The 57671-nt window shown below is 42.5% G+C and carries 37 protein-coding genes, 1 tRNA gene and 5 pseudogenes (1 of these 43 running past the window's edge); 13 read left to right on the top strand and 30 right to left on the bottom strand.

Features of this window, described 5'->3' with window-relative positions; translation table 11 throughout:
• The 3 genes in view from ACESTD_RS03575 to ACESTD_RS03565 are tightly spaced (at most 48 nt apart) and all read left to right on the top strand, a layout consistent with a single transcriptional unit that may run on beyond the window.
• Positions 1–1296: the end of an efflux RND transporter permease subunit gene (locus ACESTD_RS03575; RefSeq protein WP_022402285.1), read on the top strand. It extends 1737 nt beyond the left edge of the window; 1296 of the gene's 3033 nt are visible here — the last part of the coding sequence; its start codon lies beyond the left edge, outside the window; the stop codon is at positions 1294–1296.
• The gene (locus ACESTD_RS03570; protein ID WP_373158690.1) at positions 1293–2618 is read left to right on the top strand and encodes a TolC family protein; all 1326 of its coding nucleotides are present in this window, start codon (positions 1293–1295) and stop codon (positions 2616–2618) included. Before ACESTD_RS03575 ends, ACESTD_RS03570 begins: the two co-directional genes overlap by 4 nt.
• 48 nt (positions 2619–2666) lie before the next feature.
• Entirely contained in the window at positions 2667–4307 is a 1641-nt protein-coding gene (locus ACESTD_RS03565; protein ID WP_005835078.1) for an amino acid permease, read from the top strand.
• A gap of 47 nt (positions 4308–4354) precedes the next feature.
• On the opposite strand, the gene ACESTD_RS03560 is transcribed toward ACESTD_RS03565, so the two are convergent.
• The 7 genes and pseudogenes from ACESTD_RS03560 to ACESTD_RS03530 all read right to left on the bottom strand — a co-directional run.
• Positions 4355–5512, bottom strand: coding sequence for an acyltransferase (locus ACESTD_RS03560; protein WP_151852913.1), 1158 nt, complete (start codon positions 5510–5512; stop codon positions 4355–4357).
• A 371-nt stretch (positions 5513–5883) separates the two neighbouring features.
• On the bottom strand, positions 5884–7524 hold the full coding sequence (locus ACESTD_RS03555; protein ID WP_005835073.1) for a fumarate hydratase: 1641 nt from the start codon (positions 7522–7524) through the stop codon (positions 5884–5886).
• Positions 7525–7656: 132 nt separating this feature from the next.
• Complete coding sequence (locus ACESTD_RS03550; protein ID WP_005824256.1) at positions 7657–9648, bottom strand: DUF4954 family protein; 1992 nt, start codon at positions 9646–9648, stop codon at positions 7657–7659.
• A 108-nt stretch (positions 9649–9756) separates the two neighbouring features.
• On the bottom strand, positions 9757–11013 hold the full coding sequence (gene hflX, locus ACESTD_RS03545; protein ID WP_005824258.1) for a GTPase HflX: 1257 nt from the start codon (positions 11011–11013) through the stop codon (positions 9757–9759).
• 187 nt (positions 11014–11200) lie between these two features.
• Positions 11201–11977 carry a hypothetical protein gene (locus ACESTD_RS03540; protein WP_022402281.1) on the bottom strand — a complete coding sequence of 259 codons (777 nt, stop codon included), beginning with the start codon at positions 11975–11977 and terminating at the stop codon, positions 11201–11203.
• A 31-nt stretch (positions 11978–12008) separates the two neighbouring features.
• Positions 12009–13637: a RagB/SusD family nutrient uptake outer membrane protein gene (locus tag ACESTD_RS03535; protein WP_225982625.1), complete on the bottom strand. Its 1629-nt coding sequence runs from the start codon at positions 13635–13637 to the stop codon at positions 12009–12011.
• 25 nt (positions 13638–13662) lie between these two features.
• A pseudogene (locus ACESTD_RS03530) lies at positions 13663–16674 on the bottom strand (SusC/RagA family TonB-linked outer membrane protein); the annotation flags it as partial.
• Between the two features lie 432 nt (positions 16675–17106).
• Between ACESTD_RS03530 and ACESTD_RS03525 the strand changes: the two are divergent.
• Together ACESTD_RS03525 and ACESTD_RS03520 are read left to right on the top strand one after the other, a co-directional pair.
• Positions 17107–18327, top strand: coding sequence for an ATP-binding protein (locus ACESTD_RS03525; RefSeq protein ID WP_057097288.1), 1221 nt, complete (start codon positions 17107–17109; stop codon positions 18325–18327).
• Positions 18328–18462: 135 nt separating this feature from the next.
• Positions 18463–19605 (top strand): annotated as a pseudogene (locus tag ACESTD_RS03520) (ATP-binding protein).
• A gap of 152 nt (positions 19606–19757) precedes the next feature.
• Here the strand turns inward: ACESTD_RS03520 and ACESTD_RS03515 are convergent.
• From ACESTD_RS03515 to ACESTD_RS03480, 8 genes are all read right to left on the bottom strand, one after another.
• Entirely contained in the window at positions 19758–21251 is a 1494-nt protein-coding gene (locus ACESTD_RS03515) for a RagB/SusD family nutrient uptake outer membrane protein (RefSeq protein ID WP_373159061.1), read from the bottom strand.
• An 18-nt stretch (positions 21252–21269) separates the two neighbouring features.
• The gene (locus ACESTD_RS03510; protein ID WP_373159062.1) at positions 21270–24314 is read right to left on the bottom strand and encodes a SusC/RagA family TonB-linked outer membrane protein; all 3045 of its coding nucleotides are present in this window, start codon (positions 24312–24314) and stop codon (positions 21270–21272) included.
• Positions 24315–25118: 804 nt separating this feature from the next.
• Entirely contained in the window at positions 25119–25310 is a 192-nt protein-coding gene (locus tag ACESTD_RS03505) for a hypothetical protein (protein WP_005835040.1), read from the bottom strand.
• Positions 25297–25881, bottom strand: coding sequence for a zeta toxin family protein (locus ACESTD_RS03500; protein ID WP_034523328.1), 585 nt, complete (start codon positions 25879–25881; stop codon positions 25297–25299). The genes ACESTD_RS03505 and ACESTD_RS03500 overlap by 14 nt, the downstream gene beginning before the upstream one ends.
• Before the next feature lie 409 nt (positions 25882–26290).
• The gene (locus ACESTD_RS03495) at positions 26291–27937 is read right to left on the bottom strand and encodes a RagB/SusD family nutrient uptake outer membrane protein (protein WP_005835044.1); all 1647 of its coding nucleotides are present in this window, start codon (positions 27935–27937) and stop codon (positions 26291–26293) included.
• Positions 27938–27965: 28 nt separating this feature from the next.
• Complete coding sequence (locus ACESTD_RS03490) at positions 27966–30953, bottom strand: SusC/RagA family TonB-linked outer membrane protein (protein WP_230321243.1); 2988 nt, start codon at positions 30951–30953, stop codon at positions 27966–27968.
• A gap of 680 nt (positions 30954–31633) precedes the next feature.
• On the bottom strand, positions 31634–31825 hold the full coding sequence (locus ACESTD_RS03485; RefSeq protein ID WP_008665776.1) for a hypothetical protein: 192 nt from the start codon (positions 31823–31825) through the stop codon (positions 31634–31636).
• Entirely contained in the window at positions 31812–32396 is a 585-nt protein-coding gene (locus ACESTD_RS03480; RefSeq protein WP_016274187.1) for a zeta toxin family protein, read from the bottom strand. Before ACESTD_RS03480 ends, ACESTD_RS03485 begins: the two co-directional genes overlap by 14 nt.
• A 404-nt stretch (positions 32397–32800) precedes the next feature.
• Between ACESTD_RS03480 and ACESTD_RS03475 the strand changes: the two genes are divergently transcribed.
• Positions 32801–33130 carry an AAA family ATPase gene (locus ACESTD_RS03475; protein ID WP_225982624.1) on the top strand — a complete coding sequence of 110 codons (330 nt, stop codon included), beginning with the start codon at positions 32801–32803 and terminating at the stop codon, positions 33128–33130.
• 399 nt (positions 33131–33529) lie between these two features.
• Here ACESTD_RS03475 and ACESTD_RS03470 read toward each other — a convergent pair whose 3' ends face one another.
• The 3 genes from ACESTD_RS03470 to ACESTD_RS03460 all read right to left on the bottom strand — a co-directional run bounded on the left by ACESTD_RS03470 (position 33530) and on the right by ACESTD_RS03460 (position 39995).
• The gene (locus ACESTD_RS03470) at positions 33530–34990 is read right to left on the bottom strand and encodes a RagB/SusD family nutrient uptake outer membrane protein (protein ID WP_016274185.1); all 1461 of its coding nucleotides are present in this window, start codon (positions 34988–34990) and stop codon (positions 33530–33532) included.
• Between the two features lie 18 nt (positions 34991–35008).
• Positions 35009–37945 carry a TonB-dependent receptor gene (locus ACESTD_RS03465; RefSeq protein ID WP_081106211.1) on the bottom strand — a complete coding sequence of 979 codons (2937 nt, stop codon included), beginning with the start codon at positions 37943–37945 and terminating at the stop codon, positions 35009–35011.
• An 859-nt stretch (positions 37946–38804) separates the two neighbouring features.
• On the bottom strand, positions 38805–39995 hold the full coding sequence (locus ACESTD_RS03460; protein WP_373159089.1) for a site-specific integrase: 1191 nt from the start codon (positions 39993–39995) through the stop codon (positions 38805–38807).
• 453 nt (positions 39996–40448) lie between these two features.
• Here ACESTD_RS03460 and ACESTD_RS03455 point away from each other — a divergent pair, with 453 nt between their 5' ends.
• On the top strand, positions 40449–43484 hold the full coding sequence (locus ACESTD_RS03455) for a SusC/RagA family TonB-linked outer membrane protein (protein ID WP_373169969.1): 3036 nt from the start codon (positions 40449–40451) through the stop codon (positions 43482–43484).
• Between the two features lie 17 nt (positions 43485–43501).
• The gene (locus ACESTD_RS03450; RefSeq protein ID WP_151853387.1) at positions 43502–45019 is read left to right on the top strand and encodes a RagB/SusD family nutrient uptake outer membrane protein; all 1518 of its coding nucleotides are present in this window, start codon (positions 43502–43504) and stop codon (positions 45017–45019) included.
• 59 nt (positions 45020–45078) lie between these two features.
• Here the strand turns inward: ACESTD_RS03450 and ACESTD_RS03445 are convergent, their stop codons facing one another.
• From ACESTD_RS03445 to ACESTD_RS03425, 5 genes are all read right to left on the bottom strand, one after another.
• Positions 45079–45744 carry a MarC family protein gene (locus tag ACESTD_RS03445; RefSeq protein WP_008665785.1) on the bottom strand — a complete coding sequence of 222 codons (666 nt, stop codon included), beginning with the start codon at positions 45742–45744 and terminating at the stop codon, positions 45079–45081.
• A 52-nt stretch (positions 45745–45796) separates the two neighbouring features.
• The gene (locus ACESTD_RS03440) at positions 45797–46495 is read right to left on the bottom strand and encodes a YjjG family noncanonical pyrimidine nucleotidase (protein WP_373159059.1); all 699 of its coding nucleotides are present in this window, start codon (positions 46493–46495) and stop codon (positions 45797–45799) included.
• Positions 46496–46581: 86 nt separating this feature from the next.
• Positions 46582–47460: a hypothetical protein gene (locus ACESTD_RS03435; RefSeq protein WP_005835026.1), complete on the bottom strand. Its 879-nt coding sequence runs from the start codon at positions 47458–47460 to the stop codon at positions 46582–46584.
• A 34-nt stretch (positions 47461–47494) separates the two neighbouring features.
• Entirely contained in the window at positions 47495–48169 is a 675-nt protein-coding gene (gene rsmI, locus ACESTD_RS03430; RefSeq protein ID WP_008665787.1) for a 16S rRNA (cytidine(1402)-2'-O)-methyltransferase, read from the bottom strand.
• A gap of 13 nt (positions 48170–48182) precedes the next feature.
• A complete protein-coding gene (locus tag ACESTD_RS03425; RefSeq protein ID WP_034523325.1) occupies positions 48183–48725 on the bottom strand; it encodes a hypothetical protein in 543 nt (180 codons plus the stop codon).
• Positions 48726–48835: 110 nt separating this feature from the next.
• On the opposite strand from ACESTD_RS03425, the gene ACESTD_RS03420 reads away from it, so the two are divergent.
• The 4 genes and pseudogenes from ACESTD_RS03420 to ACESTD_RS03405 all read left to right on the top strand — a co-directional run.
• Positions 48836–49441, top strand: a complete 606-nt coding sequence (locus tag ACESTD_RS03420; protein WP_005835020.1) for a thymidine kinase — start codon at positions 48836–48838, stop codon at positions 49439–49441.
• A 22-nt stretch (positions 49442–49463) separates the two neighbouring features.
• Positions 49464–50579: an AI-2E family transporter gene (locus ACESTD_RS03415; protein ID WP_005828446.1), complete on the top strand. Its 1116-nt coding sequence runs from the start codon at positions 49464–49466 to the stop codon at positions 50577–50579.
• A gap of 94 nt (positions 50580–50673) precedes the next feature.
• Positions 50674–50749, top strand: a tRNA-Lys gene (locus ACESTD_RS03410).
• A 267-nt stretch (positions 50750–51016) separates the two neighbouring features.
• Positions 51017–51250 (top strand): annotated as a pseudogene (locus tag ACESTD_RS03405) (Arm DNA-binding domain-containing protein); the annotation flags it as partial.
• 75 nt (positions 51251–51325) lie between these two features.
• Here the strand turns inward: ACESTD_RS03405 and ACESTD_RS03400 are convergent.
• The 6 genes and pseudogenes from ACESTD_RS03400 to ACESTD_RS03375 all read right to left on the bottom strand — a co-directional run bounded on the left by ACESTD_RS03400 (position 51326) and on the right by ACESTD_RS03375 (position 56588).
• A pseudogene (locus ACESTD_RS03400) lies at positions 51326–51916 on the bottom strand (RteC domain-containing protein).
• A gap of 4 nt (positions 51917–51920) precedes the next feature.
• A complete protein-coding gene (locus ACESTD_RS03395; protein ID WP_373159060.1) occupies positions 51921–52694 on the bottom strand; it encodes a GNAT family N-acetyltransferase in 774 nt (257 codons plus the stop codon).
• Between the two features lie 8 nt (positions 52695–52702).
• Positions 52703–53542: a GyrI-like domain-containing protein gene (locus ACESTD_RS03390; RefSeq protein ID WP_005828457.1), complete on the bottom strand. Its 840-nt coding sequence runs from the start codon at positions 53540–53542 to the stop codon at positions 52703–52705.
• A 139-nt stretch (positions 53543–53681) separates the two neighbouring features.
• A complete protein-coding gene (locus ACESTD_RS03385) occupies positions 53682–55058 on the bottom strand; it encodes an MATE family efflux transporter (RefSeq protein ID WP_005835018.1) in 1377 nt (458 codons plus the stop codon).
• Between the two features lie 636 nt (positions 55059–55694).
• Positions 55695–55904 carry a winged helix-turn-helix domain-containing protein gene (locus ACESTD_RS03380; RefSeq protein WP_005835016.1) on the bottom strand — a complete coding sequence of 70 codons (210 nt, stop codon included), beginning with the start codon at positions 55902–55904 and terminating at the stop codon, positions 55695–55697.
• A 234-nt stretch (positions 55905–56138) separates the two neighbouring features.
• A complete protein-coding gene (locus tag ACESTD_RS03375; RefSeq protein ID WP_005828472.1) occupies positions 56139–56588 on the bottom strand; it encodes a hypothetical protein in 450 nt (149 codons plus the stop codon).
• A gap of 103 nt (positions 56589–56691) precedes the next feature.
• Between ACESTD_RS03375 and ACESTD_RS03370 the strand changes: the two are divergent.
• Positions 56692–56983, top strand: a pseudogene (locus ACESTD_RS03370) (pyridoxamine 5'-phosphate oxidase family protein).
• A gap of 48 nt (positions 56984–57031) precedes the next feature.
• Here the strand turns inward: ACESTD_RS03370 and ACESTD_RS03365 are convergent.
• Complete coding sequence (locus tag ACESTD_RS03365; protein ID WP_005828477.1) at positions 57032–57574, bottom strand: hypothetical protein; 543 nt, start codon at positions 57572–57574, stop codon at positions 57032–57034.
• Positions 57575–57671 lie beyond the last annotated feature (97 nt).

Genomic DNA, 57671 nt, shown 5'->3' with positions numbered 1-57671 from the left:
ATCAATCATCTGGTGGACTCCATTATCCCGGATGCAGAAGCGGTAACAGCGCGTGTATCCAGTGGTAGCGGTAACGTACGTATCACACTGAAAGACATGAAAGACCGTGACTATACCCAGATGGAGGTTGCCGAAAAGTTGTCGAAGGCAGTGCAGAAAAAGACCATGGCACGCTCTTTCGTACAGCAGTCCTCCTCATTCGGAGGACGGCGCGGCGGTATGCCCGTGCAGTATGTATTGCAGGCAACTAATATCGAGAAATTGCAGGAGGTGCTCCCCAAGTTCATGACGAAGGTCTACGAAAATCCGGTATTCCAGATGGCAGACGTAAACCTGAAGTTCAGCAAGCCTGAAGCGCGCATCAACATCAACCGTGACAAGGCGAGTATCATGGGCGTAAGCACCAAGAACATTGCCCAAACTCTGCAATACGGCTTGAGCGGACAGCGTATGGGCTACTTCTACATGAACGGAAAGCAATACGAGATATTGGGCGAAATCAACCGCCAGCAACGCAACAAGCCCGCCGACCTGAAAGGTATCTATATCCGAAGCGACAACGGGAACATGGTGCAGCTGGACAACCTGATAGAGCTGACCGGCGGTATCGCCCCTCCGAAACTGTACCGTTACAACCGTTTCGTGTCCGCCACCATCTCCGCGGGGCTTGCCGACGGGAAGACCATCGGGCAAGGACTGGACGAAATGGACAAGATTGCCAAGGAGACACTGGACGAGACCTTCCGTACCGCACTGACCGGAGACTCCAAGGAGTATCGCGAAAGCTCCTCCAGTCTGATGTTCGCCTTCATCCTTGCCATCGTGCTGATTTACCTGATTCTGGCCGCCCAGTTCGAGAGCTTCAAAGACCCGCTGATTATCATGCTGACGGTGCCTCTCGCCATTGCCGGCGCGCTGGTATTCATGTATTTCGGAGACATCACGATGAATATATTCAGCCAGATTGGCATCATCATGCTGATTGGTCTGGTAGCAAAGAACGGTATCCTGATTGTGGAGTTCGCCAATCAGAAGCAGGAAGCGGGTGAAGACAAGATGCGAGCCATCAAGGACGCCTCCCTGCAACGTCTGCGCCCCATCCTGATGACGAGTGCCTCCACCATCCTGGGACTGATACCACTGGCATTCGCCACCGGCGAAGGCTGCAACCAGCGCATCGCCATGGGTACTGCCGTCGTAGGCGGCATGCTCATCTCCACACTGCTGACGATGTACATCGTGCCTGCCATATATAGTTATGTATCAACGAACCGAAGTAAACTGAAGACCGAATGAAACGCATTGTTTTAATTTTCATAGCCACTGCCTGCACAGCGCTGGGCCTTTATGCACAGCCTGCGCCTACCTACACCTTGAAGTCCTGCCTGGAGCAAGGATTGCTGAACAACTACTCCCTGCGCATTGTCCGCAATGAAGAGCAGGTCAGCAAGAACAACGCCACACTGGGCAATGCGGGCTACCTGCCCACACTGGGCCTCTCCGCCGGCTACAAGGGAACCATAGACAATACCGAGACCAAAGCCCGAGCCACCGGAGAGACAACCAAGGACAACGGAGTGTTTGACCAAACTCTCGATGCAGGCATCAACCTGAACTGGACCATCTTCGACGGTTTCAACATTACCGCCAACTACCAACGGCTCAAGGAGCTGGAACGCCAAGGCGAGACCAATACGCGCATCGCCATCGAGGACCTGATAGCCAACATAGCCGCCGAATACTATAACTATGTGCAGCAAAAAATCCGCTTGAAGAACTTCCGTTATGCCGTATCGCTATCCAAAGAGCGCCTGCGCATTGTGGAAGAGCGTTACCACATCGGTAACTTCTCGCGCCTGGACTACCAGCAGGCCAAAGTGGACTTCAATGCCGACAGTGCCCAATACATGAAACAGCAGGAACTGCTGCACACCTCACGTATCCAGCTGAACGAACTCATGGCAAACAAAGATGTAGACCAGCCGTTTATCATACAAGACAGCCTCATCAACGTGACCGCCTCCCTGAACTTCGAGGAGCTGTGGAACGCCACCCTCACCATCAACGCCTCACTGCTACGTGCCGAACAGAACAATACCCTGGCCCGTCTGGACTACAAGAAAGTCTGCTCGCGCGACTACCCATACGTGAAGATGAACGGCGGATACGGCTACACCCTCAACAAGTATGACATCTCTGCCAACAGCCGCCGCAGCAACCTCGGTCTGAACTTCGGCGTCACGGTCGGCTTCAATCTGTTCGACGGCAACCGGCGCCGCGAACGCAAGAATGCCCGCATTGCCGTGCAGAACGCTCGCCTGGAACGGGAGCAACTGGAGCAAGCCCTGCGCGCCGACCTCAGCAACCTATGGCAGGCCTACCAAAACAACCTGCAAATGCTGAACCTGGAACGCCAGAACCTTGTGGCTGCCAAGGAGAACCACGAGATTGCCATGGAACGATATATGCTGCGCAACCTCTCGGGAATCGAGATGCGCGAAGCCCAAAAGAGTCTGCTGGATGCAGAAGAACGTATTCTCTCCGCGGAATATGATACCAAATTATGTGAAATCTCCCTACTGCAAATCAGTGGAAAAGTAGCGCGCTATATGGAATAAGCAATATAATCCGTACCTTTGCGCCCGGTTTATCAGAATTGAAGCACAATGGGATTATTCATCAGAAAGCCATTCGAGGCACTGCAAGCGGAGGCTAATGCCTCCGGAAAGAAAACATTGAAACGTGTACTTGGTCCGTGGAGCCTTGTTGCCCTGGGCGTGGGAGTCATCATCGGAGCGGGTCTATTCTCCATCACCGGAACGGTGGCGGCAGGCTATACGGGACCGGCCATCACACTGTCCTTTGCCATTGCCGCACTGGGATGCTGCTTCGCCGGACTATGTTATGCGGAATTTGCGTCCATGATACCCGTAGCCGGCAGCGCATACACCTACTCGTATGCCACGATGGGCGAACTCATCGCCTGGATTATCGGGTGGGATCTGGTACTGGAATACACCGTAGCCGCAACCACGGTAAGCATCAGCTGGAGCCGCTATCTGGTCGTCTTTCTCGAGGGACTGGACATACATCTACCGCAAGCCCTCACCGCCTGTCCCTGGGATGGTGGAGTCGTAAATATCCCCGCCTTCCTTATCGTCGTGCTGATGAGCCTCTTCCTGATACGGGGTACGGAAGGCAGCTCCATCTTCAACGGCTTCATTGTATTCCTGAAGGTTTCCGTCATACTGATTTTTGTCATACTCGGCTGGAAATACATCAATACCGACAACTATACACCTTACATCCCTGCCAATACGGGCGTGCTGGGCGAATATGGCTTCTCCGGCATCCTGCGAGGGGCGGCCATCGTATTCTTCGCCTTCCTCGGGTTCGACGCCGTGAGCACAGCCGCCCAAGAGACGAAGAACCCGAAGCGGAACATGCCTATCGGCATTCTGGTCTCCTTGCTGGTATGCACCGTGCTCTATATGGTTTTTGCCCACGTCATGACGGGAGTGGCACACTACACCGCCTTCAGCGGACAGCAAGGCATTGCTCCCGTTGCCATAGCCATAGAGCACATGGGGCAGGCTGATGCTGCAGGTATCATCCAGCCGGACTATCCCTGGCTGAACCGTGCCATCGTGCTGTCCATTCTGTTCGGATATTGCTCCGTCATCATGGTGACACTGCTGGGACAGAGCCGCGTATTCCTAAGCATGAGCCATGACGGGCTGCTGCCTCCTTTCTTCTCGCATATCAACGAAAAGTTCCGTACTCCGGCACGCAGCAACCTGCTCTTCATGGTACTTGTGGGCCTGCTGGCAGCTTTTGTACCCGCACGGCTGGCCGGAGAGATGACAAGCATCGGCACGCTGATGGCCTTCACGCTGGTCTGTGCCGCTGTACTGGTAGTACGCAGAACCATGCCTGACGTGCCCCGTTCCTTTAAAACCCCACTTGTTCCACTTATCCCCATACTGGGTATTCTTACTTGCCTTTGCATGATGCTGTTCCTTCCTGCCGATACATGGATACGCCTGGTACTGTGGATGCTCATCGGTCTGGACATCTACGTGGGCTACGGCATGAAGCACAGTAAGCTGGAGCATGGAGGCGACACCCGCCACGGGCAGGTGACCTTGAACATGATTGGACTTATCCTTGCCGTTCTTTGTGTCATCACCGGACTGTGGCACCAACAGACTGTGGGATGGGGAGAAAGCAAAGTGCTGCTGATTATCTCGTTTGTTTTCGCATTCACGCACTGCGCTTACTATATGTGGAGAATCTGGAGGAGATAATAAGCCCTAAATCTCCTCCTTTAAAGATAAACAATCTTTCATCCAAACTACCCCAGCACCCACTTGGTCCGCTTCCCGAAACAACGGTATGCCATTGCCACCAGAAACCAGGAAGTACAGAAAGCGACGACTGCGGCACAAGGTATCTGAAGATAGATAGGAACATGGATAGCACGCATCAAGACTACGCTCGGTCCGGTAAAGAAATAGTGTATCATATAGACTCCAAAACCACAGAGCGTCAAGTTTGCCAATGCTTTCTTGATGCGCTCCGAACGGAAATTGGCCCGCTTGCAAAGCATAAACACGGGGATGGTCATCATTACTACATTCAGCGAACAGTAGGTGAAGAAGAGTTCGAGCATCTCATCCGTAAAATCCGGCAAGGAGGTCATACGACGGAAACCAAGGAATGTTACGGCATAGCCAATGGCAAACATGGGAATGCCGATGCCACAGAGTTGCCGGCCCGTCCAGTTATGGTTCCTCAGATAATGGCCCAACAATAGGTAGCCGTTAAAACCGGCAAAGTAATACAGCATACCGAACGAGTTCCACGAGCAAGTCCCCCAAAGGTACGGAGCGGCAAACTCGGTATAATAAGGCAGCAGCAGTGTCACTCCCCATGCTGCAAGAAACCATAGTTTGGCACGTTCCGAGGCCTTCTCCACCCATGCCGAGAATATCGGAAGATAGAGATAAAGCCCTATCAGCAGATAGATATACCACATGTGTACATCCAATAGAGAGAAATTAAAAGGCATTTCTGCAATATATCCCAGGCTCACTGCCAGAGACTGGCGCATCACTTCCTCACCCGAATAAGGGAAGAAATCCAGAATCACTTTCGGCTCCACTCCCAGCAGTCCCGTTATCCAGGGGAACAGATTGTAAATCACAGACCAGATGAGGAAAGGAAAGAATACGCGGGGGATACGTTTCTTGTAGAATGCCGAGGCGTCACCCCGTACCGGCAACAGCAATGCACCGGTAATCATTACAAAAAGCGGTACGCAAAGACGGAGCGCCGCACCGTAGACAGCTCCCCAAAACTTGATGTCAACAATGTCGGGCGATGTGCCTGGATAGAAGTTAAAAGGGTCTGTGCAATGGCAGCAAACTACTGTAAACATTGCAACAAGGCGTACCACATCCAGCCATACGATGTGTTGTGCCGGAGTTTGTCGTGTAAGAGTTGGTTCCATGTTTTATTAAATTGGTTGTTTGGAGGGCTAAAGATAAAGAAGTTAACTGAGAAATGAAAAGGAGAATGTAACAAAAATACGACAACAAACGAGTTTCAGTTTTATTCTCCTATAGAGAACAATCTGTTTTATCAAGGCAGAACAGAGTGTTCCAATAGGGAAGAACACTTTGTTCCAACATGAAAGAACAGTTTGTTTCTTCCTATTGAAACAATTTGTTTCAACATAAAGGAACAGTTTGTTTTGCTTGATGAAACAGAGTGTTCTATGCCGCGAAACACTTTGTTTTCCTCTACAAAACAAAAAAGCCGTAACAAGATTTTCTCCGTTACGGCTTTCCTTATATTATGCCTTTCTAAAAGGCTTCTGTTTTACTTGCTGCAATTCCAGGGCTTCAGTTGCTTGAAGAAGTCGTTGCCCTTATCGTCCACCAAGATGAATGCAGGGAAGTTCTCCACCTCAATCTTCCAGATAGCTTCCATACCGAGTTCGGGATATTCCACGCACTCAATGCTCTTGATGTTGTTCTGTGCCAAGATAGCGGCAGGACCACCGATAGAGCCCAAGTAGAAACCGCCATACTTTTGGCAGGCATCTGTCACTTGCTGGCTGCGGTTACCTTTGGCAAGCATAATCATGCTGCCGCCGTGGCTTTGGAAGAGGTCTACATACGGGTCCATACGTCCGGCAGTAGTCGGGCCCATGGAGCCGCAAGCCATGCCTTGAGGAGTCTTGGCAGGACCGGCGTAGTAGATGGGATGGTCTTTGATGTACTGCGGCAGGTCTTCGCCACGGTCCAGACGTTCTTTCAGCTTGGCGTGTGCGATGTCACGGCCTACGATAATGGTTCCATTCAGAGACAAACGGGTGGAAACCGGATACTTGGTCAGTTCCTTCAGAATATCGGCCATCGGCTGGTTCAAGTCAATCTTCACCACGTCGCCTTCACCGGCTTTACGGAGTTCTTCGGGAATCAGTTCACCCGGATTGCTGTCGAGCTTTTCAATCCAGATACCTTCTTTATTGATTTTACACTTGATGTTGCGGTCGGCAGAGCAGGAAACGCCCAGACCCACGGGGCAGGAAGCGCCGTGACGCGGCAGGCGGATGATGCGGATGTCGTGAGCCAGATACTTGCCGCCGAACTGGGCACCGAGGCCAATCTTATGAGCTTCTTCCAGTACCAGCTTCTCCAGTTCCACATCGCGGAAAGCGCGGCCGAACTCATTGCCGGTAGTGGGTAGGTTATCGTAGAAGTGGGTGGAAGCCAGTTTCACAGTCAGCAAGTTCTTTTCGGCAGAGGTACCGCCGATAACGAATGCGATGTGATAGGGAGGACAAGCTGCCGTACCCAAAGTCTTGATTTTTGAGATAAGGAAGGGAACCAATGTTTCGGGGTTGAGGATAGCCTTTGTCTCCTGGTAGAGATAAGTCTTGTTGGCAGAGCCACCACCCTTGGTTACGCAGAGGAACTCGTACTCCATACCTTCCGTAGCTTCGATGTCAATCTGTGCGGGAAGGTTGCACTTCGTATTCACCTCATCGTACATGGTGAGGGGAGCATTCTGCGAATAGCGCAGGTTCTCTTCGGTATAAGTCTTGTAAACACCCAGTGAGAGAGCTTCTTCATCACAGTAGCCGGTCCATACTTGTTGTCCCTTTTCGCCGTGGATGATTGCCGTACCCGTATCCTGGCAGAAAGGAAGTACCCCCTTGGATGCTACCTCTGCATTGCGCAGGAAGGTGAGTGCCACGTATTTATCGTTATCGCTTGCTTCGGGGTCACTCAGAATCTTAGCAACCTGCTCGTTGTGCGAACGACGCAACATGAACGATACATCACGGAAAGCCGCATTGGCCATTGCCGTCAAACCGTCTTTTTCAATCTTCAGGATAGGTTTTCCTTCAAACTCGCTTACTGACACGTAATCTTTTGTAAGCAGATAATACTCAGTAGTATCTTTCCCCTTCTCGAACATGGGCTGATACTTGAACGGAGGTGTTGTTGCCATAATTACTCGTATATTTAATGTTTAAAAGTGATTCGGGTAGCAAAGGCAGCACAAAACCGCCTTTACCGAGCAAAGGTAAAAACTATTATTGAAATAATTCTTTAATTAGAGTAAAAACGCAACAAATCATAATTAATTTTCTGACACCCGCTGCATCCGCCCTATCAGTTCATCGCCCAGCGCCGTCTTCACCTCAATGTGTTTCAACACAGCCATTACAAACGGATTGCTTTCAAAGTCGCCGCGTACCTGCTCAAAATCGAGTTCCTTTTCCAAGCGTGAGCCGTCAGCTCCAAAGCCCGTCATGGAAGCCAGTGAAAATTCTTTCTTAGCATCCTCATACACCATGCGGTCGAGGCCAACTACTGCTTCTTTCCATTTTTCGACAATATGTATGACGTCTTCTGCCGTCATACCTTCCGGCTTGATACCATAGAACTCTTCCAACTTCTCATACGCCCAGGTCCATTCGTAGGTATAGTAGTTGCTGTGCATCTTCTCAAACTCGGCATTGATAGACTTCAAGCGATTGACTTTGCCGGACTCAATACCGTCTATCAGCGCATCTATCTCACTCTTTGGGGCTATCAATCCGGAAATATCCACCCATTCGCCGCTGCCAATGGCAGTATCGGGCTTCAAACGGGCACGTATTTCTTCATTGCTCCGGAAGTCAATGCCTTCCAAGCGCTTGATGACAGAGTTTCCGAGGAACTTATGAATGGCAATTTCATAGAAACGGATACCTTTCACCAAAGCCGAGTTACGTATCTTCGCGCTATGGAAAGAGTAGATGTCCGACAGCTCGCCACTGGCATGACGCAGATTCTGCAACGTTTCCCGTCCCTTGAACATTTTCTGCACCGTGTAGGGGCTGAGAAGATTATAGTTGATGTAATCCAGTTTGTTCGGGTCGGTACGCCCGTCACGTTTCGGCCACTTCTGGGCATCACGGATGGTACCCACACTACGCAGGTTGACACCGGGTACAAGGTAGGTGGTATTATTCTGCTCTATCAAGTAAGAGAACGGCAGGTTCGAAGTATCAGAATGGTTGACATGGCGCCCCATTACCAAGGAAAACGCTCCCACCCTTGCAGGCCACAAGATGTACGAATCGGAAGTCGTCTTGGCACCACGCTCCAAAGTGCCTTGATGGATAGGCCCTAACTTATACATATGGTTGCTCTGATTGGACCCCGAACCGGCATTCATAAAGGAAAACATACCGGCAATCAGCAACGTGGATTTATGGTGTGTCACCGTATAAGGTCCGGCAAAAATAGCGCACGCCTCCCCGTTCTCTCCCTGGCAGTTGCTGAAAAACAAAGAATCCGAGGCAGAGTAGTTGTGTCCCAACTTGCATGCCTGCCCCACGAAGCAGCGGCTCAGCATAGCTCCGTCATCTACATGAGACCCGGTAGAGATGATGAAATCATCACAAATCACCCCATGCCCGATGTGTACCGGCGCCACCTCGTTGCTGTTGATGCTTCCGTTATACAGACGGCATGTACCACAGATGCGGCAATAATCACCGATGCGCACATTCTTTATGGAACCGGTGTTCAATATCATTACATGGTTCCCGATGCTTCCTACAGCAGAAGCATGTTTGTTGGAATAAAAATCCGTGATTTCCTTCATCCGTGCAATCAGCTCCGGGCGATGGCGGTAAAGCGCCAGAATATAGGCTTGGTGTGCGGAGAGTTTATCATTAATCAGCACCTCACGGCCTCCCGTCTCATTCAGGACAGACACTTCTACCCCGTTACCGAACTTCGACACACCGTCTACCAGAATAATATCCACATTCTCAATGAAGGTGTCATGCCCTATTTCATAATTGGCAATGTAGTTCTGGATATTCTCAATGCAACAGTTATCTCCCACCGTTACATTATGCAGCGTCACATGCCGCAAACCGGAATGCTTCCTGATTCCTCCCGGCAACATAAATTCTGAATGGAACACTCCCAAACACACCTCACCCGAAAAACGGGTATGATGCACAAATTCCGTTGAGAACTCTTCTGCAACGGTTACTTTCCCCCAATCATCAGCCAGACATGACTGGCTCTTCAACCGGAGAATTTCATCTTCGGTCAGTCTTCTGTAATTCATCCTTATAACGAGTTATGAGTTATGAGTTATAAGTTATTGCCTTTGCCGGCACTACCGATTCAAACCGCTGCCAGCAAATAACTCATAACTTATAACTCATAACTAAAATTAAACTTCTTCTTCGTAGGTCTGATAAAGAAAGTCATTATAGGGGTACTTCTGCACGTGCAATTCCTTCACACGCTGATAAACTACACTCTTCAGTTCCTCCATATTGATTTTTTCGCGGGCAGAAATAAAGAGGCAGTTATCCTCCATCTTAGCCATCCACGTCTTCATCAGTTCTTCGAGTGTCAAGTTTTCCTTGGTTCTGGGGGTAAGGTCGTCAGCCGCTTTCTCTATATAAGTATAAGCGTCTATCTTATTGAATACAAGAATCATGGGCTTACCGGCGGCACCGATATCTGCCAACGTCTTGTTCACAACTTCTATCTGTTCTTCAAAATCCGGATGAGAGATGTCTACGATATGCAACAGCAAGTCCGCCTCGCGTACCTCATCCAGAGTAGACTTGAAGGAGTCTACCAAATCCGTCGGCAATTTACGGATAAAGCCCACCGTATCGGATAGCAGGAACGGCAGGTTCTCAATAATCACCTTACGCACCGTAGTATCCAACGTGGCAAACAGCTTATTCTCTGCAAAGACTTCACTTTTCGAAAGCAAAGTCATCAATGTGGATTTTCCTACATTGGTATATCCCACCAATGCCACACGAATCAAGCGTCCGCGGTTCTTCCGCTGGGTAGACTTCTGCTTGTCAATCTCAGCCAAACGCTCCTTCAACAATGACATACGGTTCAAGATGATACGGCGGTCCATTTCCAGCTGCGTTTCACCCGGACCGCGAAGTCCCACGGAACCTTTACCTCCACCGGCACCGGAGCCACCACCCTGGCGTTCCAAGTGGGTCCACAAACGTTGCAGACGGGGGAGCATGTACTTATACTGCGCCAGCTCCACCTGCGTTTTTGCATTGGCAGTCTGGGCACGCATGGCAAAGATATCGAGAATCAGGGACGTACGGTCCAGTATCTTGATTTTGAGTTCAGCTTCTATATTGCGTATCTGCTTGGCGGAGAGTTCATCATCAAAAATCACCATGCCGATTTCGCGTTCGGCTTCTTCTTCATTCCGGATATACTCTTTAATTTCTTCCAGCTTGCCCTTGCCGACATAAGTCACGGAATGCGCTGCATCCAGCTTCTGGGTAAACCGCTTCACTACTTCCGCCCCGGCTGTCTCAGCCAAGAATGCAAGCTCGTCCAGGTATTCATTGGTCTTACGCTCATCCTGAGTCTTCGTGACAAGACCTACCAATACCGCTGTTTCTGCCTGCGCTTCGGAGATTACAAATTCTTTCATAGTTTCTATACCTTATTATATATACGTATTGTTGGTTCGGGCAGCAAATATAAATAATTTTGGCGGAAGCGCCTTAAAAAGGGGAATAAAATAAAAACAGACACAATAGAAAAATGGCATGTAAAATGAAGTCGAACTTCATCTTACATGCCATTTCAAATTACATGTTATCTAATTGCCAGAATAATCAGAACCCTTCCGGCATCTCCAACGTTTCCGTGAATCCCTGATACAGTACTCCCCATTTACCACTGTCAAGTACTACCAAGCCCTGCATCGGGAAAGACAACACGTTTCCTTTACGCTCCATACCTGCTGCTGCAAAGTATAGCATACCATAGTCCGTCTTGTCATAACCAGTAGGTTGAGGATCCCAACCTATCAGTTCTTGATTGTCATCGCTTAGCGTAAACATGATGGGATATCCTTTCGTAATGCAATCTTCCAGCTTATAGATATTAGCCTCTTTAGCCTTCAGCACAGGTTGATCCCAACCCTCTCCAAATAATTGAGATGTATAGTAGCCTGTACCTATATTGAGCCAAGTATAGTCACGCTTTATATTGACCGTCACCTTGGGTGAACCATAAACATAGGAATCTTCTTCAGGAATGGCAATAGTATAAGATGCAGTAGTACCCACAGCTATGTCAAACGCAATCTTTACTTCTTTGAGTGCTTCACCGGCAGCAAAATCAACCGTTGTCGGCACTGTTACGCTCTCCGCATCTGTAGTCAAGTGAATAGATGCAGCCGCATCCGTTTTCTGACGGCCGATTTTGACTACAAAAACCTGTTCATCATTCGGATAATAAGTCAAATCAGTGTTATCAGCATAGATATAAGCTTGTACACCCTCGGTAGGAACCGGAGAAGGCTCCCACTCCACACCGTCTGAACAAGCCGTCATAGCCAAACCGCATACGGCCAAGCCCAAAAACAATTTATTGAATATCTTATTCATATACAAATTCTATTAAAAGTTAGTTCATTGGTTAATTGTTACCCGGTGCAAACTCCCCTATCGGAGTAGGACGTTTAGCAATAGCACCGGACGGGTCCGGATTGTTCATTCCCTGAAGGGCAGTATTTGAATCGACCTCGGTCTTAGGAATCATCAATGTCCAGTTGGGCTTCACACCTTTACAGTTTATCTTGAAGATATCTTCTATAAAGTTGGTACCCTCATAATTCTGAATGACATCCGGTTTCAGACGTTTAGCCGTGGGGAATGCGATTCCCTCACCCCAGAACTCGATACGCATCTGTTTCAACACCTCAAGTTGGAAATTACGCAAATCACCCGTACTGAAATTGTAATTGCTCTGGCGGTACTGCTTCATAAAGTTATTCAACAACTGTACGCCTGCTGCCACATTCTGGCTGGCACCTACTGCTTCAGCCTCTATGAGATACATCTCTTCCACACGCATCACGGGAATATCTGCAGCCGCACCCACAGAATAAGTGTTATAGTCACCACCCACGGGGCGGAACTTCAATGACATATAATCCGGTTGTTCATCCAGCCATGCATTGCCTCTCACTGACTGGTAAGCGTAAGTACTTCTGTCCGGGTCAAGGTAAGAATATTTGCGGAAATCGGTAGCAGGAATCGCGTCATAAAGTGAACGTGCCATCTGGAGCTTAGACAAAGAAGCATATCCCCAATCCGCTTCATTGGAAATGTGACCAATGAAATTAGCAAGATTACCCATATTGGAAGCCGTGGGGTGAAGGTACCACATCCATGCAGAAGTAGCCGTATTGAAACCGGTAGTGGGATTATGCCACTGTGATTCGCTCATAGGTGTTGCTCCCGACTTATCAATAGCCTTGCGGGCATACTCGGCAGCTTTAGCAAACTGACCATCCCACATATATACTTTGGCCTTCAGACCATATACGACCGCCAAGTCAGGGAAGTTCTTACTGACAGGTGTATAAGACTCCAAACCTATCTCTGCCTTGTCAAGGTCGGCAAGAATGAAATTCACCAATTCTTCGTGGGTCGCACGCGGATTGCTCTTCGCAATGTCGTTAGTTGTTGCCTCAGTCACGATGGGCACCGTCAGCCCCAGTACCTTGCTACAATCGGTATAGATGTTTTCTACCGGTTCGAAAAGTACCATCAGCGTATAATAGTCCAATGCACGGAAAGCATGGGCTATACTTCCAAGCCCACGCATTTCATCGGTAATTGTGGGATCAGTCACATCAACGGCCGCAATCACGTCATTGGCCGATTTAACGAACTTATATAGGGTGAAGTAAGGCAAATATGAATAATAGCCGGTGTCGTTCATACCATTATTGGCATTGAAGCGCCACCACCAGTCATATCCGTAATCCGTAGCCACGACATCACCCAGCAGTTCTGTCTGGGCCAACATCAATGAGGGATAAGCAAGGTCGGTCTCATGTGTTTGCTTACCGTACACTAGATAGCCTTGTACCATTTGCGATGGCAAGCCATTAAGCGAAGCCTCAATCGCTGTTGCCGATGCACCAATCTGATCGGAGGTCGCTGTAGAATCTTCGGGAAAAACCTCTTCTATACAGCCGGTCAATACCGTGGCCGATACGACCATAACCGAAAATAGTTTGAATATATTCTTCTTCATAATCATTGTAATCTATATATTAGGTTTAGAACTCAAATGACACACCACCGGAGATGGTACGCATCGGTGAATAGAAAGTAGCATTGGTTGTCTCGTCGTATGACTGACGTGGGTCGAACCCTTTACGTTTAGACCAATAGAAAACATTTTCTGCCGACATATACACGCGCAATGAGTTGATGGCCAACTTTCTTGTCCACTTGGAAGGTAACGTGTAGCCCACATTAATATTCTGGATATTCAAGAAGCTCGCATTTGTCAAGAAGCGCGTAGACATTGCCCCTGAATATTGGTCGTTCATCTGGAAACGAGGGATATTAGTATTTGTGTTCTCAGGAGTCCATGAGTTCAGCAAATCCTTATGGTAGTTGTAACCAGCCGTACCATAAGGTGACGACATAAAGTAAGCATACGTACCATCATATTGCTTACCACCAATCTGGTAAGTGAAGTTTATGCCGAAGTCCACGCCATATACTTTCAGTTTGGTACCGAAACCACCATACACCTTAGGTATTGAGCTTTCCTCTGTGATGTAATAGTCAGCCTGAGCATGATTCGTAGTCGTTTCACGTCCGGTGATATTGCCGGCCTCGTCCTTGACATTCTTATAGAACAAAGACTCACCCTTTTCATTCACTCCGGCATACTCCTTCAAGCGCCATGTAAACATAGACAAATCCTCACCAATGAAGAAGCTTCCGTTAGAATAGCCCTTATATCCTTTTCCATCAGCTGTATACTCAGTAGTAATCAACTTATCAGGATCAAGCATCGTAATACGGTTCTTCAAGGTTGAAATGTTCACATTCACATCCCACGTAAAGTTACGTGTATCGAAGATATTCACATTGAAGTCCATTTCCACACCACTATTGACCATGTTACCAACGTTGTCCATATAGGAAGCATAACCCAATGATGGAGCCACGGTAAATGAGAACAACATATCCGAAGTCTTACGTCTGTAGTACTCGATACTACCGGTCACACGGTTCCACAACTGGAACTCTGCACCGATATTGAAGTTAGTGTTGGTTTCCCAAGTGATGTCTTTAGTGCCCTTAGATTTAAATGAAGTACCAAGGCTGTTGTTAGAGTTGATAATGTTAAATCTATCCGTATAGAGGAAGTCACCGATATTGTCATTACCTTGTGAACCAATAGAAGCCTTCAGCTTCAGTTCCTGCACCCATGAAGCATCAAACCAGCTTTCTTTGTTGATAAGCCACGCACCGCCTACCGACCAGAATGTACCCCAGCGATGGTCCGGATGGAAACGGCTGGAAGCATCACGACGCAAAGAAGCCGAGCCGAAGATGCGTTCGTCATAATTGTATTGCAAACGGCCGAAGAAACCTTCATTGTTACGACGCTCTTTATAGGAAGAAGCACCTTGTCCGTCGATAATGGCACCATCCAATTCCTTATTGCCTTGAGAGAACATCTGCGACTTGCTAGCCCCAAGTTCATAGTAGCGATAATCATAATATTCGTGACCTAAAAGAATATCGAAGTTATTGTCGCCAAACGAACGGGCATAAGAAACAAGTTGTTGCAGGTTGTAATCGTAAGTACGTGTATGATACTTACTCACTGTACCGCCAGTGGAGTCGAACTGCCCATAGTAAGGATTGTAAACGTAACTATGACGTGTCTCATCCAAGTTGAAAGCACCATTGAATGTCACCTTCAGGCCTTCTATAGGAGTTATATCTACAAAGGCGTTGCCGTTAATGGCATTTCCTTCAGAGTTTCTGGTATTTAGTTTATTGTCTAGAATAGGGTTGGCATCAGCAATGAAAGGACGCTGCATACCTGCATTGATACCACTACCGTAGTCCATCATTCCAATACCATTATTATCCACCATGATGCTGCCGTCAGCATTGCGCACGTAGGCGGGATAGATGGGAGCCATTTGGGTAACAAACGCCCATATATTACCGGTAGACGAACTGGTACCATTGTTACTCAACGAGTTGGAATCAAAACGTGCATATCCCATATTACCACCAATCTTCAACCACTTCTTTGCCTGATAGTCGGCTTTCAAACGGCCTGTCAAACGTTTCAGGTCAGAGCCTTCAGTGATACCCTCATTTCCAAGATAACCTAAAGAAACATAGAAAGAGGACTTTTCATTGGCTGCGCTCACCGAGAAGTTGTATTCCTGACGCAGACCGGTACGCATTCCCACATCTTCCCAATCATCCGGAGTCAGCAGATAGTCACGTCCTTTATAATTCACAACTCTACCCAATGTGGCGTTGGGATTAAGTTTACCGTTCTGACCGATGAGGAATTGCCCATCGGGAACTGTATATACATTGTATCCCAATCCACCGTTGGAGCCAAACAGATTCTTGTTTGCCTCAAGCCATGCAGCTTGGTCATTCATTCCCGTTGACTTATAATAATTGTTCATGGCACGATAATGCATCTCGTAGTACATGCCAGGATTGTCAATCACTTCATATTTCTGCAACGCTCGAGTGTTAGCACCCCACTTAGCATCAAAAGTCACCTTAGCCTCTCCCGACATATTGGCCCTTTTGGTAGTGATGATAATTACACCATTAGCACCACGAGCACCGTAAAGTGCATTCGAAGCTGCATCCTTCAATACTGTCATTGACTCAACGTCGTTAGGATTGATATTATTAATATCACCGCTATAAGGAGCGCCGTCCACAATAATCAGAGGGTCATTCTTTGCATTGATTGAGCTAAAACCACGAATCTTGATGGATGACTTTGAACCCGGAGCACCGTCATTGGAAGTCAGTGTCACACCCGGCACAGCACCTGCCAAGGCATCAGTAACATTCGTCACTTGCGACTGCTCCAGCTTTTCGGTACCAACCACCTTAGCCGAACCCGTAAATGCAGACTTCTTTGCTGTACCGAAAGCAACCACCATTACCTCATCAAGCATCTCAGTATCAGACTTCATCACCACTTTTAAGCTGGGTTTTATTGCCACTTCTTGGGTCTGCATACCAATATAAGAAATCACCAGAGTTTTCGCGGAACTACAATAAGTGTATATTGCTAAAAAACAATTGTTTACGTTTGCTATAGGACAGAGTTTATTCTATTGTATATTATCTATAAAGGTATATGGCAAAGGGAGGTAAGTGGCTCGAAGTACCCATTTCATACCGTTTTGAATAATTAAAAGCTGATAATGAGCGCGTTATTGTAACATTTCATTCTACTCTTTTAATTGGTGATGTACTAATTAACCCAATAAATGTTTTTTATTCAAGAATAACGATAGATTATATAGAGGAATTTATCTTGAAAGATAAATTTTATCCATAAAAGTTCCAAAATATTTTTTTGTTGAGAAATATTTGCTTTACATATGTTATTTATAATTGATGAATATATAATATATACGGCAAGATTCAATTATAATTGAAATATTTTATATCTTTGTATATAAACTAAATCATGTTTGAATATGAAAAATTATATCTCCCGCCCTTTATACATAAGGAGAATTGAACCGTTTATTGATAAAAGTATAATAAAAGTAATAACCGGCCAACGTAGGATAGGTAAAAGCTACATTCTTTTGCAGATATCAGATATCATAAAGAAAAACATACCGGAAGCCAATATCATTTTTGTAGATAAAGAGCAACTTGCCTTCACGGAAATTAGGAACTACATGGATCTTTATCAATATGTTTTAAAGAAGGTTACTGGGCATAATCATAACTATCTTTTTGTAGATGAAATCCAAGAGATTGAAGAATTCCAATTGTGTCTGCGGAGTTTATTGAACGAAAATAAATGCGATATCTATTGCACCGGAAGTAATGCTAAAATGCTGTCCAGTGAACTTGCTACTCAATTGGCAGGAAGATATATAGAATTTCCCATTCATTCACTTAGCTACGGGGAATTCTTAACTTTCAATCAATGTCAAGATTCCACCGAAAGTTTAAAACTCTATCTTACATTCGGAGGTATGCCATACATTCATAATCTAACAATGGACAAGAATGTCATATTCGAGTATTTGAGAAATGTTTACTCTACTATCCTACTAAAAGATGTGGTTGCCCGTGAATCAATCCGGAATGTATCTTTTTTGGAGAATCTCGTAGCTTATCTGATAGATAATACCGGTTCTCTTTTTTCTGCCCAGAATATTAGTAAATATTTAAAGTCGCAACACGTCAACATTCCTACGCAGACAATTCTGAACTATCTAAAGGCACTGTGCAATAGTTTCTTTATTTACAAAATTCAACGAGCTGAAATCCAAGGGATGAAAATCTTTGAGATTGGTGAGAAATATTATTTTGAAGATTTAGGATTACATAATTCCATACAGCATTTCGATTTTCGAAAAGACATCAACAAGTTAATGGAAAATGTAGTATGCATTGATTTGTTAAGATATGGATATGAAGTATATGTCGGAAAGAGTGGCAATAAGGAAATTGATTTCATTGCTTCCAAGGACGACCATAAAGTCTATATCCAAGTAGCATATATGCTTCCCGATGATGCAACTGTTAGGCGAGAATTTGGCAATCTTTTGGAAATAGCAGACAATTACCCCAAATATGTAGTTACAATGGATGAAATGCAAAGCGGGGGAAATTACAAAGGAATTAAACAGATTTCACTGCGAAACTTTTTGTTGGCAGAGGATAAAGAAAGATTGTAAATCTATAATTTAATTTCCAATATGAGAAGAGTAAATCAACAGATTTCCTCTGACAGATTATATGAAACAAAGTTGGAGAATCGATACAAAAGCATTGTGATATTTGCATTATAATAAGATTATAATTTTTTTTGTATAAAGCATTCACTTTATGGAGAAGAATACCCTTTCATAACCAATGGATATATATCCGCTGAATATTTTTGTGACCGTGTAGCTGAAACCGGAACATTAACCCGTTATATCACAAATGGTAACAATGTAGCTTTAATATCTTCTCGTCGTTTAGGAAAGACGGGCTTAATAGAACATTGTTTTCATCAAAAAACATATCGAAAAGGAATATTATATTTTCTTGATTGATATATATGCGACTAAGAATCTTCAAGAGTTTGTTTTTGAGCTTGGCAAAGGAATTATGAATGGTCTGAAACCACGAGGTAGAAAAGCGTGGGATTTGTTTTTAAGTTGCTTATCATCGCTTCGGGCGGGAATTTCATTTGATTTTGCAGGAAATCCCGGTTGGAATTTGGAGATGGGAGATATAAAAACTCCTTCTATTACTTTGGATGAAATTTTTTATTATTTGGAGAAGGCCGACAAGCCCTGCCTGGTGGCTATTGACGAATTTCAAGCTATTGCCAAATATCCGGAAAAAATATTGAAGCTGTATTGCGTACCCATATTCAGCATTGCGCAAATGCAAGATTTATTTATGCAGGTTCCCAACGGCATATGATGGGCGAAATATTCACAAGTCCAGCACGCCCTTTCTATCAAAGTACAGCCATCATGGAATTACATCCAATAGACATAGGAACTTACACAAAGTTTATTAGGAAACATTTCCTCATAGCCAATAAAGACATTACAGAAGAAACTGTTCAGAACGTATATGAACGTTTTGAGGGCATTACATGGTATATTCAATTCATCTCCAACTCATTGTATGCAATGACAGCTACAGGTGAAATTTGTACGGCAGACAAAGTGAGCATAGCGATCGAAAACATTTAGTCTCAGTTGAATTTTACTTATTCCTCTCTTCTTTATCAACTTCCTCCCAAACAAAAGGAGGTATTGTTTGCCATTTGCAAAGAAGGAAAAGCAAGGGAAATAACTTCTTCCAGATTCTTGAAAACCTATAAATTGACAGCCAGCTCAGTACAAGGAGCTATAAAAGGATTGTTGGACAAGGATTTTGTTACTTGTGAACTTGGAGAATACAAGGTTTACGATAAATTCTTTGAAATATGGTTATTGAAGCAGTCTAAATAAGATTGATATGTCAGTGCATCTGCAATGATTTGTGTTGCCCTCTTTATACAACAAGAACCAGATTTCGTTATATTAAAAAAGGAGAGTATTCTAAATTTAGATACTCTCCCTCTTTTATTCATCTGATTTGCACAATCTAATGTGGCACTTTATCATTTCTGCAAATTGGGATTATTCGTTACTTCACGCTCTGGAATTTCAAAGATCAATCTGGAGTCATCGTATGAGATTGTTTCACCAGTCAATGCGTAGTTGTTGTCACCACGTACCATTGATTTGTGGAAACGTTTCAAGGTAAGTAAACCTCGTCCTTCGGCCCACATTTCTACACGCCAGTTGTAGTATATGTTTTCCAGTAATTGATCAGCATTCATATTGTCCACTTCTGCAGCCGTGGCCTGATCCCGCTGTTCTAATAGAGCCTTCAATGCTGCTTTTGCCTCGGGCAGATGATTTGCCCGTGCATTGGCTTCAGCATTTATCAGGTACATCTCTTCAACTCGCATGTAAACAATATCATTTGTCCATGTACGGTCTCCCATTGCTTTTCTTCCGGCATCATAAAATTTATACCAGCTAATCAATACAGACGGATGAAACCACTGTTTACGAGTATCTGTTTCAGGTATTTCATTATACAGATTATGGTCTATCATTTTATAATCACCTGCAGAACAGTAGCTATAAGTGAAATAATCTACCTGTCCCCAGAATGTGGGCAAACCTCCGGTGTTATCTTTGGTAATATCAAATGCCCACATCCATGAACCGATATTGATACTCCGGAATCCAGATTCGATAATTTCAGTTTCACTCATCAAAGGATATCCTGAGTTATTGATAATATCAGAAGTTAATGCAGCAGCATTCTCATATTCACCTTTGGTCAAATAAACATAGGCAAGTATTCCTTTAGCTGTCCATTGGTCGATTTGGTCCTTAGTGCCGTTGGGACGACCAATACCTGCTGATTCCAACTCTTCCAAAATATTTATTGATTCCTTCAAGTCGATAATAACCCGTTCATACACTTCCTCCACTGTGGAGAGTTCTAATGTCTCTGCTGTGGTTTGAGAACGGTAAAGAGGTATGGCCTTAGCATTTTTATCAATATCGTAAGGTTTTGCATATAAATTCACCAAATTGAAATACGAATGAGCCCTCAAAGCTTTTGCTTGTGCATAATAATTTTGGTTATCCTCATTAGCCGGTACACTTTCATCTCCTCCTACAGTGTCAAATATTTCATTGCAGGCCTTGATGATGCGGTAATAATACCTCCACAGCATGTAGGTTCTATTTTTTGTGGTAGTATTACACTGCAATCTAGCTGCATCGCTAAACCAGCCGTAGGTTTCTCCGCTCATTGCCAGATCCCCACTCATTAAATCTGTGGCAATATCAATGGATTTTTGTCCGAAATCGTCGTGATTCGTCGTACCGCCTGTCTGCCAGGCAAATGTTGTGGAATACGTACCTAATGCCTGACCTAACATGATATTAGGATTCCACACTGCATTTTCTTTTATCTGGTCAGATGAAATATATCCATTTGGATCTTCCTCCAGAAAAGATTCTTTACAGCCAGAAAGCACCAAGGCTACTAATGCAGAACAAGCTGCTATTTTATATATTACATTTCTCATATTCAAATGATTTTATTGTTAGAACTGAATCTTAATACCTCCCATAATAGTACTCAATGGAGCATACTGACTTCTGTCAGAGCCTCCGGAATCCTCATTAGGATCTGTACTGACGGTATTTCCTGCCATTGAGACAAATCCCTTACGAGCCGAAATGAACATCAGGTTGTCACCGGAAACATAAACCGACAAGGAACCAATGTTCATTCTATTCATCCATTTTTTAGGGAATGTGTAGGATAATCTTACATTGGATAAATTCAAATAAGAACGACTGGTAATGAACCGAGTAGAAGATGCATTTGTATATTCATCATATCCGGAAGTTAAACGTGGCACGTCTGTTATATCACCCGGCTTTTGCCAACGATTTTCAATGTCATTATGCCAGTTTCCACTACCAGGTGTATTGTTAGACATTAATGTAGCATATACACCGTCGTAAGCATATCCTCCTAAGCTATAGGAGAAAGTCGTATTTAATTCGAAACCTTTAACAGCTAAATCAAAACCGAATCCCCCTTGTAAAGTCGGAATACCTGATTTCCTGACATATTTCTTAGTTGCGTTGTTATAATCGGAGGTCTTTTCTACTTCCAAACGCTCTATCTTATTGTTTTGCTGGTAAGTTACCATATCTGTAATCAAGTCCTTGCTTCCATCGGCTTTTACATTATAGTATGAGTTGTATAATGCCATACCGGTTTCTGGATCTACACCGGCATATTCTCTTATATAGAAATCATACAGAGAATGTCCTTTCGACCATCCGTAAGCACCTTGTATCTCCAATGGCTTTTCTTTTCCTGTGGTATCATCCATAGGCATCTGGGTCATTTTATTCTTATAATGTCCACCATTAACACGTAAATCAAGACTTATATCATTCGTTTTCACAAGATGTGCCACCAAAGAAAATTCGAGACCCTTATTGACCATTTTACCGTCATTGACGGGGTATTGTGCATATCCCAGCGATGGAGATACTTGCTTTAGGAACAACATATCTTTGGTAGTCTTATTGTAGTATTCCACTTCACCTTCCAAAATATCGGCTATATTAAACTCGATACCAGTATTCCATGTTTCGCTGCGTTCCCATGTCAAATCAGGATTACCTTTATATTTAAAGCTAAAACTGATTTCATCATTCAGGTTACCGATCGTATACAAATCATTGTAAGGATAATAACCTGCAATGGTAGGATTGGTGATAAAGTCTTGGTTACCCAACACACCCCAACTTAACTTGTATTTCAAATTCTTCAACCAGCTCACGTCTTTCATGAAATTTTCGTTAGTGATGGCCCAGGCGGCGCCGATAGAACCGAATGTTCCCCATTTCTGCCCTTTGGCAAAACGTGATGAACCATCACGTCTTAATGTTCCATGAAAGAAATATTTATCGTTATAATCATATCTAATTTGTCCGAAGTAGCTTTCCATGTCAAACCCGTAGGTTTGAGAATCCATATAGTCCATAATTACAGCATTAGACCATTCTGTATTGTTAGGACGAACAATCTTTGATTTCTGGCCATAGTTGTCAGATGACTTGTAGAATGTAGATTCATGCGCAACGAATGCATCGAGATTGTGCACACCAAAACTTTTCTTCCATGACAATATCTGGTTTGACGTGAAGCTGAAGAATGTACTCATGTTTTTGAAAATACGTCCTAACCCCTCTGCATCACCATAATATGGATTTGTCAATTCATTGTTTTTTGTACCAAGATATTGCAATCCAAAGTTTACCGTTCCTTTGAAGTCTTTCAAGAAAGTTGCTTCAAACATGGCATTTCCGTTGAATGAATGAGACTGGTACTCATTCTTGTCCAATTGAATCGCTCCGGCTGGATTTACGCCTGAAGCGTAAGGACGTCCATAACCTTCAGCCATACCATAATCATACAGATATCCTCCGACCACATTATCCTTTATTTTATTGCCATCTGCATCACGTTGGAATACCGGAAATATGGAAGGCATAAAATTAATGAATTGGAAACCATTGTTCATGTTGTCACCTTGACCAGGCTTATTCAGTTCCATATAGCTATAAGCCATATTAACATTTGATTTCAACCATGAGGTGATTTCTTGAGACAGATTGGAACGGGCATTAAAACGTTCAAAATCCGAACCTATATAGTATCCTTCATCTTTCAAGTAACCGAAAGAGGTATAATGTGATAACTTGTCGCTACCTCCTGATATCTTAACATTGGCTTCTACTTTTTCTCCTGTACGGAAAATATAATCTTCCCATTTCTCCGGAGTAAATTTGCGGACTACACCTGCCTTCATTCTTCCAGTAACAGGATCTATCAGATTTTTACCTTCAGCCTTCCACATATTATATACGGGGGCAATACCGTAATCTGCATCAAAAAGGTCTTCGCTTGCATATTGTTTGGCAGTAGCTTCATCCTTAGGATTGTTCGCGCGGTACATATATTTGTTTTTAATACCTTCCCATGTCAGTTCAAGAAACCTTTCAGGATTTTCCATCGTGTCATAAAGAGGAATTATACGGGTGTTGATACCATATTTTACATTTGCCTCAACCTGCGTTTTTCCTTTTTTACCTCTTTTGGTGGTCAGCAAAATTACTCCATTGGCAGCTCTTGAACCATATAGAGCTGTTGCTGTTGCGTCCTTCAATACGGTAGTTGACTCTATGTCTGAAGGATCAATTCCACTTAAATCTGAACCAAAGGGGATTCCATCCACTACATACAGCGGAGCACGGCTTGAATTTACAGAACCTAAACCGCGAATTCTGATGCTTGCATTTGAGCCGGGTTGTCCACTAGTTGAAATAACTTGTACACCTGCTACTTCACCGGTTAGCGCTTTAGATAATTCGGACGGATTTTTGTTAGCAATACGGTCTCCTTTAATTTCAGTAGCGGAACCTGTGAAGGATCTTTTTGTAGCAGTACCATAGGCAACAACTACAACTTCATCCAAAAGTTCAGTATCACTCTGCATGACAACCCGTACATGCGGCTTAATTGTAACCTCTTGAGTCTGCATGCCGATGTACGAAATTACCAGAGTTTTCGCGGAACTACAATATGTGTATCTTGTTGGTAATAAAGGAGGTACAATAATTCAAGAAAGTTTCAAAAGGAAGTGTTCCCCTTTGGGAGATACTCTATACATGTTCACTATACATGACAATCTACTTATATGATACTATTTGTAATAGTAATGTGCTGATTTATAATAGTCTGATTCTGTACTAATATGTTATAATCATAACGTTAGGATTTCTTTTTTTTTAAGAATGAATGCTTATGTCAACATCTATCGTTTAGTTGTTTTTTGTCAATTATTTACTTGTATTGTTTGTTACATCCATGAAAACGTAAAGCATTATATAAAATATTATTGAAATTATAAAGGTTACATAGATACCATCTTACCCATTTATCCATTTTATGCATAGAACACTATGCAATTGTCCTTATTTTAAATGGAGATATCCGTTTGTTTATTCCAAATACAAAAGTAATTGAAGTAAAGAACTCTGTAACTGCGAAAAACTACTATTGGAAGTATGTCAAAAATGTAAACCTGCCCTTTTCGGATGGAAAAACGATTGTTCAGTCAAGGTTTAGTTCTTTAATTCCCCAAAGATTTATGTAGTAAACAATGTTTTTGGTTTCTTGTTTGGGATTATATTTTTCTGATGAGGAATACCTATTATGAGAAAATATAGTCTACATGAAATTACGTCGCTTGGGTGGAGATATTTTTATCATAATCAGGAAATGCAGAATATGCTTTTGTGACCCACTCTAGCTCTCATATCGTGCGGGCAATCCAGGTTTGCTGCTTATTGAAGAAAGGATACTCCTATTGTTTCAGTTCTTCTCCATAAAGTTTACGCAGCATGATACGTGCAGGTACACTTTTAATTTCTCCATTGGGCAAGCCTTGTATAATGCATTCATTGCGCAATGCTTTTTCTTCAAGCATACGGCGTTCGGCTAATGCCAAACCGAAATGTAACTTTTCGCTCAGTTCTTTTCTTTCATTCTCTGACATAACTTTGTATTTTATTAAATCGTTCAATATGATGTATATGCATCTCCATCCCCCGTCCGCCTTCAGCAACAATAATACGGGGTGTCTCGCTATTATCTGCCAATAGCCAATAGTCCACACAGGGCATATAAATATTGAAAAAGTTATTGATACCTGCTTGATAACGCCGAATCACAACCTCTTTGGGAATGTCGTGCCCACCATTACGTACACGTTGGGCTACACGCTGAATAGCCAAGTCGGGCGAACTCAACCAGAAATATATTAAATTGACTTTATATCCTTGCTCTTGCGCACGATGGACAAGGCGGGTGTAAGTTCTTGTGGCAAGTGTGGTTTCTATAGAAAAGTTTTGTTGATTTCTCAGCAATTCATTAATCCTTTGTAACATCAACCGTCCGGCTTCAATAGCCATACTTTCGGGATTGAAAGGAGATAATCCACGAGCTATTTCATCTGCATTAACAAACTCCTTGCATTCCAGAACATCCGGTAGCACAGTGTAAGATGCCGTAGTCTTACCAGCACCATTACAACCACTAATGATGTAGAGCTGTTTTTTAGAATCCATATTCATGCATTTATCTAATTGCAAACATACAATATTTTTATAAGATTATGGATAATTGATAGTTATTGTTTTTTAAAAGTTGATTGTTCCGCAGGTATGAGAAGTACAGGACTCTTTTGAGAACTCCACATTTCTCACATATCATCTATCCTTATTTTCTTCTTGATGAAATATCTGTTTACCAAAGTACGTTTTACGAATTGAGGTGGAGCAAAGTACTTGCCTTTCCCACTTGCGCTATATAGATAGCCCTCCCCTCTAGTGATCATTGATGAATACCAAATGGCAGGCAAATATCCTGAGAATAGTGTGGAAACGCTTTTATTGTTCTCCTCTAATAACAGAGGGAATGCTTTATAGCATCCCCTCTCTCAAAAAACACTTTATTTATAGAATAATTCCGGTAGAATTATTTTCCTCCAAGATTCAACTCATCGTTGTAATCAGTTTCATTCAAAGGTACATCCCATGTCCATTTGTTGACACCGGAGGCAGGAATGGTTTTTGCAACGGAAATGTGAGCATTACCACCTTCGGCAAAACTGTGACGGACTATGTCGCGGTTCCATCTCTTGTAGTCGCTCCATGCAAAACCTTCACCCCAGAGTTCCAATTCGCGATAGTCCATAATTTCATTCCAAAGAGCTTCGCCACTCTTGTCGCAAGTGTATTCAGGATTACGTCCGGAAGTGGCATTCAGTTCTACCAGTGCGGCACGAGCAGCAGTCTCGTCATTCAAGAAATAATTAGCCTCTGCCTCTACCAATACCATTTCCGATGAACGGATGAAAGGCAGGTAGCTGACGCCCGGAGTGTCGAATACATAAAACTTCAGTTGTCCCCCCAGATACATATAACCAGCCTGATAAGGAGCTTCCAGGCCACTGACCGCCATTTTCTGGCAATAGGCAGCTGCTTCTTCCCAAAGAGCATCTGCTTTTTTCTCATCATCTCCCATTCCAAGAATGCCGTAGCCTAAATCCATGGCTGAACCGTCATTGAAGTTATAGCCGGGGAATTTGTCTTCGGTTAGGAACAGTGCCTTACGAGCATCGTTGTTGGGAATGCGATTAATCAGTTCACGACCGATAGAGCCTGCACCGTTTGCCGCCCCTGCCGCATTGGCATAATATCCGTTGCATGCATACTGAGTACCATAACTCCAATACCAGTTATTCTCTTGTGCACTACCAAAGCTTCCGAAAATCCATTCACTGGTTGGATTACAGAACCCTGCATGATATTCTGCATTGCTCATGAGTGGGTAGTTCTGGCGAGCCAGCTTAGCTTCAGTCAATGCTTTGGTATAATCTTGCTTGGTAAGAGCGGCACGGGCGTAGATGGCATGTGCCACATTGATGTTCGGCATCCATACTTGTGAGGCATTACGGTCCATACCGCTTTGCTCAAACAGCATGATGGCTTCGTCCAAATCTTTATAAATCTGTGCATACGTTTCAGCTAATGTGGCATAACCTTGTCCACCGGTAGATTCGTCCAAACGAAGTACTATCCCCTGCGAAGCGCCATTGTTGGAATCTTGCCAGCGCCAGCAATAATAGTGTACCAGTTTTTCGAAAGCGTATGCACGAAAAGTCAGTGCAGATGCCTTGACAAAATTCCTTTCCGCTTCCGTACCTTCGGCATTGTCTATATTGGCAAGAATGGTGTTGGCATTACCTGCTATGGTATAATAGTAATACCATGCGTAAGCATCGTAAATGGAGTTAGTACGTGTGTGGAACTCTTGATTGAAGATAGGAGACCATCCGGATGCGTAATAATTGTAATTGTAATTTTCACTCGGGTAGCTTTCGTACTGAATCATTATGTTGTTCTCACCAGCAAATCCACCTCCAAAATAGGAGTGTTGTGTTGTCATGATTTTGGCGATACCGTTCAATGCCTTCATGGCATTGGCCGTGGTACCTACGGCATCGGTTGCTCCGGTTGAGTCAGTAGGTGCTGTATCCAGATAGTCACCGGCGCAAGAAGACACCAGCATCATACCTGCCAATAGGCTTCCTGCGAACAATTTATTGATAATCTTTTTCATTTCTAATACAAATTATATGGTTATACCTTTAGAATTTCACAGTCAGTCCGAAGTTATAAACACGGGCTGTCACATACGTATCGTCCGAACCTCCGTTGAAGGAATACTGCGGATTCAATCCTTTGCGTGAAGTCAATGTAAAAAGGTTCTCTACACCGGCAGTCAGCGAAAGGCCTTCTATACCTACACTTTTTAGCCAACGCTTGGGCAAGCTGTAGGAGAGATTCAGGTTCTTGAATACGAAGTAAGAAGAGCTTGTCAGCCAACGGTCACTGGTGGCATTCAGGTCGGACGATTTGTAAAAGTCGGCGCGCGGAGTTCCATTCGGATCAATGCGATTGGCAGAAGTTTCTGTCATTCCCGCAGGAACTTCTTTCCAAGAATTCAGGATGTCCTTGTGGTAAGCGCTGCCGGCAGCACCGGATTCAGACACACCCATCAAGCTGGCATAGCTACCATCGTATGTTTTACCGCCTAAAGAATAAGTAAACAGCATGTTCAAATCCCAGTTTTTCCAAGAAAGAGCTGAGCTGATAGAACCGTAAACCGTAGGAAGTGCGCTGCCGGCCCAGTCACGTTTGGCGTATGAAGTCGCGGTAGCATAGTCCGTACCGTTGATGGTAGTCAATGCACCGGCTTCTTGGGCGGCGGCTTTCTTGTCCGGATCCAGTGTATAGAGAGAAGTACCGGTCATCTGGTCCACACCTTCGAAGTGGTAAGTGTACCATTCGTAGATGGAGTGTCCTTCGGAGTAGTTTTGCATACCATGCAAGATGTCCTTTCCATCGGGCAGTTTCACGATTTTATTCTTCAGGAAAGTAGCGTCTGCGCCGATGTTCCATTTCCAGTCATTGTTGTTGATGACATCGGCATTCAAAGAGATTTCCCAGCCACGGTTGGACACGGTACCGATATTCTTGTATTGCGTCAGGTTCATCGGGGCAGTATCATCGACCCAAGGATAAGAACCGGCAGAAAGCGGTAGGCGTACCTCAAACAGCAGGTCTTTGGAACGTTTGTCGAAATAGCCTATTTGGAAGTTCAGACGGTTGAACAGACGCCCCTCTACGGCAACATCCACCGTCTGTGTAGTTTCCCACTTGATGTCCGGTGCTGAAAGTGATTGTTTTACCAAAGCGGCTTCACCACCGTTCTTGTCAATGGTATAAAGAGCCATGTGACCATAAAGGCTTACGCCCATATTGTTACCGACTTCACCATAGGACGCGCGCAACTTCAAGGCATCCACCCAATCTACATCTTGCAAGAAAGCTTCTTGTTTCATGTTCCAGCTGGCACCAACAGAATAGAAGTTACCCCAGCGATTGTCCTTGTGGAAGCGTGAGGAACCATCACGACGGAACGAACCTTCTACGAAATAACGGTTGTCATAATTATACTTTACGCGTGCCAGATAAGACTCCGTCTTGTCCTCATCATCACTTCCGGAAAAATAAGAGTTGTTAAGGAAATTACCCATAGTAAGGTTTCCGTCTACAGCCATACCGGTGTTCATTCCGGAAGTGTACTTGCGCTCCCAACTATAGTTCTCGTGAGCCACCATAGCTTCCACGTTGTGTACCTGATTAAATTGATAGTTCCAGCTCAGAATTTCCTGCAAGGTTACAGTCTTGTATTGGTAGGCATAACTTGTCAAACGACCGCCATTCGTAGCACCGTCTCCAATTTCGGGATTGTCATATTTCTTATTGTTCGAAGTGCTGTTGTTCAGGTCACCTTTTACAGTTAATGAAAGTCCATACGGCAACGAGATGGTGGCAAAAGCTTGTCCGCCCAATACGTTGCGCACACTTTCCTGCTTATTATACAACATTTCGTAAGCGATGTTGCGGTTACTCAGATAAGATGAGGTGGTGTCATAAATTTTGTTACCATCGGCATCCAGTTGGTATGTACCGTCGGCATTGTGCATAAACAACGGATAGACCGGAGCCATATAACGAGTAATATAGAACGGATTGGCGTAATAGTTGCCACTGGCATTACTGTTATAGTCACGCTTGGTCCACGAGCCAGTCAGGTTCACGCCACCCTTGAACCACTTGTTAGGTGTATAAGTAGTGTTGATACGCCCGGAGAAACGTTCGTAACCTGTGGCTTTTACATATCCTTTCTCATTCAAGTAGCCTATGGAAGAATACACGTTGTATTTCTCTCCCGAAGTGGCGGCAGAAAGATTGTATTCCTGACGGTGTCCCGTGCGTTCGATGGCATTCTGCCAGTCCAAGTCGTCATAGCCAGCCAGGCGAGTGGCAATCAGTTTACCGTTATTGTCAAACAACTTATCACCAGCGGCATTGTAGATATTACGACCGATAGATTCACTAACCACGTGTCCCGTGGCATATGCGGCAGCATCGCTTGCCGACATGCCGGCATTGCTCATCATGGCATTCTTCTTGGCCATCCAGGTAGCTTCCATCCAGCGGTCTGCATCCAGACGGTCGTACTCGGGAATACCTCTGTTATACATACCTTGATTCATTTGCAGCGTAATACTCGGTTTGTGAGTGTTTCGTCCGCTCTTGGTTGTAATGATGACAACACCGTTGGCAGCACGGTTACCGTATAATGCAGCCGAAGCAGCATCTTTCAAGATGGACATGCTTTCAATATCATTAGAGTTTAGTTCGGCCATGTTTCCATCGAAAGGGACTCCGTCCACTACATACAGAGGATCTGAAGCACCTGAAACCAATGTACCAAAACCACGGATACGGATGCTGGGGGCAGAACCGGGTTCACCATATGTATTGTTCACTTGTACACCCGGTGCGGCACCTTCAAGTGCACCGGTTACGCTGGTTGTGATGCGCTTCTCTATTTTCTTATTGTCAACCACCGAGATAGAACCGGTCAACGATTCTTTTTTAGCAGTACCGTATGCCACTACCACAACCTCATCCAAAGCTTCTGCATTGCTTCTCATTGTCACCTTTACACTCGGCTTAATCGCCACTTCCTGCGTCTGCATACCAATATAAGAAATCACCAAAGTTTTCGCGGAACTACATTATGTCTATATTGTTGATAATAAGCAATATAAAATAAATAAAAAGAGCTCCTGAAATAAAGTATTCCTCTAGAGAAGATACTCTATACATATCCACTGTAAATGACAATCTACTTATATGATACTATTTGTAATGGTAATATCCTGATTTGAAGGTGTTTAATTCTGTACTGATGTGCTATAATCATAACGTCAGGATCTTTTTTCTCAAAAACTAGAAGGGCTTTGTCAATATCTATCATTTAGTTGCTTTTTGTCAATTATTTACTCGTGTTGTTTATTCCATCTATGAGAATGTAAACCCTTATGTAAAATACTATTGAATTTATAATGGTTACATAAACACTATCCTACCTATTTATCCATTTTATGCATAGAACACCATGTAATTGTCTCTATCTTATAAATGGAGATTATTCCAAATACAAAGTAATTGGAGTAAAGAATTCTATAGCTATGAAAAACTACTGTTTGGAGCATGTCAAAAACGTAATGAGGAAATTTTCTTGTAAGAGAATATAGTCTACATAGAATAACGAAGACTGAGTGGATATATTTTTTATTATAATTCAAGGGAATAAAGAATGTACTTTTGTAATCCGCACTGGCTCTCGTGTCGTGCAGACAATTCAGGTTTGCAGTTTATTGAAGAGAGGATATTTCTATCGTTTCAGCTCTTCTCCATAAAGTCTACGCAGTATGATACGTGCCGGTACACTTTTAATCTCTCCATTGGGCAAGCCTTGTATAATGCATTCATTGCGCAATGCTTTTTCTTCAAGCATACGACGTTCGGCTAATGCCAAACCGAAATGTAACTTTTCGCTTAGTTCTTTTCGTTCATTCTCTGACATAACTTTGTATTTTATTAAATCGTTCAATGTGATGTATATGCATATCCATTCCTCGTCCACCTTCAGCAACAATTATACGGGGTGTTTCGCTATTATCTGCCAATAGCCAATAGTCCACACAAGGCATATAAATATTGAAAAAGTTATCAATACCTGCTTGATAACGCCGGAGCACAACCTCTTTGGGAATGTCGTGTCCACCATTACGTACACGTTGGGCTACACGCTGAATAGCCAAGTCGGGCGAACTCAGCCAGAAATATATTAAATTGACTTTATATCCTTGTTCTTGTGCACGATGGACAAGGCGAGTGTAAGATCTTGTGGCAAGTGTGGTTTCTATAGAAAAGTTTTGTTGATTTTTCAGCAATTCATTGATTCTTTGCAACATCAACCGTCCGGCTTCAATGGCCATACTTTCGGGATTAAAAGGAGATAATCCACGAGCTATTTCATCCGCATTGACAAACTCCTTGCATTCCAGAACATCCGGCAACACAGTATAAGATGCCGTAGTCTTACCAGCACCATTACAACCACTAATGATGTAGAGTTGTTTTTTAGAATCCATATTCATGCATTTATCTAATTGCAAACATACAATATTTTTATAAGATTATGGATAATTGATAGTTATTGTTTTTTAAAAGTTGATTGTTGTTGCGAGAGTCTAGAATAAAAAATGAGGTTGTGCAGTTCACATTTTGACAACCTCTATCAAAAACACTTTATTTTCCAAACAACTCCGGTGGAATTATTCCCTTCCAAGGTTTAACTCATCGTTGTAATCTGTTTCATTCAGATGCTGTTCATAATTTAATTTGCAATTCCATATAAAAAATAGGTTCCTTTGTTACAAAACTTTCTATTGGCAATCGAAAGTTTCTCTATTTATATCATATTTTTTTGTATATTAGCAATATATATAAAGAGAGGAAGATTGTGTGGATAAAAGTCTATTACGCTAAGTTATTTATGAGCAGAGAAACGAGCAAGGTGTTTGTTGCCGGCAGTAATGCCAATCTACTTAGTAAAGAGTTGGGCACTTTTCTTACTGGCAGATATGTCACTATGGAACTTTATCCTTTTTCTTTCCATGAATTCCTGAAACTAAAGCAAGTAGCAATAAAACAAGATACATTTTATGCTGCAGAAGGCAAGGTGCTACTCCTTAGTGAAATACAAAAATACCTAGGAATAGGAAACTTTCCTCAATACATTCAGTCAGATAATGATAACTACTTGCTTTCACTCTATACCGACATCATTTATAAGGATGTAGTGGCGAAACAAGATAAGCAATGAAAGGCAGCTTGGAGAGATGATGTATTATTTGGCAAGTAACGCTACTCATCGCTTTGCGTACAATTCTGTAACTAAGGCTGTCGATGTTAAAAGTCCGGACACGATAAAATCATATATAGGATTTGTGGAAGATACTTACTTGGTACGACAACTATCAATTATCTAAAGGCATAATTATTACTTTGGAAGACGAGGAAGAAATAACCGTTAATCCCCGGCAACAGATTTCTATACGTCCTATTTGGAAATGATTGTTGCAGAAATAAAGTGGAAAAGATAGAATAACAAAAGCCGCTTACTTCACAGTGAACGGCTTTTAAAACACTTTATTTAGAAAACACCCTATCAAATAGAGATGTTTTGAAAGTTCATAAATCAGATATACTCCTTCTTACAGACTTATTTATAAGCAGGATTCTGATCATTATTTGTCAGTTCTCCATTAGCATCAATCTCTGCTTGCGGAATAGGTAATTCAAATCTATCAGAGCCAGCAGGAAGGTCTAATTGACTAGTCCACAAATCGTGTCCGTCAACTCCAGTTCTTGTCAATGCCAAACCTCTACGTTTCATGTCGAATAGGCGATGTCCCTCTGCAAATAATTCACGCCTTCTTTCTTGTTGTATCTCATCTGCTAAACCGGCATCCGTTCCACTATATTTATCCAATCCACGAGCTATCCGAACAACATTTAATGCTTCTTTAGCCACATCATAATGCTGTTTGTCAGCAGCTAATTCAGCAATAATAAGATACATCTCAGAACCACGCAGCATATTGAAAGAGCCTTGTCCCATTTCATTGTTACGACTATGAATCTTTGTTGTCAAGTATCCTGTTTCACTGATATAATCGTTTGTTTCAGAATCTTTCGGGAACTGAGTTTTGCGTATATCTTTATCTTCCATTAGATTAATCAAAGCCTTTGAAACTCGTAATGAGCTATAACCAATAACAGCATCTTCATAATCATCTCCACACAAATACCAGAAAGAGGGTAATGAAAGATAGAATTGATTATCATCAGTTGGACATTCGAAAGCCCAAAGTGTTTCTGAGTTAACTTCACAGAAATCAGCTGTGTAAACTGCCGTATTCATCAAATTAACACCTTTCAATGCAGCATTGGCATGTTTGATGCCATTTGTTTCATCACCTAAATCCAAATACAAACGTGCAAGAATTCCATGAGCAGCATTCGCACCGATATATGCCTTGGATGAAGAAGAATGCTGGTCCAACAATCCACATGCTTTTTCCATGTCAACGACAAGTTGATTATAAACATCTTTTACCGTAGCACGAGGAAGGTCTTCTGTTCCAGAAGAAATACGTAAAATTATGCTCGGATTATCCGGGTACTTGTTCACAGGTTTGGCATACATTCTTACTAAGAAATGATAAGTATAAGCTCTTAGAGATAGCGCTTCACCTTCAATTCTGTTACGCTCTGCACTTTCTGCCAGGTTTCCGATATTATCCAAAATGGCATTCGTATTATCTATGATACTGTAACATCCCTTCCACGGGTCATCAGTATAGGTACTTCCTGGAGAAACTGTATATTGATAAGGAGACACAAAACGTCCATAATTGTAGTTGGGGTCAGGTGTCACCAATGCGTCATCTCCCATAATGTCAGGCAAGAAGAAAATATATTGGTTGGTCATATGAGCCAACCAGCCATTGGTCAACCAGTCATAAGCACCGGTCAACACTTGCTGCGCACCGTCTATCGTAGTAAAGGTGTTAGAATCGGACATTTGGTCCGAAGAAGTAGTATCCAAAAAATCATCACCGCAATTTGCTAAGCTAAGACCTATTGCAAGTGCTATTATAGTTTGCTTTATTCTATTCATCGTAATCTCAATTTTAAATTAGAAACCAACATTTATACCAAATAAGATTGTACGAGGCAATGGAACCGTACCTGCACCGTCCAATACTCCGGTTACACCTCCCAATTCCACATCGTAACCTTTGAAACTACCATCCAAGTTCCATACACAGATATTCTCCAGACTTCCAAAGAAACGTACTGTCTCCAACTGTATCTTCTGTGTCCATTTTTTTGGTAGAGTATAACCTAAGTTGATATTTTTAAATTTAATGAAATCTGCATCGTGCAAATAGCGGCTTGATGTAGAATGAGAACTTGAAGTGTTATTGGGCAAGAATGCAGGATTCGGAGCGTTTGGATTCTCTTTTGTCCAATAATTCGCTTGATCTTTGATGGCTTGATAACCGTTGTTGTTACCATCATTCAGCAAATTGGCTTCGTACGCATCATATATCTTTCCTCCAAAACTATAAGTAAAGAGGAATGAAAGGTCTAATCCTTTAAATGTAAATGTGTTATTCAAACCTCCAAATACATTGGGAAGTGCAGAACCAAGTTTGTATTTGTCTGCAGTAGAGTAAGTTGAAGTGGTAGTTCTTTCACCTGTCGGATTACCTTTATCATCTTTTACGTCTTTATACCAAAGTGGAGCACCGGTTTCTTTATCTACTCCGGCCCATTCTTGCATGTAAAATTCATAAAGGCTGTAGCCTACCGTACGAACTTTTGTACCAACAACTTCCTGTTCTTCGGGATAAGAAGTGATTTCATTCTTGTTAAAAGAGATATTGAAGTCGGTTCCCCAATTAAAGTCTCCGGCTTGAATATTCAGGGAATGCAAATCTACTTCTATACCAGAGTTACGCATACCACCCAAATTAGACATAATTATGTCCAACCCCGTAGAACCGGCTAAAGGTTTTTCCAATAACAGTTCATCAGAGTTTTTGATATAATAGTCAATGGATCCATGCAGGCGACTGTTAAGTACTGCAAAATCCAATCCCACATTGAAGTTTTTGGATTTTTCCCATGACAAATCAGGATTTGCTAATTGAGAATGTCTGAAGCCAGACTCTCCGTTATAATTGGCTCCACCTTCATAGAAAGCTTGGTAACCATATAAGTAATCAGATGTTTTGTTACCTGAAGTACCATAGCTGGCACGTAGTTTCAAGTCATCGATCCAGGTAATATATTTCATGAAGTTTTCTTCGCTGACGCGCCAATTTAATCCGACACTCCAAAATGTACCATAACGATGTCCCGGTGCAAAACGTGAAGAACCATCGGAGCGAATACTGAATGAGGCAAAATATTTATTCTGATAATCATAATTTAATCGACCAAAATAAGAAAGCATGCGCTCTTTATCTGTTACAGAACCTACTTCTTGCGGAGTAGCAGCTACATTCAGCTCTGTCAAACCACCAATCGGAAATTTTGTTCCTTGTGCATAAGTGCGCTTGTACTCTTTATTATAGATTTCATAACCAGCCAATACCGAGAAGTGATGGTCTTCCTTTATGTTGAAATTATAATTTAATGTACTGGTCAATCCAAAAGTGTTGTTCCAAATGGCATATTTGTACAAGCGTCCTTGTGCAGCTTTACCATTACCATGCTCCGCATTATACCATTGCGTTTCATCCAAATTAATATAATCATATGAAAGACTTGTTTTCCAATGAACTCCATAAAAGTTGAAATCCACGTAGGGATTTACCAAAACACGGTATGTGTTAGTTGCATATTTGTCAGTTTGTGCAAATGATATAACATTCATATCCTGAAATATGGGATTCTTGAAGTTATAAAGAGGTTTGCCATTCTCATCATATTGCATTTGGAAATTTTCATCCAAATCATATACTGGAACAGCATTGGGTAGGAAAATACCATTAGTCAAAGGACTAGCACCACCACCTCCACCTACAGGAGTGTTTTGTTTTGCCAAAGAGAAAGTGGAATTGATACCCATACTGAACCAAGGTTTAATTTCCGTTGAGACATTTGCACGACCTGAATATCGTTCAAAATCCGAACCAATCACAATACCCTCTTGATTCATATATCCCATAGAAATGAAGTATTTTGATTTCTCGTTTCCTCCATTTACACTGATATCGTATTCTTGTGACATCCCGGTTCTGAAGACTTCATCCAACCAATCGGTATCAATCATCAATTGAGCGCCAGATGTCAAGTCGCCAGAAGCATCCAGAGGGTTAGCAACATTATATGGATTTCGCCCATACATGCTTTGTGTGGATTTGTTGGCTGCAGCAGAAGCTTCTTCTGAGGACATGCCTTTAGCAATATTATTATTATAGAAGCCTCCATAATACAGAGCATAATGTTCGGAGGCATTCATCAAATTATAACCACCAGAAGGGAGTTTGGAAGATGACATTTGAGCTTTAAAGCTAACCTTGGCTTGTCCTTTTTTACCCTGCTTCGTTGTAATCAGAATAACACCATTGGCCGCACGTGATCCGTACAGAGAAGCAGCAGAAGCATCTTTTAAGATGGTAATAGACTCAATATCATTCGGATTTAAGTTTGAAAGTGGATTTGCACTTGTCCCATATTTACTGGTATTTGCAACTTCACTTAAGTTTGCAGCTTCAATAGCAACTCCATCTATAACATAAAGTGGGGTACTTGAGGCAGACATAGACCCGATACCACGAATACGTACCTGTGTAGACGAACCCGGTTGACCGGAGACACTTGCGATCTGCAGCCCAGGAGACAATCCTTGTAATGCTTTTTCAAATGAAGTAACTGGAAGCTTTTCCATATCACTGGATTTGATAGTAGCAACAGAACCTGTTAGTGAGTTCTTCTTTGCAGTACCATAAGCTATGACTGTTACTTCATCAAGAATTTCACTGTCGGACTTTAAGATGACTCTTAAAGAAGGTGCGACAGCCACCTCTTGCGTTTGCATACCAACATACGAAATTAGCAGAGTTTTCGCGGAACTACAACACTCTTATTTTATTAATAATCAAGCGATTATACCATGTGGTAGAAATCACTATAGCGAAATTTCCTTTCTCACAAGGTGTATGTATAGGGGTACAATGTATAAAACCTTACTGCTGTGATACTATTTGTTGGATTAATGACTTGGTTATCATATGTATATCATAAAGTTAATACGTTGCTTAAAGATTTTAAATGATTCTTCCTCTTATATGAAGAATATCTTTTGTCAACATCTATCATCCTAGCTGCTTTCAATGAAGCATTTACTCTACATTGTCATTTTATTAGCGAAAGTACTAAAGTCTATGTAAAAGAATATTTCAATAGCTTCAAAAAACAGTAAACTCAAAACTTTGTGATTAGCTAAACAATCAAGACAACTGTTGTTTCTTCATAACAGTTTTCATCATTTTTGCTTCCACACTTCCACCCGCTCCTTGTATCCCTCTATTCATCGGCATTACAGACGCTGTGGAAGCAATGCAAAAGTGTGGAAGCAAAATTTGCTTCCACACCTCCAATCAGTCTTAAATATTGATAACACACCAATGTCAATCTTCTATTTACACTATACTATACTTAATTGATTCTCAGCAATTTCTCACTGCAAAACTTTGCAAACCTATTGCAGCGATACTGCAAAGCTGTTGCAGTGATACTGCAAACTAATATGCAGTGCGGCTGCAAGCAATATGCAGTGATACTGCAAACAATTTGCAGTAGTACTGCAAAACGTATGCAGTGAGTTTGCAGCGAGCAGGCTGAAACTGAATAGTGAGTGAACAGACTTTAAAGGAGAAGTATATGACTAACGATATGAAAGTGTAGTATTGGCTATGCTAAGTTCGTGTTTTTTTAGGCAAAGGCATGAGTGCATGGTTCTTTTCTAAATCATGCACTATAGACATATCCATTACATTTGTATACACTTGTGTGGTTTTAACACTTTTATGCCCCAATAATTTTTGCACCGTTGTAATGTTTACTCCATTATAAATCAATAGTGTTGCATTAGTATGGCGAGCAGTGTGAAATGAAATTTTTTTTGATAAACCAGCTAGGCGGGAAATCACAATTAAATCCTTGTTCACATTAGAGTTATCCCTTAAATGAAAGAAGCTTTGTAAGTCATCCCGATATTTGTCCAGAATAACAAGCCCTTTTCCTTCGAATAAGAGATAAAGAGGTAATCTGACTTCTGTACTCGTCTTTATGGATTTATAAATTAGCCAGGTTTCTTGACGAATCTTCACGATGTTATCGGGTGATAAACTGATAAAATCAGAATATCTCATTCCTGCATAGCAACAAAACAAGAATGCATCTAAAGTCTTTTGCAATTTAGTATATCTGCCAGCCAAGTTTAATTTCTCCAACTTCTCCAACTCTTCAGGAGATAAGTGCGTATGCTTGTTTTCTATAGTTTTAATTTTGTACTTTCGAAAAGCGTATTTTTGTATCTCCATATAATCCTTGTTGATGGCGACATTTATATGTCGCTTCAGATGCTTCATATGTTTGGCTATCGTATTTGTGTGATAACCTCTTGATTGCAAGAAATATTCAAAGGAGGATATGAATTCGAATGTTAAATCAGAAAAGGTTACATCCTTTTTGAACTGTTGTAATAATGAAAGAGTGGAGAGATGATTTCGTTTTGTACTTTCTTTTAGAGTAGAGTTTGCTATCTCTTGCCTAAAAAAAGGAATAAAAGAGGTTTTGTTTTCGCTTGTGCTCAAAACATCCTTTAGTAACTCTAATGAAATACGCCTTCCTTGCTGCCACAATTCCAACTCTTTTTTTTCTATCATAGCCATGAACTCATATATCAATCTATTCAGCGCATCTGCATTAGGATGATTCTTCACAATAAGCTTTTTATTGTCCCACTGTTCTGGCTTTAAATAAACTTTGGTTGAAAAATACTTTTTCTTTCTGTCCAAATAGGCTTCTACTTGCACTAATGCCATTCCTTTTTTATTCAGGCTTCTTTTTCTGTTGTACACTAGATTGTAAATAATTTTACTCATTTTACTTGATTTTAATTAATACCAATAACAAATAAGACGATATTCTGTGCTCGATGGGATTAGAATAAGAATTAATATCTTTAAAAAGTGTCTTTTTGTGTTTAGCTATTAATCGGTATTTAGCCTCCGGGAACTCTCAATTTGTTTCAAAATCAGGTCTGTTCTCTGTTTTAGCGGCTTATTTATTAACCATTTTGTTTTAAAATATGTGTATTTCTTGGAAAAATCATCCTAAAAGAGGGAATCATAGTGATAGTAAACATAAGCCAGTTTAGTTTTTTTAAGTGTGAAAAATCTGTTATTAAGCATAAAGCAGTATGTTTAATTAACAAATTGATAGATTTACAAGGTTTTTTCAATAAAATAGTTGTTCGTTTCAGTTTTATTAATATATTTGCACTTTGTTAGAGTAAAGAAACAATTAATGTAAAGTTAAACTTTAAGAGAGAATTTATGAAAAGAAAATTAATGCTGTTATTGGCCTGTCTTTTTGTCGGAATAGGCCTAGTAACTGCCCAAACCCAGAAGGTTACAGGTGTTGTAATTTCTGAAGAAGACGGGCAGCCAGTTATTGGAGCCTCTGTATTGGTAAAAGGTACACAAATTGGTGCTATTACCGGTGTAGATGGTGATTTTACATTACCAAACGTACCAAGTTCCGCGAAAACTCTGGTGATTTCGTTTGTTGGTATGCAAACCCAAGAAGTAACGATTAAACCTCATGTAAAGGTAATTTTGAAATCCGATTCTGAGCTGCTTGAAGAGGTTGTGGTTACCGGTTACGGTACATTTAAAAAAGCATCATTTACTGGAGCTGCTTCTACTGTAAACACTTCCACCTTGGAAGATGTACCTGTTCTTTCTGTTGCCGACAAACTTTCTGGTAATGTCGCTGGTGTTACTTTTGGCTCAAGTTCAAGTAATCCGGGTTCTGTAAGCAGTATCCGTGTACGTGGTATGGGTTCCATCAATGCCGGAAACAATCCGCTTTATGTTATTGACGGAACACCGGTCACAAGTGGAGACTTATCCGAGTTCACTTATAGTGATGCAGGAACTGATATTTTGTCTTCACTCAATACCAATGACATCGAGTCTATCACAGTTATCAAAGATGCGGCTGCTGCCTCTCTTTACGGCTCGCGTGCTGCTAACGGTGTTGTGGTCATTACGACGAAAAGCGGAAAACAAGGCAAAACAAATGTAAGTTTCCGTTCCGACTGGGGTTTCTCAAACATGGCAATAGATTATCGTCCTATGCTCGACGGTGACTCGCGCCGCGAACTCTTATGGACCGGTCTCAAGAATTACGGGTTATACACCGGAAACATGTCCGATGCAGATGCCGCAACTTTTGCAGACCAGAACATCGAGGACTTTGCTTCAAAACCCTCAACCGGATGGACGGATTGGAAAGACCTGCTTTTCCGTAACGGTTCTCATCAGAACTACCAGTTGAGCGTATCTGGCGGTAACGACCGTACCAAGTTCTACACCTCAGCTGCTTATACCAATCAGGAAGGTATCATTTACAAACAAGGTCTGGAACGTTTCACTGGTAATGCAAACCTCACTCATAAGTTTGGAGACTTTGAAGTTCAGGTTACAAGCCAATTCTCAAAAGTAAGACAAAACAAAACTAATGAAGCTACCTCCTATGATGGGCCTGTGGCCAATTACGCATTCTTCCAGAGCCCCTCATCAACCCCTTATAATGAAGACGGCACATTAAACAATGGTTGCGGCGTATTTGGAGTCAATCCCTTGTATGAAAGAGAACACAGTTCTGATGTTTATACCTTGATGAAGGCATTCAATACAATCAAGTTGACCTACAATATTTGGGACAAGTTAAATTTAAGTGAAAAGATTGCTTATGATTACGCACAAGGAACCAATGACGTTCTTTGGGACAGACACTCAAACAATGGTGCCCCCGGTGGTGTCATGCAGCGTATCGTCAATCGTAATGACCAGCTGAATACACAAACCCAGCTCTCTTACATCAACTCTTTCGGTCTGCACAATATTGACGCCCTGCTTGGTTTTGAAACACAAGATACGGAATATGCTTTCAACTACATGGCAGGCCAAGACTATCCGGGTGATTTGTACGAATTGACAAATGCCGGTTCAACAAGTGCCGAAACCAACAGACAGAGCTATCGCATGACTTCGTTCCTCGGACGTGCCAATTATAACTACGCAGACAGATATTATCTCGGTCTCAGCTATCGTACCGACGGAAGTTCACGTCTGGCAAGAGAAAACCGTTGGGGAAGTTTCTGGTCGGTTTCCGGAGCATGGAGATTCATAGACGAAAGTTTCCTGAATCCTGTCAAGAGTGTATTGACAGATGGAAAGCTCCGTGTGTCATACGGTGTAAACGGAACGCAACCATCAGACTATTACGCTTATATGAATCTTTATAAATACGGAATCATATACAATGGACAGTCAGGAATGTCAATCGTCGGAATTGCAAACCCGGACCTGAAATGGGAAAAGAACAAAACATGGAATATCGGTCTCGACCTTTCATTCATCGACCGTATCTCTGTAACATTCGACTACTATCAGCGTAAAACCAGTGACCTTATATACGACCTCCCCGTATCACAAGTCGGCGGATATTATGATGGCAATTATGGGTATACCACCCCGCAAAACATCGGTTCACTGAAGAACTCCGGTTTTGAGTTGACCATTACATCAACCAATTTCAGAAACAAGGATTTCACGTGGACCACTTCTCTGAACATGGCACACAACAGCAACAAACTGACCAAATTGGATGGCCAGCAGAATGAAATCGTATCAGGACCGCTGATTCACCGTGTAGGCGAACCTTACTATTCATACTATGTTTATGAATACGCCGGAGTCGACGCCGAGACCGGTAAAGAAATGTTCTATCTGAATGACGGAACAGAGAATGCCCGCAAGACAACTACAAATATCTCTGAAGCCAACAAAACTATTGTAGGCAGGCATCAGGCTAGTATAGAAGGCGGTCTTACCAACAACCTCAAATGGAAGTTTATCGACTTGGGCTTCACTTTCACTTATTCATTGGGTGGTGATGCTTTTGACAACTCCACTTGGCAGCACTCCAATGGCGGTTCACATCTATACGGTGGTGCCGTACCGACATACTATGACATCTCAAAGATGTGGACCGGCCCGGGCGACACGAATGCCACATTGCCTAAATTTGAATATGGAAGCGTAGCTTCACTGTCTTCACGCTGGCTGATGCCTACTGATTATCTACGTCTGAAGAACCTCACATTAGGTGTAAGCATTCCGCAAAACTATATCAACAAGCTTGGACTTAGCAAGGCAAGAATTTACTTCTCGGGGTCCAACCTGCTTACATGGAAATCTAAAGACTTATTTGTAGATCCGGAAATGCGTGTAGACGGACTATGCACATTTGAGACTCCGGCATTGAGAACATATACATTCGGAATAGAATTGAATTTCTAACTAATAAAGATACGAAAATGAAAATATTAAAGACATTATACACAGCAACGCTTTGCGCAGCTATGGCAGTCAGCACTTCATCATGCCTCAACAGTTGGCTGGATCAGTCACCCGCAGACGGAATAGATGCTGAAACCGCAATCAAGAACAGCGATGATTTGGCCAATGTGCGGACGGGACTTTATGCTGCCGTTAAAGGTAACAGTAGCCTGATTAATTATTATGGACGCCTCATGTTCGTATACGGTGACATGAGAGGGGAAGATATCCAATATGAATATAACGGTGGAAGTGGAAGAGCAAACTTCTACTACTATATGGAATATACAACTGCAGACAATTTCACCACCTCAACAGCCGTATGGCAGATGCCTTATGTAGTCATTGCACGCGCCAACCGTCTGATTCAGGCAGCAGAAAGTGGCAACCTGACCGATGCGGCAGAGGCAAAAGCCACTATTGACCAATATGATGCAGAAGCAAAAGTTCTGCGCGCCATGGCACTGTTTGACCTTACACGTATCTACGGTAAACCTTATACGGTAGATCAAGGCAGCTCACTCGGTGTGCCCATCGCTACCTCCCCACTAGAATCGACAGAAAAGCCAAGCCGCAGCACGGTAGCTCAATGTTATGAGAGTATTGAAAAAGATTTGACAGATGCAATCAACTCAAATGCACTGCCCAAAACCAATGAAGTGGGTTATGTCAACCTTTGGGCTGCCAAAGCCTTGCAGGTACGTGTATATATGACAAAAGGCGAATGGAGCAAGGCTTTATTCGTAGCAGAAGACATCATATCAAACTCGTCTTACAAACTTTGGGAACCGTCAGAATATGTTGCAGCATGGAGCAAAAGTGATGCCAATCATTCAAAAGAAATCATGTTCGAGATTTCCATCAACAACAATACTGACTGGACAGACCGTGAAGGTATTGCCTATTTATATGCCGACAAGGCTGGCGCTTCTCCCGGATATGGAGATGTAATTGTCACAAAAGACTTCTCTGACATGCTTACATCCGACCCGGCAGACATCCGTAACGACATATTATTGGCAGCGGCAGCAGGAGGATTTGACAAGCGCAAAGTTTACATCAACAAAATGCCAGCTGTAAACGGAGATGTGCGTTACTCCAATGTCCCATTGCTACGCTTGTCAGAAGTTTACTTGTCAGCAGCAGAAGCAGCTTTCCAAGCCGGAGACAAGAACAAGGCTGCCAACTTGCTGAACGATATCATCTCCAACCGCACAACGGATGAAAGCAAACAAGTAACCAGCGGAAACATCACATTAGACCGCATCTACATTGAACGCCGCAAGGAACTTGTAGGTGAGGGACAGCGCTATTTCGATGTTATGCGCCGAGGTGAAACTGTTACACGCTACACGGACGTTAATGCCAGAGGATGGCACGACGTATTGAGCGAAGAAGCGCGTACATTCAACCGCGACTCCAAGAAAGCGCTCCCGTTGATTCCCGTCGGTGAAATCAATGCCAATCCGAACATAGAACAAAATCCAGGCTATTAATCAATAGTAGCCTAAAGAAACTTGGGAATTTTCCCAATGTGTTTTTATAAATAAAGTGTTTAGAGGAGGTGTGCCAGTGATGGTATGCCTCCTTCTTTCAATATATCCACCAATATCGGTTTCACTCCGCTGACAAAACACTCAACGGCAATAACCATCAGGATAAGTCCCATCAGGCGCATCATCACATTGTTTCCCGTCTCACCCAGGATTTTGACCAACCGCGTGGAAGCACGCAATATGAAGAAGGTAATCAGATAAATAAAGGCAATCATTCCTATAAGAACTCCTTTCATCTGAATGGTATGGGCATCCTGCATCAGCACAATGGCATTGGCTATGGCACCAGGACCACAAAGCATCGGAATTCCAAGAGGAGTAATGGAAATATCATCGGCATAAGTCTTGATTTCCTCGTCTTTCAGCTTCATTGGGGTATAACGGGCTTGCAGCATATCGAAGCCAATCTTAAAGATAATAACTCCACCGGCAATACGGAAACCATTGGTAGAGATACCGAAGAACTTAAAGAGGAACTGCCCTGCAAACGTAAAGACCATAATTGTTATAAAGGCAACCAAAGTGGCGCGCGATACTACCGACTGCCGTTCACGGTCTGTCATTCCATGCGTCATGGTCAAAAACACCGGCATGGTGCCGAGAGGGTTTGTCAACGTAAAGAAGGAGGTAAAACAAAGTAAAGCGAAAGGTAAGATTGTGTCCATAGCTGTATAATATACGTTTCTGCAGACAAAAGTACAACTAAAAATTTCAATGTCACAAAATCTGCATCAATTCTTTCAGATTACTGATATGATAAGTCGGTTGGAAAGGCAGTTCTTCCTTCCCTGTTACATTATAAAACACTTGGTGCATGCCCACTCCTTTGGCTCCTGCCACATCATTCTCCCAACTATCGCCTATCATCAAAGAATCACGCACTTCGGATTGTGTGGCAGAAAGTGCAAAATGAAAGATTTCGGGCCAGGGCTTCAAGACACCGATGTCATCAGAGAGAACAATCTTCTTAAAAAAGCGGTCGATACCCGCCGAACGCATCTTATGACATTGCAGCTCTTGGAAACCATTGGAAAGGATATAGAGGTTGTATTTCTCTGCCAAATATTCCAGTACCTCATACGCATGCGGCATCAGCCGACTTTTTGTGGGAATGACCGAAAAGAAATCATCAGAAAAAGCCTCGGCCAAAGCAGTATCCCCCGCCCCTACTGCCTCCAGAGGATATAGAAAACGCTGGCGGTTCAACTCTTCCTTACTGACCTGCCCTCTGCCGTATTCTTCCCACAGCTCTACATTACGATGCTGATAAAGCGTATAAAAATGCTGGAAAGAACGAAAGAAACGGTCATAATCATACTTGTGATACATCTCTTCGAATGTATCGCGTGCATTAAGGGAAAATGCCCAAAGCGTATCGTCCAGGTCAAAAAACAGGTTCTTATATTGGGATGCCATAATTTAAAGGAAAGAGATATATAAAAATAGACGCAGATTATCAATTCCAATAATCTGCGTCCGTTCTGTATCAGTCTATAACAGTGTTATTTTACCTGGATTACCAAATACTTGGACACACTCCAGAAGTCTTTCGGATTTGTAATCTTCAAAGTCAGCTGTCCTTTATCATCTTTCTCCAACGCATAAGAACCAGCGGGATGAGTAGTCAAGATATCAGCATCTTTAGAGTATAGTTTAATCTCTTTTGTCGTACGGATATCCACTTGTGTAAAGTAGTCCTTGTTGATATCAGAATCTTTCAGCACCTGGCCTTTTTTGAAAAGTCCGGTATTTGTCAATATCTTCTGGTCCTTCAACTCTTTCTTCGTACCAAATACAAACCAAGCCGTATTGAGTGCCTTATCTTGTTCGGCAACGGTTTGAGCCTTCGCCTCATTTTCGGCAGTCAATTCTTCTTTCTCAGTAGACAAACCGGTTACGGCAGCATCCAGTTCCTGGATACGGATATTCTTGGAAGCCAGCTCAGCCTGCAATTCCTCGATACGCTGGGTCTTTGCCACCAACTCCTGAGTCAGGGACTCCACAGCCCTCTTCAACTGGGCAGAGTTATTCTTACTATTCTTCAGCATGGACTGTAATTTGGCAATCTGTTCCTTGTTCTCTTCCATCTGCTTACGGATAAACTCAATATCCGACGCAATCTGCTGCTTGGCATTCAAAGAGCCTTCTGCCACAGCACCACGCTGCAAATCCACACGGCTCTCTGCTGCATTAATCTGGCGAAATCCCTCTGAAATATCATTGAAAGTGCCCATCATCTCGTCCAATTCAGCATTACGCTGAGTCAGTTCCATCAATAAAGAATCATTTTCAGCTTTCAGCTGGTTCTTACTGCCACCAGAGAAGCTGTCACACGAAGCCATTACAGCCGCGCATACAATTAAAACTGCTAACTTTTTCATACGCTTTCGTTTTACGTTTGGTTAATGAAGTTATTTAATCGTCTATTCCTGTTACTACAATCACAATTTCACCGCGCGGTTCGTTCGCCGTGAAATGTTCAATCAATTCTGTAAGCGTTCCACGCACCGTTTCTTCGTGCATCTTTGAGATTTCCCGCGAAACAGAAGCCTGACGTTCGGCACCGAAATGTTCGGCAAACTGCGTCAAAGCTTTTACCAATCTGTGGGGAGACTCATAGAACACCATGGTACGACACTCCTCGGCCAATGCCTTCAGACGGGTCATCCTTCCTTTCTTCTGTGGAAGGAAACCTTCAAAACAGAACTTCTCATTCGGCAGTCCGGAAGCCACCAATGCCGGTACAAAAGCTGTCGCTCCCGGCAGGCATTGCACTTCGATGCCGTTACGCACACACTCTCTGACTACCAGAAAGCCCGGGTCGGATATACCCGGCGTACCTGCATCCGAAATCAAAGCTACAGTTTCTCCCCCCTTTATTCTATTAACAACACTTTCAACCGTTTTATGTTCATTAAATTTATGGTGAGATTGCATCGCATTCTTTATTTCGAAGTGTTTCAGCAATATGCCGGAGGTACGTGTATCCTCAGCAAGTATCAAATCCACTTCTTTCAGAATCCGGATAGCACGGAATGTCATATCTTCCAAATTTCCTACCGGGGTAGGCACTACATAAAGTTTTCCCATACTTATCGGTCGTTTAGCTGAAATATTTTTTGAGGAGTTCCATAAAATCGACGGCGGCTTCATTTTCTTCATCCGGGTGCACTTCCGAAGCAAAAATATCCATAGCCTTGTCCAAAGAAGGAGCCTCACCCAAACGTCGTACCACTTCATTCATCCGTGCAGCATCGCCTGCGAACAGTTCGCGGACAAAACGGAATGAATCGTTCAGACTGATGGCATGTTTCAAATCCTTGGCAGGCTTGATGCGTTCTGCCAAAATAGGAACTGTTTCCGGTTCCTCACATACCATCTTCACTGTATCAGGAATAACCGATTCGACCGGAGAAACCGATTCGGTCAAAGGAGTAGTAACAGCAGGGGGTTCCTCCAGGGGCGACACAACAGCCGTTGGCGCCTCCTCAAGCAGTTCTTGCAACGCCTCCAAGCGTGCCTTCATCTGCTGGATATTCCGTTTTGCCACAATCTTCAATGTCGGATTGGCATCACTTGAAATGGCCTGCATCAAACATTTCAATTCCTGAATATCTAATTCTATGTCGTTTAATAGGGTTTGCATATCCTTTACACAGTCCGTGTTAACGCTACAAATGTAGAAATAAATAATGAAAAAATATCGGAAAGCGAACAAAAGTGTTACTTTTGCGCTTAAATATAACACTCGAAAACATGGTATTATTTTCAGAAGATCATATACAGGAAACCAAACGCAGGGGAAGAATTGAGGTCATTTGCGGTTCCATGTTCTCCGGCAAAACCGAAGAGCTGATAAGGAGACTGAAACGGGCAAAATTTGCCAAACAACGCGTAGAGATATTCAAGCCTGCCATAGACACCCGTTATTCCGAAGCCGATGTCGTATCGCATGACAGTCATTCCATAGCCTCCACTCCCATCGACTCGTCTGCCAGCATTCTGCTCTTCACTTCAGAGATAGATGTAGTGGGCATTGACGAAGCCCAGTTCTTTGACAGCGGCCTGATTGATGTATGCAACCAGCTTGCCAACAATGGTATACGCGTCATTGTAGCCGGACTGGATATGGACTTCCGCGGTATTCCATTCGGCCCTATGCCGGGACTGTGTGCCATTGCAGACGAAGTTTCCAAAGTACATGCCATCTGTGTGAAATGTGGTCAACTTGCCTCGTTCTCCCACCGTACCGTCAAGAACGACAAACAAGTACTGCTGGGGGAAACCGAAGAATATGAACCGCTATGCCGAGAGTGCTATCAGCAAGCCATCCAAGCCGACCAAAAGGAAATCGGTCATTAACAAATACAAAAAACAGAGCATTATGGAACGCAAAAAGATTACATTCGACAGTTTTATCCGCGGTGTCATACTCGGTGTCATCATTATCGGCATCCTTATGCTCTTCAAGCGTCTAAGCGGCGTATTGCTGCCATTCTTCATCGCATGGCTCATTGCCTATCTGATATACCCCCTGGTCACCTTCTTCCAGTACAGATTAAGGCTCAAGAACCGGGTCATATCCATCTTCTGCGCCTTATTCAGTATTCTGATTGTAGGAGGAACCGCCTTCTATCTGCTTGTGCCTCCCATGATGGACGAATTCGTCAGGGTAAAAGATTTGGTAATAGACTACTTTTCCAACGGAACCCACGACGGCAATGTGCCCAAAACACTCTCTGAATTCCTTCGTGAGAACATAGACACCCAGTTTGTCACCCAATTGTTCAAGGAAGAGAATATGCTGAACGCCATCAAGGAAACCGTTCCCCGGCTCTGGTCCTTGTTGTCAGAATCCGTCAATCTGCTGTTCAGTTTCTTCACTTTCTTCCTCATTCTTCTCTATATAGTTTTCATATTGCTGGATTACGAAAGCATTTCCGAAGGGTGGACCCACCTGGTACCACAGAAATACCGGCCCTTCGTAATCAATGTAATGAACGATGTGAAAGACGGCATGAACAGATACTTCCGCGGACAAGCATTCGTGGCATTGTGTGTCGGTATTCTGTTCAGTATAGGCTTTCTGATTATTGATTTCCCACTGGCCATTGGACTCGGCTTATTCATCGGCGCTTTAAACCTAGTACCTTATTTGCAGATTATCGGCTTTATACCTACCATCGTGCTGGCCATACTGAAAGCAGCGGATACGGGAGGAAACTTCTGGATTATCATTGCATCGGCCCTTGCGGTATTCATCATAGTACAAGCCATTCAAGACGGATTCATCGTACCGCGTGTCATGGGGAAGATTACGGGCCTGAATCCTGCCATCATCTTACTGTCTTTATCGATTTGGGGGTCATTGATGGGGATGCTGGGTATGATTATAGCACTTCCGCTTACCACCCTTATGCTCTCCTACTATCAACGTTTCATCATAAACAGAGAAAAAATTCACAAGTTTGAACAGACTGATAATCAACAAGAAGAGTAAAAGCAGAAGTCGTTCTCAAAACTTTTTCCCTTAATCCATTTGTTTTTTAAACAAAAGTGCCTATCTTTGCACCCGCTTAACAGCAATAAGGTCTGATTCGCTAGCTCAGCAGGTAGAGCACAACACTTTTAATGTTGGGGTCCTGGGTTCGAGCCCCAGGCGGATCACCAAGAAGCTGGACAAAACCAGACAAAGAAAAGACAACTCCTACAATATCAAGGTATTGCAGGAGTTTTTTCTTTGTATAAAGTCCGTGACCTAAGACACGAAATGGTCACAAAAAGACATACTTTCGTGACCAATTCGTGACCTGTCCGACCTTTCGGATTTTAGGTCACGGAATGTCTGAAATTGTCGGTTTGTTGTCTTGATTTGTCCGTACTGCAAATATCTCATTTTCAGTTCATCAATTTAATTTTGTAACTAAAAAAGAGATTATGAGAAGTACTTTCAAGCTACTCTATTTCGTCAAACGAAATGCAGTAAAGAAGAACGGCAACGCACCGATTATCGCACGTATCACTATCGACCAAGTTGTAGCCCAGTTCAACACCAAACTGGAAATAAATCCGGCTCACTGGAGCGTGAAGTTAGGCAAGGCTTCCGGCAGAACCGCAGAAGCCGTACATATCAATTCTATGCTGGAAAGCATCCACAGCACGGTACCCCAACAAGACTAAATGGTTGATTTATAATATTGAAGCAATATAATACTGGCGAAAAGAAAAACAGAAGTTTGTCATTTACTATCCTTCGTCCATTCGTTTGACTAAGCTGTCTTGCAAACGGCTAAGATATGCCGTCCAATCCTTCTTCCGTTCTTTCATGGCAATATAAGCGGCATAATAATCGCCTAACTCCATTTAGAGCACCGTACTGAGAAAATTCATCATTTCTTTTATTCCCACGTTGCCATTGTTAATGCCACCCGAAGAAACAAGGTTGAGAAATTCAGGTCTTTATCGAATTGTGCGCTATCGGTACATAGGCGTAAATCAAACTTTCCACGAACAACATAATATTCATCATACAAGGTCGAATGAAAACGATAATATTGGTAAAAGTCCAGATTACGGTTAAAGAAGCAGGTCAGGTTATCCAGTTCTTTACTTAATATAGTTTCTGATTACATCATTACTACCATCGGGGCATTGTGTTTCTATCCGATAAATCTTATAGAAGGAATGAATTTGCAGTTTTGTTTTTAAATCATTGAGAACCGCTTGCAAACGACGCACTATTGAAAGAAAAGTTTCAACAATATCATAACCGTAGAGGTCGATTTCAGATATATTGACCTCTATTTCAGCTAACATGTTATTAACCAGTTCTTTCATTTTACTACTTTAATAGTTTTGTAAATTTAGACTCAGTACAAATACTTAAATCCGTAGTTACAAACTTCCCATTGTAAAAAAGAGAAAATATAGTAGCTGGTGTAGGAGAGTTTTGTGCTTGCTCTCTCGTTTCCAATTTAATTACTTTCAAAGGAATATTTATTTCTTGCGCAAGAACACGCAACACTCCATTTACATAATAATCCGTATATAGGCAACGATTAGAATAATAAGCCACTATTCCCAGTTTGTCGGGGCATTCTCCACTTTTGACGCAATCATTAAAATATGGAACTGCACTATTCTCATGAAAACTCATTACCAACAATGAAAATCCATTTGGAAGTTTTTCTATTTCCTTAAAGCCATGTTGCAGCAACCATTTCGTATCACTCATAAAATGGTTCTTTTTTGTACCTACAACAGTAACCAATCCATTTTTTTGTTGCTTTTTTGCATCTTCAATCACAAATTGGAGCAAATTATATCCATGCCCTTGACCTTTATACTGCCCTGAAACCCAAAAACAATTAATCATTAAATAATTAGGGGCAGTAACCGGAAGCCACGCATATTCAGCAGGAACATATTCTATAAAAACTTTGGCTCGTGCATCAAGCCGCCTAAAAACATAGCCATTAGCAAATTCCTTTTTTAGCCATTCCTTTTTGGACTCATATCCTTCCAAGCATTTTTTGTCAGAGAATGCGCAGCAGATATGTTCTTTATCTATATTATCCTCTGTTAGAGTTATATATTTAGGTAAACTATTTTCCATGCTTTTATTTATTTTATCGGTATGTAGATTTTTGTGATACTCTCTTTTTTATTTTCTTTTGAATAATTGATATACTCCTCAAAAGACATCCCATGACGAAGTGAATATTCTTGGCTTACGTTAATGATGTTATACCAGTCCTGCAAATCTGTATAATACCCCTGCAACGTATAGACCGCATATTTACCTTGTGGTAGCCGGATTGTACCAAATTCACAAGTAGGCATAATTTCCTTTTGTACCGATGCACAAGCATAGAAACGACATTGATTAGGGTTTGTCACATTAGGGTCGTCAAAACTTAACCCAATAAAACGTGTATCGGGCAGAAGTAAGTCATTGCTCTTTAAGAAATGTATCAATTTACTCCATACTGTTTCATAAGGTTCTTCCTCTCCGTACTTACCCCATATACGGATATATACTAAATTTAATCCCTCGAAATTGTAGACTTCAGAATGCAATTCGCACTCCTTTCCATCATGTTCGCACTCTTTTAATCGCATCCTTAATCTGCTGATATATGTTTTGGGAGAGATACCAAATTGTTTCTTAAATGCTTTGGAGAACGATTGCGGATTATCGTAGCCGACTAACCCAGCCAAATTCTGTAAACTCATGTCTTCAGTTTGCATATATAGTACAGCTCGTTCTACTCGTTGCCTCGCCACATAAGAGTATAATGGTTCATCCAAAGCAGAACTCATCATACGGAGCAATTGCCGTTGAGACATATTTACTATGTCGGCTATTACATTCAATTGCAATGGCTGATGCAGATTAAAATTTATGTAATCAATTACTTGATTGACTTTCTGTTTGTATATATTTTCAGTGCTACTTTTCATCTATAACGATATAATTTGCAAATATATAGAGTTCATACAAATGTATGATTGTCCAATCTCGCCAATTTTAGAAATCTTAGGTTACGGTTTTAGGAGGTTATGTCAAAACGTTGGCACAACCTCGTTTTTTTAAAGGCATCTACGACGTAATGAGTTGGCTGGAAACTTTATAAGCATACCGATGCTTCAGAACAAAAAGCAGAATCACAATGATTGTCAAAGCCTCCGAGAGTGGCATTGCCAACCAGATTCCCGACACACCCAAGAACTTCGGCAACAAAATAAAACTCGGAATAAGGAAAACAAAGCCACGCAACAAAGCAAAAATCGTAGCTGGCTTTATTCTTTCAACACTCTGAAAATAACCTACCACAGCAATATTCACAATGAAAAAGACAAAGCCGCTTGCAAAATAGGGGAAACCGTGTATCGCTATCTTCGCCGCTTCACTGTCAAGACTGATGAAAAGGCCAACCAGCAGATAAGGATAAACAGTGAATGCCACCGTTGCAACCACACCGCAGACCACAGCCGTCAGCAACGCAATACGTTCCGCCGTCATCACTCTTTCCTTGTAGCCCAGTCCGAAATTATAGCTGATAATAGGCTGGGCAGATTGTGCAATAGCATTACCTACCATGAAAACAAAAGGAATATAATAGCACGCTATACCGAATGCCCCTACGCCATCGTCCCCCAGATAGGACATAAATACCTGGTTCCCGACGAACATAAGAACAGCAAGCGTTGCCTCTCCCAATAAGGCAGAAGGACCGATACGGCACTGGTAACCAATATTCCGCACGGAAAGCCGCAGGCTCTTGACACTCCATTTGAGTGGTTGTAAACGCAAATGCCGAGCATAAAACAGTAGATAGACCATCGCCACCAGTCCGCCGGCCATGATGCTGATGGAAGTGGCAAATGCTGCTCCCATGACTCCCCAGCCAAAAGGAAAGATAAACAGCCAGTCGAGCACCACATTGATTACAGCCGTAATCAGGCTGCACAACATAGCCAGCTTTGGAGCACCGTCCAGACGAATGACGAACAGCGGCACCGTTATCCATATCTGAAAGACCCATGACGGAACAAACCACAGCAGATAATCCGTCACCATAGGCAACAGATGTTCGGAAGAGCCGAGCATCCGGGCTGTTTCTGCCGGAAAAGCCATCATCAAAGCAGAGGGTATCAAAGCAACAATCGTTACAAACAGTAATGCTTGTGTCACATTCAACCGAGCAGACTTGCTTTTGCCTCTCGACAATTGGATAGAAGCGACCACAGAACACCCGGCACCAACCATAAGCCCGATTCCCGTAAAAAGCATCAGTAAAGGGACACAGATATTTACGGCCGCAATCCCGTCGCTACCTACTCCATGCCCGACAAATATCCCGTCAATCGCTGTTACGGCCGACATACTGAGCATACCCAGCAACGTAGGAACAAAATATTTCCGAAACAATGTAAACACATTCAGTGTACTCAAATCAATTGCATCTCTTTTCATGTTCAACTATATTTATAGGTTATTGTCTTGCCCAAAAGCAAAAAAATGCCGGATAAAATGATTGGTTTTACCCAGTCATCTTATCCGGCATTTTTACAGCCCTCCGATGAGGATTACAAAACTCTTTTGGTTTTCTAATTCGCGTGCAAAGGTGGGACTTATTTTTCAAGTATCCAAATACTCATGATTTCTTTCACTGAAAAAACAGCAAAACATGAACATTATCCACTACCATATCACTCTTTTGAAGGTAGACACACAGCCAATGAAAGACAGCCTATCAGTCTTTCATTGCTCTAACATAGGCTGTCAATACACTGAATAAATGATAGTTAGACATGCGCACTATTGTGGTACGGCTTCTCCACAAGCATGAAGAAGCCGTACCACAATAGTGAAGAAGTTGCATCACAACCGTGCACAATAGTCATTAATAAGCTTTTAGTAGAAGAAAGAGCTGTTCTTTGCGGAAAGAAGACCAGCCATTTGCACAAGAAAAAACAGCATGCAAGCAAAGTTTGCCTACATACTTGCATGGCATCTGCTTACATATCGTAAAACGCGGTATAACAAACAATTAGAAAGCGCCATGCAAGCATGTAAGCAAAATGTGTGGTAAACCTATTGTATATCTTTTCATTTTGCGACGACTCCATAGTAAACCATGTTATCAATACGCTTCTGATAAATCTGGTTATTCTGCAGCAGATACCCCAAGGCCAAACACAAATCCACATCCCTGAACTTCGTCAGTTTCTGTAATTCAAAGATTGTACACTTCTTAAGATTGCACAGAATGGAATATACCATTTTCATATTATTGGTCGCCTTCTCAATATTCTTCATATTATTATCTTATTATTAGTTCCTTTCTTAAAATGATATCCTATATTATCTACTCAAATATAAGATAAAGACAGAGCAATGACAAACATTGCCCATTCTTTTCATTTCAGATAACATTCTTTGAACTACATATACCTAAAATCTGCAAAAAATATAGAACTTTATAAATATCAACACTTTATAGAAAGGTATATTCACATTATACTATATCCGGAAACGATTATGTTGGTATAATCAAGGTACTATTATATGCTTGCCTTCGGGAGTGACTACTACCGAGCCCATTTTGATGTAATGTTTCCCTTCCGGCGAAACTATTACCTTTGTTTCGCTACTCTTGTCGGAAGATTCTTTTTTCTCATTCATGAAACTCTTGTCCCGCGAAGTGGTAACCGGATAAGTATCCTCCAGATAGCTCTTCATTTCGTCCACTTTTCCGTCTTTGAACCACACCTTGACAGCCGACCACCCCGCAGGAGTATAAGCGCGGAATGTCCAAGCCTCTCCCTCCTTATTCAAATCTCTAAATGCAGGCTCTCCTAAAATGGTACACACCTCTTTAAAGCTCATACCACGTTCAATGCTGCTCAACTGCTTATAATCAAACCCGTAGCTTTCATAAATGCCACAGCCCATCACCAAGACAGCGAGTAACAAGCCTAAAACAACTGACATCTTTTTCATAATAGAAAGTTTTAGTATTTATCCATACAGCAAATGTAGTATGATAAAAACCTCCTTTTCCGTGATTCTCTCTATTTATACATAGGGATTTCCCTATCAGTTTATCTGTATCTTTACAACCTATAAAGAATATCATCCCAGCCCCGTTCCAATGAGCAATATCAAGTCGGAAGGGGCCACCACCGTATGGTTGGCAACCGGCAAAGACAGTCTTAAAACAAAGGTGCAGCCAATCCGAAAGCAGGTTTGTGCTTTCAGGAAGAAGGAAACAGCGTAGTGCTCACCGGTAAGGTGGAGATAAAGGCCCGGCAGCTCCCAATTATGTATTACTGAAATTCAAAGGACACCATGCCACCATTTGGATTGACGGACATTTTGTACGCAGAAATCTTTAAGAAGAGCATTCAGTTCCTCATCTGATGTCTTGCATGGGGGGATGAAAACTATAGCCCCTTCGTTATCACCGGCAATCCGAAACCTCCTTTCTGCAAAGTCAGGACTTTCGGTTTGCCTTTTCGTGCTTTGTTGTATGTGGCTGTGGAAACATGCAAGGTCTCTATCGCTCCATCCTCGAAAGCCACCTTTAAGTAATATTCCTTACGTACTCCGTCCGACACATAACGATGCTTGCCTACTTTACGTCTCTTTTCATGTTCTTTTATCAGCTTCTCAAGTACGGTAACCGTCACCTCCTTTGTCGAAGCAGGAGCCGCCATCCGATAATTCCCTACCAGAAAAAGCGAACAACTGATGACACCCACGCACACCACATGGCACAATATATTCACTGCCTTTTGCTCCATCGTTGTCAGCCATATCCATTTTTTATATAGAGGAAGTGTAACGACTGCCACCACAAGTCCTACCCCTACGGGTATCCACACAGCAGCCAACGTATCTTCATAGATGTTATATCCGATGCAGCCCAAAGCTACGACCAGTACAAACATCAGAAAACGGAGTATTTTTATAAACAGTTCTTTCATTGCCGCGTTTATATTTTTTGCAAAGGTATATAAAAAAACAGATTTTTTACGCCCGGTAAATAAGAAAGTCAAGACCGCGACTATCTTTGTGGTAAAA

The sequence above is a fragment of the Bacteroides sp. AR20 genome, assembly GCF_964250605.1.
In the GTDB taxonomy this organism is placed as follows: Bacteria; Bacteroidota; Bacteroidia; order Bacteroidales; family Bacteroidaceae; genus Bacteroides; species Bacteroides uniformis.
The sequence above is the reverse complement of the archived record's forward strand: the minus strand, read 5'-3'. Positions and strand labels throughout refer to the sequence as shown.

Bases quoted from the DNA above. Each gene is read 5' to 3' on its own strand.
- ACESTD_RS03550 (WP_005824256.1), bottom strand. From the start codon at position 9,648: ATGAATTACAGAAGACTGACCGAAGATGAAATTCTCCGGTTGAAGAGC.
- hflX (WP_005824258.1), bottom strand. From the start codon at position 11,013: ATGAAAGAATTTGTAATCTCCGAAGCGCAGGCAGAAACAGCGGTATTG.
- ACESTD_RS03420 (WP_005835020.1), top strand. From the start codon at position 48,836: ATGGTATTATTTTCAGAAGATCATATACAGGAAACCAAACGCAGGGGA.
- ACESTD_RS03425 (WP_034523325.1), bottom strand. From the start codon at position 48,725: ATGCAAACCCTATTAAACGACATAGAATTAGATATTCAGGAATTGAAA.
- ACESTD_RS03505 (WP_005835040.1), bottom strand. From the start codon at position 25,310: ATGTCAGAGAATGAAAGAAAAGAACTGAGCGAAAAGTTACATTTCGGT.
- ACESTD_RS03380 (WP_005835016.1), bottom strand. From the start codon at position 55,904: ATGAAGAATATTGAGAAGGCGACCAATAATATGAAAATGGTATATTCC.
- ACESTD_RS03415 (WP_005828446.1), top strand. From the start codon at position 49,464: ATGGAACGCAAAAAGATTACATTCGACAGTTTTATCCGCGGTGTCATA.
- ACESTD_RS03440 (WP_373159059.1), bottom strand. From the start codon at position 46,495: ATGGCATCCCAATATAAGAACCTGTTTTTTGACCTGGACGATACGCTT.
- ACESTD_RS03475 (WP_225982624.1), top strand. From the start codon at position 32,801: ATGAGCAGAGAAACGAGCAAGGTGTTTGTTGCCGGCAGTAATGCCAAT.
- ACESTD_RS03460 (WP_373159089.1), bottom strand. From the start codon at position 39,995: ATGAGTAAAATTATTTACAATCTAGTGTACAACAGAAAAAGAAGCCTG.
- ACESTD_RS03445 (WP_008665785.1), bottom strand. From the start codon at position 45,744: ATGGACACAATCTTACCTTTCGCTTTACTTTGTTTTACCTCCTTCTTT.
- ACESTD_RS03470 (WP_016274185.1), bottom strand. From the start codon at position 34,990: ATGAATAGAATAAAGCAAACTATAATAGCACTTGCAATAGGTCTTAGC.
- ACESTD_RS03375 (WP_005828472.1), bottom strand. From the start codon at position 56,588: ATGAAAAAGATGTCAGTTGTTTTAGGCTTGTTACTCGCTGTCTTGGTG.
- ACESTD_RS03455 (WP_373169969.1), top strand. From the start codon at position 40,449: ATGAAAAGAAAATTAATGCTGTTATTGGCCTGTCTTTTTGTCGGAATA.
- ACESTD_RS03480 (WP_016274187.1), bottom strand. From the start codon at position 32,396: ATGGATTCTAAAAAACAACTCTACATCATTAGTGGTTGTAATGGTGCT.
- ACESTD_RS03435 (WP_005835026.1), bottom strand. From the start codon at position 47,460: ATGAAAAAGTTAGCAGTTTTAATTGTATGCGCGGCTGTAATGGCTTCG.
- ACESTD_RS03485 (WP_008665776.1), bottom strand. From the start codon at position 31,825: ATGTCAGAGAATGAACGAAAAGAACTAAGCGAAAAGTTACATTTCGGT.
- ACESTD_RS03565 (WP_005835078.1), top strand. From the start codon at position 2,667: ATGGGATTATTCATCAGAAAGCCATTCGAGGCACTGCAAGCGGAGGCT.
- ACESTD_RS03555 (WP_005835073.1), bottom strand. From the start codon at position 7,524: ATGGCAACAACACCTCCGTTCAAGTATCAGCCCATGTTCGAGAAGGGG.
- ACESTD_RS03450 (WP_151853387.1), top strand. From the start codon at position 43,502: ATGAAAATATTAAAGACATTATACACAGCAACGCTTTGCGCAGCTATG.
- ACESTD_RS03495 (WP_005835044.1), bottom strand. From the start codon at position 27,937: ATGAAAAAGATTATCAATAAATTGTTCGCAGGAAGCCTATTGGCAGGT.
- ACESTD_RS03385 (WP_005835018.1), bottom strand. From the start codon at position 55,058: ATGAAAAGAGATGCAATTGATTTGAGTACACTGAATGTGTTTACATTG.
- ACESTD_RS03365 (WP_005828477.1), bottom strand. From the start codon at position 57,574: ATGAAAGAACTGTTTATAAAAATACTCCGTTTTCTGATGTTTGTACTG.
- ACESTD_RS03395 (WP_373159060.1), bottom strand. From the start codon at position 52,694: ATGGAAAATAGTTTACCTAAATATATAACTCTAACAGAGGATAATATA.
- ACESTD_RS03515 (WP_373159061.1), bottom strand. From the start codon at position 21,251: ATGAGAAATGTAATATATAAAATAGCAGCTTGTTCTGCATTAGTAGCC.
- rsmI (WP_008665787.1), bottom strand. From the start codon at position 48,169: ATGGGAAAACTTTATGTAGTGCCTACCCCGGTAGGAAATTTGGAAGAT.
- ACESTD_RS03500 (WP_034523328.1), bottom strand. From the start codon at position 25,881: ATGGATTCTAAAAAACAGCTCTACATCATTAGTGGTTGTAATGGTGCT.
- ACESTD_RS03535 (WP_225982625.1), bottom strand. From the start codon at position 13,637: ATGAAGAAGAATATATTCAAACTATTTTCGGTTATGGTCGTATCGGCC.
- ACESTD_RS03390 (WP_005828457.1), bottom strand. From the start codon at position 53,542: ATGAAAAGTAGCACTGAAAATATATACAAACAGAAAGTCAATCAAGTA.
- ACESTD_RS03540 (WP_022402281.1), bottom strand. From the start codon at position 11,977: ATGAATAAGATATTCAATAAATTGTTTTTGGGCTTGGCCGTATGCGGT.
- ACESTD_RS03525 (WP_057097288.1), top strand. From the start codon at position 17,107: ATGAAAAATTATATCTCCCGCCCTTTATACATAAGGAGAATTGAACCG.
- ACESTD_RS03570 (WP_373158690.1), top strand. From the start codon at position 1,293: ATGAAACGCATTGTTTTAATTTTCATAGCCACTGCCTGCACAGCGCTG.
- ACESTD_RS03560 (WP_151852913.1), bottom strand. From the start codon at position 5,512: ATGGAACCAACTCTTACACGACAAACTCCGGCACAACACATCGTATGG.